This is a genomic window from Bacillus sp. AK25 (genome assembly GCF_048270685.1).
GTDB classification, from domain to species: domain Bacteria; phylum Bacillota; class Bacilli; order Bacillales; family Bacillaceae; genus Bacillus; species Bacillus altitudinis.
The window spans coordinates 2,384,396-2,442,066 of sequence record NZ_JBLUWC010000001.1; the positions used below are offsets into that span (position 1 = coordinate 2,384,396).

General features: G+C 42.2%; 60 protein-coding genes, 1 riboswitch and 2 other annotated features (2 of these 63 running past the window's edge). Of the genes, 9 read left to right on the top strand and 51 right to left on the bottom strand.

The window, feature by feature from the left end:
* The 3 genes from ACNO7B_RS12410 to ACNO7B_RS12420 form a co-directional block, all read right to left on the bottom strand.
* Positions 1-17 carry the start of a cation:proton antiporter regulatory subunit gene (locus ACNO7B_RS12410; RefSeq protein WP_008342734.1) on the bottom strand. 472 nt of this gene lie to the left of the window's left edge, so 17 of the gene's 489 nt are visible here — the first part of the coding sequence; it begins with the start codon at positions 15-17; the stop codon falls past the left edge of the window.
* Between the two features lie 200 nt (positions 18-217).
* Positions 218-2,446: a protein translocase subunit SecDF gene (gene secDF / locus ACNO7B_RS12415; RefSeq protein ID WP_268448729.1), complete on the bottom strand. Its 2,229-nt coding sequence runs from the start codon at positions 2,444-2,446 to the stop codon at positions 218-220.
* A gap of 41 nt (positions 2,447-2,487) precedes the next feature.
* Positions 2,488-2,784 carry a post-transcriptional regulator gene (locus ACNO7B_RS12420; RefSeq protein WP_003216788.1) on the bottom strand — a complete coding sequence of 99 codons (297 nt, stop codon included), beginning with the start codon at positions 2,782-2,784 and terminating at the stop codon, positions 2,488-2,490.
* A 116-nt stretch (positions 2,785-2,900) separates the two neighbouring features.
* Between ACNO7B_RS12420 and spoVB the strand changes: the two genes are divergently transcribed.
* Positions 2,901-4,451, top strand: coding sequence for a stage V sporulation protein B (gene spoVB / locus ACNO7B_RS12425; protein WP_056705836.1), 1,551 nt, complete (start codon positions 2,901-2,903; stop codon positions 4,449-4,451).
* Position 4,452: 1 nt separating this feature from the next.
* Here spoVB and ACNO7B_RS12430 read toward each other — a convergent pair whose 3' ends face one another.
* Positions 4,453-5,115: a DUF421 domain-containing protein gene (locus ACNO7B_RS12430; protein WP_017358120.1), complete on the bottom strand. Its 663-nt coding sequence runs from the start codon at positions 5,113-5,115 to the stop codon at positions 4,453-4,455.
* 165 nt (positions 5,116-5,280) lie between these two features.
* Between ACNO7B_RS12430 and ACNO7B_RS12435 the strand changes: the two genes are divergently transcribed.
* Positions 5,281-5,658 (top strand): TIGR04086 family membrane protein, encoded by a 378-nt coding sequence (locus tag ACNO7B_RS12435; protein ID WP_007501492.1) that lies wholly within the window; start codon positions 5,281-5,283, stop codon positions 5,656-5,658.
* A gap of 49 nt (positions 5,659-5,707) precedes the next feature.
* Here the strand turns inward: ACNO7B_RS12435 and yajC are convergent, their stop codons facing one another.
* The 7 genes from yajC to ACNO7B_RS12470 form a co-directional block, all read right to left on the bottom strand.
* Positions 5,708-5,974, bottom strand: coding sequence for a preprotein translocase subunit YajC (gene yajC / locus ACNO7B_RS12440; RefSeq protein ID WP_003216659.1), 267 nt, complete (start codon positions 5,972-5,974; stop codon positions 5,708-5,710).
* 47 nt (positions 5,975-6,021) lie between these two features.
* Entirely contained in the window at positions 6,022-7,167 is a 1,146-nt protein-coding gene (gene tgt / locus ACNO7B_RS12445; protein WP_008342748.1) for a tRNA guanosine(34) transglycosylase Tgt, read from the bottom strand.
* 31 nt (positions 7,168-7,198) lie between these two features.
* Positions 7,199-8,227, bottom strand: a complete 1,029-nt coding sequence (gene queA / locus ACNO7B_RS12450) for a tRNA preQ1(34) S-adenosylmethionine ribosyltransferase-isomerase QueA (RefSeq protein ID WP_008342750.1) — start codon at positions 8,225-8,227, stop codon at positions 7,199-7,201.
* Between the two features lie 34 nt (positions 8,228-8,261).
* On the bottom strand, positions 8,262-8,462 hold the full coding sequence (locus ACNO7B_RS12455; protein ID WP_008342752.1) for a DUF2905 domain-containing protein: 201 nt from the start codon (positions 8,460-8,462) through the stop codon (positions 8,262-8,264).
* Positions 8,455-9,459 carry a Holliday junction branch migration DNA helicase RuvB gene (gene ruvB, locus ACNO7B_RS12460; RefSeq protein WP_136944770.1) on the bottom strand — a complete coding sequence of 335 codons (1,005 nt, stop codon included), beginning with the start codon at positions 9,457-9,459 and terminating at the stop codon, positions 8,455-8,457. The genes ACNO7B_RS12455 and ruvB overlap by 8 nt, the downstream gene beginning before the upstream one ends.
* Positions 9,460-9,470: 11 nt before the next feature.
* Positions 9,471-10,076 carry a Holliday junction branch migration protein RuvA gene (gene ruvA / locus ACNO7B_RS12465; RefSeq protein ID WP_017358123.1) on the bottom strand — a complete coding sequence of 202 codons (606 nt, stop codon included), beginning with the start codon at positions 10,074-10,076 and terminating at the stop codon, positions 9,471-9,473.
* A 147-nt stretch (positions 10,077-10,223) separates the two neighbouring features.
* Complete coding sequence (locus ACNO7B_RS12470) at positions 10,224-10,736, bottom strand: intercompartmental signaling factor BofC (protein ID WP_008342756.1); 513 nt, start codon at positions 10,734-10,736, stop codon at positions 10,224-10,226.
* Between the two features lie 226 nt (positions 10,737-10,962).
* On the opposite strand from ACNO7B_RS12470, the gene ACNO7B_RS12475 reads away from it, so the two are divergent.
* Entirely contained in the window at positions 10,963-11,607 is a 645-nt protein-coding gene (locus ACNO7B_RS12475) for a serine/threonine protein kinase (protein ID WP_017367714.1), read from the top strand.
* Positions 11,608-11,840: 233 nt separating this feature from the next.
* Here the strand turns inward: ACNO7B_RS12475 and ACNO7B_RS12480 are convergent, their stop codons facing one another.
* Positions 11,841-12,023 (bottom strand): hypothetical protein, encoded by a 183-nt coding sequence (locus ACNO7B_RS12480; protein WP_008342761.1) that lies wholly within the window; start codon positions 12,021-12,023, stop codon positions 11,841-11,843.
* 192 nt (positions 12,024-12,215) lie between these two features.
* Here ACNO7B_RS12480 and ACNO7B_RS12485 point away from each other — a divergent pair, with 192 nt between their 5' ends.
* Entirely contained in the window at positions 12,216-12,365 is a 150-nt protein-coding gene (locus tag ACNO7B_RS12485) for a hypothetical protein (protein ID WP_164071257.1), read from the top strand.
* A 31-nt stretch (positions 12,366-12,396) separates the two neighbouring features.
* On the opposite strand, the gene thiC is transcribed toward ACNO7B_RS12485, so the two are convergent.
* Positions 12,397-14,157: a phosphomethylpyrimidine synthase ThiC gene (thiC, locus tag ACNO7B_RS12490; RefSeq protein WP_417901566.1), complete on the bottom strand. Its 1,761-nt coding sequence runs from the start codon at positions 14,155-14,157 to the stop codon at positions 12,397-12,399.
* A 126-nt stretch (positions 14,158-14,283) separates the two neighbouring features.
* Positions 14,284-14,393, bottom strand: a riboswitch (TPP riboswitch).
* A gap of 238 nt (positions 14,394-14,631) precedes the next feature.
* Between thiC and ACNO7B_RS12495 the strand changes: the two genes are divergently transcribed.
* Positions 14,632-15,264, top strand: coding sequence for a LysE family transporter (locus ACNO7B_RS12495; RefSeq protein WP_417901567.1), 633 nt, complete (start codon positions 14,632-14,634; stop codon positions 15,262-15,264).
* Positions 15,265-15,310: 46 nt separating this feature from the next.
* Here ACNO7B_RS12495 and ACNO7B_RS12500 read toward each other — a convergent pair whose 3' ends face one another.
* From ACNO7B_RS12500 to nadB, 5 genes are all read right to left on the bottom strand, one after another.
* Entirely contained in the window at positions 15,311-15,931 is a 621-nt protein-coding gene (locus ACNO7B_RS12500) for a YhcN/YlaJ family sporulation lipoprotein (RefSeq protein WP_008342769.1), read from the bottom strand.
* A gap of 133 nt (positions 15,932-16,064) precedes the next feature.
* Positions 16,065-17,261, bottom strand: coding sequence for a SafA/ExsA family spore coat assembly protein (gene safA / locus ACNO7B_RS12505; protein ID WP_417901568.1), 1,197 nt, complete (start codon positions 17,259-17,261; stop codon positions 16,065-16,067).
* Between the two features lie 131 nt (positions 17,262-17,392).
* Entirely contained in the window at positions 17,393-18,502 is a 1,110-nt protein-coding gene (gene nadA, locus ACNO7B_RS12510) for a quinolinate synthase NadA (protein WP_046344123.1), read from the bottom strand.
* Positions 18,489-19,352, bottom strand: a complete 864-nt coding sequence (gene nadC, locus ACNO7B_RS12515; RefSeq protein ID WP_017358129.1) for a carboxylating nicotinate-nucleotide diphosphorylase — start codon at positions 19,350-19,352, stop codon at positions 18,489-18,491. Before nadC ends, nadA begins: the two co-directional genes overlap by 14 nt.
* A complete protein-coding gene (gene nadB, locus ACNO7B_RS12520) occupies positions 19,334-20,905 on the bottom strand; it encodes an L-aspartate oxidase (protein ID WP_417901569.1) in 1,572 nt (523 codons plus the stop codon). Before nadB ends, nadC begins: the two co-directional genes overlap by 19 nt.
* Before the next feature lie 92 nt (positions 20,906-20,997).
* Between nadB and ACNO7B_RS12525 the strand changes: the two genes are divergently transcribed.
* Positions 20,998-22,146, top strand: coding sequence for an IscS subfamily cysteine desulfurase (locus ACNO7B_RS12525; RefSeq protein ID WP_065460806.1), 1,149 nt, complete (start codon positions 20,998-21,000; stop codon positions 22,144-22,146).
* A 3-nt stretch (positions 22,147-22,149) separates the two neighbouring features.
* On the top strand, positions 22,150-22,689 hold the full coding sequence (locus tag ACNO7B_RS12530; protein WP_065460808.1) for a transcription repressor NadR: 540 nt from the start codon (positions 22,150-22,152) through the stop codon (positions 22,687-22,689).
* A 24-nt stretch (positions 22,690-22,713) separates the two neighbouring features.
* Here the strand turns inward: ACNO7B_RS12530 and pheA are convergent, their stop codons facing one another.
* From pheA to ACNO7B_RS12630, 20 genes are all read right to left on the bottom strand, one after another.
* On the bottom strand, positions 22,714-23,592 hold the full coding sequence (gene pheA / locus ACNO7B_RS12535) for a prephenate dehydratase (RefSeq protein WP_057079252.1): 879 nt from the start codon (positions 23,590-23,592) through the stop codon (positions 22,714-22,716).
* 18 nt (positions 23,593-23,610) lie between these two features.
* The gene (locus ACNO7B_RS12540; protein WP_008342790.1) at positions 23,611-24,054 is read right to left on the bottom strand and encodes an ACT domain-containing protein; all 444 of its coding nucleotides are present in this window, start codon (positions 24,052-24,054) and stop codon (positions 23,611-23,613) included.
* 55 nt (positions 24,055-24,109) lie between these two features.
* Complete coding sequence (obgE, locus tag ACNO7B_RS12545; RefSeq protein ID WP_007501521.1) at positions 24,110-25,396, bottom strand: GTPase ObgE; 1,287 nt, start codon at positions 25,394-25,396, stop codon at positions 24,110-24,112.
* A gap of 21 nt (positions 25,397-25,417) precedes the next feature.
* Positions 25,418-26,011 carry a sporulation initiation phosphotransferase B gene (locus ACNO7B_RS12550; protein ID WP_135226651.1) on the bottom strand — a complete coding sequence of 198 codons (594 nt, stop codon included), beginning with the start codon at positions 26,009-26,011 and terminating at the stop codon, positions 25,418-25,420.
* Between the two features lie 256 nt (positions 26,012-26,267).
* Positions 26,268-26,552 carry a 50S ribosomal protein L27 gene (gene rpmA, locus ACNO7B_RS12555; RefSeq protein ID WP_003216586.1) on the bottom strand — a complete coding sequence of 95 codons (285 nt, stop codon included), beginning with the start codon at positions 26,550-26,552 and terminating at the stop codon, positions 26,268-26,270.
* Positions 26,553-26,564: 12 nt separating this feature from the next.
* Positions 26,565-26,903: a ribosomal-processing cysteine protease Prp gene (locus ACNO7B_RS12560; protein WP_007501524.1), complete on the bottom strand. Its 339-nt coding sequence runs from the start codon at positions 26,901-26,903 to the stop codon at positions 26,565-26,567.
* Between the two features lie 14 nt (positions 26,904-26,917).
* A complete protein-coding gene (gene rplU / locus ACNO7B_RS12565; RefSeq protein WP_003216781.1) occupies positions 26,918-27,226 on the bottom strand; it encodes a 50S ribosomal protein L21 in 309 nt (102 codons plus the stop codon).
* A gap of 12 nt (positions 27,227-27,238) precedes the next feature.
* Positions 27,239-27,312, bottom strand: a sequence feature (ribosomal protein L21 leader region).
* Positions 27,313-27,378: 66 nt separating this feature from the next.
* Positions 27,379-28,248 carry a M50 family metallopeptidase gene (locus ACNO7B_RS12570; protein WP_024718398.1) on the bottom strand — a complete coding sequence of 290 codons (870 nt, stop codon included), beginning with the start codon at positions 28,246-28,248 and terminating at the stop codon, positions 27,379-27,381.
* Positions 28,241-29,032 (bottom strand): peptidoglycan DD-metalloendopeptidase family protein, encoded by a 792-nt coding sequence (locus ACNO7B_RS12575; protein WP_410685066.1) that lies wholly within the window; start codon positions 29,030-29,032, stop codon positions 28,241-28,243. Before ACNO7B_RS12575 ends, ACNO7B_RS12570 begins: the two co-directional genes overlap by 8 nt.
* A gap of 109 nt (positions 29,033-29,141) precedes the next feature.
* The gene (minD, locus tag ACNO7B_RS12580) at positions 29,142-29,945 is read right to left on the bottom strand and encodes a septum site-determining protein MinD (RefSeq protein WP_017358134.1); all 804 of its coding nucleotides are present in this window, start codon (positions 29,943-29,945) and stop codon (positions 29,142-29,144) included.
* 2 nt (positions 29,946-29,947) lie between these two features.
* Positions 29,948-30,631: a septum site-determining protein MinC gene (gene minC, locus ACNO7B_RS12585; RefSeq protein ID WP_410685065.1), complete on the bottom strand. Its 684-nt coding sequence runs from the start codon at positions 30,629-30,631 to the stop codon at positions 29,948-29,950.
* 54 nt (positions 30,632-30,685) lie between these two features.
* Positions 30,686-31,204, bottom strand: coding sequence for a rod shape-determining protein MreD (gene mreD, locus ACNO7B_RS12590; RefSeq protein ID WP_417901570.1), 519 nt, complete (start codon positions 31,202-31,204; stop codon positions 30,686-30,688).
* Positions 31,201-32,100, bottom strand: a complete 900-nt coding sequence (gene mreC / locus ACNO7B_RS12595; protein WP_007501536.1) for a rod shape-determining protein MreC — start codon at positions 32,098-32,100, stop codon at positions 31,201-31,203. The genes mreD and mreC overlap by 4 nt, the downstream gene beginning before the upstream one ends.
* A 27-nt stretch (positions 32,101-32,127) precedes the next feature.
* Positions 32,128-33,147, bottom strand: a complete 1,020-nt coding sequence (locus tag ACNO7B_RS12600; RefSeq protein ID WP_007501538.1) for a rod shape-determining protein — start codon at positions 33,145-33,147, stop codon at positions 32,128-32,130.
* Positions 33,148-33,237: 90 nt separating this feature from the next.
* Complete coding sequence (gene radC / locus ACNO7B_RS12605) at positions 33,238-33,912, bottom strand: RadC family protein (protein ID WP_026050121.1); 675 nt, start codon at positions 33,910-33,912, stop codon at positions 33,238-33,240.
* A 48-nt stretch (positions 33,913-33,960) separates the two neighbouring features.
* Positions 33,961-34,530, bottom strand: coding sequence for a Maf family protein (locus ACNO7B_RS12610; protein ID WP_417901571.1), 570 nt, complete (start codon positions 34,528-34,530; stop codon positions 33,961-33,963).
* A gap of 177 nt (positions 34,531-34,707) precedes the next feature.
* Positions 34,708-35,724: an SPOR domain-containing protein gene (locus tag ACNO7B_RS12615; RefSeq protein WP_046527137.1), complete on the bottom strand. Its 1,017-nt coding sequence runs from the start codon at positions 35,722-35,724 to the stop codon at positions 34,708-34,710.
* Between the two features lie 157 nt (positions 35,725-35,881).
* Positions 35,882-36,613, bottom strand: coding sequence for a prepilin peptidase (locus ACNO7B_RS12620; protein WP_417901572.1), 732 nt, complete (start codon positions 36,611-36,613; stop codon positions 35,882-35,884).
* Between the two features lie 149 nt (positions 36,614-36,762).
* Positions 36,763-38,067, bottom strand: a complete 1,305-nt coding sequence (locus tag ACNO7B_RS12625) for a bifunctional folylpolyglutamate synthase/dihydrofolate synthase (protein ID WP_417901573.1) — start codon at positions 38,065-38,067, stop codon at positions 36,763-36,765.
* Between the two features lie 65 nt (positions 38,068-38,132).
* A complete protein-coding gene (locus ACNO7B_RS12630) occupies positions 38,133-40,775 on the bottom strand; it encodes a valine--tRNA ligase (protein ID WP_417901574.1) in 2,643 nt (880 codons plus the stop codon).
* Between the two features lie 59 nt (positions 40,776-40,834).
* Positions 40,835-41,064, bottom strand: a binding site (T-box leader).
* A gap of 169 nt (positions 41,065-41,233) precedes the next feature.
* Between ACNO7B_RS12630 and ACNO7B_RS12635 the strand changes: the two genes are divergently transcribed.
* A complete protein-coding gene (locus tag ACNO7B_RS12635; protein ID WP_003216497.1) occupies positions 41,234-41,422 on the top strand; it encodes a hypothetical protein in 189 nt (62 codons plus the stop codon).
* 79 nt (positions 41,423-41,501) lie between these two features.
* On the opposite strand, the gene ysxE is transcribed toward ACNO7B_RS12635, so the two are convergent.
* The 8 genes from ysxE to hemA form a co-directional block, all read right to left on the bottom strand.
* Positions 41,502-42,533: a spore coat protein YsxE gene (ysxE, locus tag ACNO7B_RS12640; protein WP_148943546.1), complete on the bottom strand. Its 1,032-nt coding sequence runs from the start codon at positions 42,531-42,533 to the stop codon at positions 41,502-41,504.
* Positions 42,534-42,570: 37 nt separating this feature from the next.
* The gene (locus tag ACNO7B_RS12645) at positions 42,571-43,815 is read right to left on the bottom strand and encodes a LysM peptidoglycan-binding domain-containing protein (protein WP_417901575.1); all 1,245 of its coding nucleotides are present in this window, start codon (positions 43,813-43,815) and stop codon (positions 42,571-42,573) included.
* A gap of 332 nt (positions 43,816-44,147) precedes the next feature.
* Complete coding sequence (gene hemL, locus ACNO7B_RS12650) at positions 44,148-45,440, bottom strand: glutamate-1-semialdehyde 2,1-aminomutase (protein WP_008342821.1); 1,293 nt, start codon at positions 45,438-45,440, stop codon at positions 44,148-44,150.
* Positions 45,441-45,467: 27 nt separating this feature from the next.
* Positions 45,468-46,439, bottom strand: coding sequence for a porphobilinogen synthase (gene hemB / locus ACNO7B_RS12655; protein WP_007501555.1), 972 nt, complete (start codon positions 46,437-46,439; stop codon positions 45,468-45,470).
* On the bottom strand, positions 46,436-47,227 hold the full coding sequence (locus tag ACNO7B_RS12660; protein ID WP_035701760.1) for a uroporphyrinogen-III synthase: 792 nt from the start codon (positions 47,225-47,227) through the stop codon (positions 46,436-46,438). Before ACNO7B_RS12660 ends, hemB begins: the two co-directional genes overlap by 4 nt.
* Positions 47,224-48,159, bottom strand: a complete 936-nt coding sequence (gene hemC, locus ACNO7B_RS12665) for a hydroxymethylbilane synthase (RefSeq protein WP_417901576.1) — start codon at positions 48,157-48,159, stop codon at positions 47,224-47,226. Before hemC ends, ACNO7B_RS12660 begins: the two co-directional genes overlap by 4 nt.
* Before the next feature lie 37 nt (positions 48,160-48,196).
* Complete coding sequence (locus ACNO7B_RS12670; protein ID WP_008342830.1) at positions 48,197-49,027, bottom strand: cytochrome c biogenesis protein; 831 nt, start codon at positions 49,025-49,027, stop codon at positions 48,197-48,199.
* 7 nt (positions 49,028-49,034) lie between these two features.
* Positions 49,035-50,402, bottom strand: coding sequence for a glutamyl-tRNA reductase (gene hemA / locus ACNO7B_RS12675; protein WP_417901859.1), 1,368 nt, complete (start codon positions 50,400-50,402; stop codon positions 49,035-49,037).
* A gap of 240 nt (positions 50,403-50,642) precedes the next feature.
* On the opposite strand from hemA, the gene ACNO7B_RS12680 reads away from it, so the two are divergent.
* Positions 50,643-51,128 carry a hypothetical protein gene (locus ACNO7B_RS12680; RefSeq protein ID WP_024718411.1) on the top strand — a complete coding sequence of 162 codons (486 nt, stop codon included), beginning with the start codon at positions 50,643-50,645 and terminating at the stop codon, positions 51,126-51,128.
* Between the two features lie 44 nt (positions 51,129-51,172).
* Here ACNO7B_RS12680 and yihA read toward each other — a convergent pair whose 3' ends face one another.
* The 5 genes from yihA to tig form a co-directional block, all read right to left on the bottom strand.
* On the bottom strand, positions 51,173-51,760 hold the full coding sequence (gene yihA, locus ACNO7B_RS12685) for a ribosome biogenesis GTP-binding protein YihA/YsxC (RefSeq protein WP_007501562.1): 588 nt from the start codon (positions 51,758-51,760) through the stop codon (positions 51,173-51,175).
* Positions 51,757-54,081 carry an endopeptidase La gene (gene lon / locus ACNO7B_RS12690; RefSeq protein WP_007501564.1) on the bottom strand — a complete coding sequence of 775 codons (2,325 nt, stop codon included), beginning with the start codon at positions 54,079-54,081 and terminating at the stop codon, positions 51,757-51,759. Before lon ends, yihA begins: the two co-directional genes overlap by 4 nt.
* A gap of 171 nt (positions 54,082-54,252) precedes the next feature.
* Complete coding sequence (lonB, locus tag ACNO7B_RS12695) at positions 54,253-55,914, bottom strand: ATP-dependent protease LonB (RefSeq protein ID WP_007501566.1); 1,662 nt, start codon at positions 55,912-55,914, stop codon at positions 54,253-54,255.
* A 139-nt stretch (positions 55,915-56,053) separates the two neighbouring features.
* On the bottom strand, positions 56,054-57,319 hold the full coding sequence (gene clpX, locus ACNO7B_RS12700) for an ATP-dependent protease ATP-binding subunit ClpX (protein WP_007501568.1): 1,266 nt from the start codon (positions 57,317-57,319) through the stop codon (positions 56,054-56,056).
* Between the two features lie 251 nt (positions 57,320-57,570).
* A protein-coding gene (gene tig / locus ACNO7B_RS12705) for a trigger factor (protein WP_417901577.1) crosses the window boundary here: on the bottom strand, positions 57,571-57,671 show its final stretch. Its footprint extends 1,174 nt past the window's final position; only the last 101 of its 1,275 coding nucleotides appear in the window; the start codon falls outside the window, past its right edge; the stop codon is at positions 57,571-57,573.

A 57,671-nucleotide genomic window follows, 5' to 3' on the forward strand; every position in this document is an offset into this window, starting at 1 on the left:
GTTTCCCGAACCTTCATAACAGCCCCTCCAATAAATAAAAGCCAAATGCCCCAAACGGACACTTGCTTTCTATACTGATCTAAACGTATGTCATTATAGCAAAAGACCATTTCAAGATCAATGAAACCCGAAATGTTTTTACATATCATCTTATTGTTGTGACGATGACAAGTATGATGCATGAAAAAAAGACTGCCAAGCTGGCAGTCTTTCTTGTTTAAATATCTTGTTCTGTGTCGATTTTAGCCGGTTTTTTCAGCTCACGACCTTTCCATATCAGCCAAATTTGTGCCGCAATGTAAAGGGATGAATACACCCCTGTTAATAGGCCGACAAGTAAGGCGATGGAGAAGTTTGTAATAGATGCTGAACCGAAAATGAGAAGTGCAATCACCACTACAAGTACGGTAAGCACAGTGTTCACAGAACGCGTAAAGGTTTGCTGTAAACTTAAATTCACAATGTACGATAAATCTTCGATCGTTTTCGGTTTGCGTTTCTTCATTTGCTCACGCACCCTGTCGAAGGTGACAATCGTGTCATTGATTGAGTACCCGATGACCGTGAGTATCGCTGCAATGAAGGTGACATCCACCTCTAAGCGCGTAATACTAAAGAAGGCAACGATAAAGAATGCATCGTAAAGCAGAGAGACAATGGCTGCAATCGCCATTTTATACTCAAATCGGACGGATACATATAAGATAATCCCGATAGAAGCAATGATGACAGCGTATAATGCGTTACGCGCAAGCTCTTTTCCAACCGTCGGAGACACTGTACTTACGTTAGGCTCCGTTCCATATTTATCTTTGAAGTAATCTTTCACTTCAGCGATTTTTTCTTTATTCGGAACACCGACAAATCGAGCTGCTGCTTGATTTTCTTTTTGCCCCGATAACACAACACTGTCTGTCTCAAGGTCTAGCTTTTTAAAATCTTGCTCCACCTGTTCTGTTGACAGTTTATGGTCACTTTGAATATCAACTCTAGTACCACTTGCAAAGTCAATACCTGCATTGAGCTTGAAGATCGACAGCACAATGATTCCAGCAATGGTAATGGCTGCCGAGAAAATCATAAAGCCTTTACGTTTGCTGACGAAATCCCATTTATCAAATGGTGTTTTCGGTTCAGTATTTTCTGTTGTTTCATGAATATCGATGATGTCTTTCTGACGAACACCAAACCAGCCTTTTCTGCGGTCGAAATAACGGCTTTCTACAAGTAATCCAAGAAGGAATCTTGATAGGAAGACAGCCGTGATAAAGCTTGTCAAAATCGATAGGATAAGCATGGTTGCAAACCCTTTGACAGAGCTTGTTCCAAAGAAGAATAGAACCCCGCCGGCAATAATACTTGTTAAGTTTGCATCAAAGATCGTGGCAAATGATCTGCGGTTACCCGATCTGAAAGCAGAACGGACAGATTTACCGAGCTTGAGCTCTTCTTTAATCCGCTCATACGTAATAATGTTGGCATCGACGGCCATCCCTACCCCAAGAATCAATGCAGCGATTCCAGGCAGTGTCATGACGGCGCCCATCCAGTCAAAGACTTGCAGTGTGATAAAAATATAAGCTGACAGTGTAATGACAGCAACAAGACCTGGTAATCGGTAATAAAACAGCATGAATAAGAAGATAAATGCGATTCCTACAATTCCTGCGAAGACTGTTTCGTTTAGTGCTTGCTCACCAAACTGTGCACTCACAGATGTTGAATATTTTTCGGTTAATTTTACTGGCAATGCGCCGGCATTTAAAATGCTCGCAAGGTCTTTTGCCTCTTGAACCGTAAAGTTTCCTTCGATTTGTACATCACTGCTGTTAATTTCTTGGTTTACATTCGGCGCAGATACATACTTATGATTTGATTTAGAGACTTCTTTTTTGAAGGAATCTCCCTTATGATAATCAAGCCAAATGACAAGCTGATTGTTTGGTGCCATCGCTGCTACTTTTTTTGTCACGTCACCAAACTTTTTCGCATCCTTTAGTTTGACCGTCACGATCGGCTCATTCGTTTGATTGAATGTTTGTTTTGCACCATTTTCAACAAGATCAGATCCGTTTAGAAGCTCTTTGTCATTCGTATCTCTGAAGGAAAGCTGTGCTTCAGTCGATAGAATCTCCCGTGCTCTGTTTTGATCTTTTACGCCCGCAAGCTGTACGCGGATACGGTTGTTTCCTTCAATCGAAATGTTCGGCTCACTGACCCCAAGCACGTTGGCTCTTCGGTTTAAAGCCTCTACTGTACTGACGAGAACACCATTTGTGATCTTGTCTTCTTTTTTCACTGGGTGTACATCATACAGAACTTCAAATCCACCCTGTAAGTCCAGCCCTAGCGTCATATCTTTCGCAACGGGCTTCGTTAATAAGCCCACACCAGTTCCGATTAACAGAACCACTAAGAAAAACGCAAGTATGCGCCCTTTTTTCATTATGTATTTCCTCCTTAAACACCTGAATCCATTTAGATGGCTTATTTCAACAGTTCGTCCAGCATATTCTTGCCATCTTCACTGTCCAAAAAAGCAGACGTTTTAAACGACTGAACGGTTGCATAGTTCATAAATTCGCCAATTTTCACAGATAAAATATCTGCAACCATTTCATGAATCGGATACTCTTGTTTTTTCTTCCACTTCTTATTCTCTAAGTATGACCATAATTCCTCTAAATCTACATCTTTATAGCCCAAAACGATGAATTCTTCAAGCTTACTGAACAGAAAAGGCTTTAAATGGTCTTTGTATATAGCAGCCGGATGTTGTGTCAATGTGAGGCTCCCCCTTTTCAGTTTTTTATCGAGAGACTTGTCATGCTTGGACGATATACACGCATATCTTATTGTATATGATTCTATGTCGTTTGAGAAGGCAGGTGATCTGTGATTTGACGAAGCAAACGTTTTTAAAAGGGACCATTATTTTAATTTTAGCAGGTTTTATTACAAGAATATTGGGTTTTGTCAATCGAATTGTGATTGCAAGGTTCATTGGTGAAGAAGGCGTAGGGCTTTATATGATGGCAGCGCCTACCTTTTTTCTCGCCGTGACGCTGACACAATTCGGACTTCCTGTTGCGATTAGTAAGCTAGTCGCAGAAGCAGAAGCCCGTGGTGACAAACAGAAAACAAAACGCATTCTAGTGATGTCCCTTGCAATAACAGGAACACTCAGCCTGATTTTCACGCCGCTCTTTTTATGGTTTGCCCCTATTATGGCGGAAAATATGCTGACAGATCCTAGAACGGTCTATCCTCTGCTTGCCATTACACCAGTCGTACCCGTTATTGCGATCTCAAGTGTGTTAAGGGGCTATTTCCAAGGAAGACAGCAAATGAGCCCGCTTGCGATGTCGCAAGTACTAGAACAGGTCGCAAGAATTTCACTCGTAGCAGTATGTACAACAGCGTTCCTGCCTTATGGAATTGAATACGCAGCAGCAGGCGCCATGATTTCATCTGTCATTGGCGAAATGATTTCACTTGCTTACTTACTGATTGCCTTTCGTTATAAAAAGACCATCCGTATCCGAAAACGTTTTTTCAAGGCAATTCATGATGGGAAGGACACGTTTAAGCAACTCATGAGTATTGCCCTGCCAACGACAGGCAGCCGTTTCATCGGCAATATCTCTTGGTTTTTAGAACCGATTGTCGTCGCTCAAAGCCTTGCGATTGCCGGTTATGCAGCTGTGGAAGCAACAAGGCAGTACGGAGAATTGACAGGACTTGCGCTCACCCTTTTGACACTTCCTAGTTTTATCACGTATTCTCTCTCCACCGCACTAGTTCCAGCGATTAGTGAGGGGATGGAACAGAACAAACGCAAAACGGTCGAATACCGGCTCAAGCAGGCGATGCGCCTTTGTTTATTAAGCGGGGGCATTTCATGTATTATCCTTTTCGTGTATGCAGAAAATTTAACCCTCTTCATGTATGGTTCATCTCATGCCGCTGTCTATGTAAAATTCATGGCCCCCTTCTTTTTGCTCTATTACTTTCAAGGGCCGCTGCAGGCTGTCCTTCAAGCATTAAATTTAGCGGGGGCAGCGATGACCAACAGTTTGATAGGAGCTGTTGTGAAAACAGGTATGATCTTTGTTCTTGCTTCACAGCCAAGCTTTGGCATTATGGGCGCAGCGCTTGCGATACTCATCGGCATCGTTCTTGTCACGTTGCTCCATGCGGCAACTGTCGGTAAAGTACTGCCTATTCATTTACCATTAAAAGAATATGGACTTTGCGTCCTTGTGATCATCGGTACTGGGGCGGTCAGCTTATGGATGAAACATCAAGCGAGCGGACTCTTTTCCGCACCTTTAGAGCTTGTCATGATGATCTTTTTGACGTGCATGCTGTATGTCATTCTATTAATCTGTCTTGGGCTAGTGAAACGAGAAGAGCTACGCCGCATCCCGTTTATTGGGAAGCTGCTTTAGCTCATTCTTTCTTGATCACTTCATCTTTCAAATCAATATAAAAATCCTTCTGATTAAAGCTACAGTAGGAGATCTGCTCGATGTCATGATAGCCTCTTTTGGCAAGCTCCTTTATCAGCCACTGTTCATCATGGTTGATCTGCTTGAGATGATCATGCTGAACCACACCGTCTGCAATAAGCGGGAGCTCAAGCGCTGCATGTTTGCGCTTGTTTTCTTTTTCAACAACGGCGAGCTTTCCTGAAGGCTCTAAGATGGCATATGAGACATCCTGGATACTATCGATGTTATTTTCTCTTAATTGAATCAGCAAATCATCAAAATTGTATCGCTGTTTTCTCATCGCACCCTCATCTATTTTACCGTTGATGATGAGCAGGGCCGGCTTACCGTCGAGAAAACGACGGACACCTTGGAATTTTAGTGACAAATAGGCAAGGGTGATTTGAATGAAGGTTAACAGCAGGATCGGCCATACTGTATGTAACATGTGATCCTCTACTTCTTCTATGGCGAGCACCGCAATTTCAGCGATCATCATAAAAATAACAAGATCTAAAATACTCAGTTCCCCAATCTCCCTTTTGCCCATTAAACGAAAGATAAACCAAATGAGAAAATATAAAATGATCGTTCTCATGGAGATAATTAAGATGTCCTGCATATGATGCACCCCCTCCTTCTCCACCATAGCTTGTGTCAAAACACTTTATTTATGTAGAAAAGAAAGCCTCGGTTTTTATCACGAGAAACATGTCTATTTTTTCTTCTCCGTGAATACATTTTAGTAAAAGACAAGCTTCGGTCAATTGGAGAGGAGACGAATCACATGCAGGAAACGAAACAAATAGGAAAAGGCATTTTATCTGGCTTAATTGCTATTTTTGTCGTGATGATTGTCACAAGCTTACTTGTATCACTGATGCTTACCTTCACAAGTATGCAGGAATCATCGTTTAAATGGATGATCATGATCTTGTCCTTTGCGGCACTTTTTCTAGGAGGAATGATTTCTGGAGGGAAAGCAAAGGAACGGGGCTGGCTCATTGGCGCCATGACCTCTTTTATCTTTTCACTCACTGTTTTTTTATTTCAATATTTAGGGTTTGGAGAAACCTTTTCACCAGAACAATTCATCTATCATGCAGCCTTTTTGGGAATTTGTATGCTAGGGGGAATGATTGGCGTTAATCTTCGGGGCAAATAAAAAAAGAGCGAATGATATCGCTCTTTTTTTATCGCTATGTATTGGAGGATTAACCTTTGTCAGCTAATTCTCTAATAGCACGTCGGTCGAAAGTTAAACGGTTGTTTTCGCTTGTTTTGATGACCACTTTTGATTCATCAATGTAGTCGATTTCACCGTGTAAACCACCGATTGTGACGATTTTATCGCCTTTTGATAAAGATTGCTGCATCTGACGCACAGCTTTTTGTTGCTTTTGCTGTGGACGGATTAACAAGAAGTAAAGCACAGCAAACATGACAACAATCATAATGATTGAACCCATACCACCATCCATTCTATCTCACCCCTTTCTAAAGCATTGTAAAGCTTTTCGTTTATGCGTTAAAAGTTTTTCGCATTCGGTTTGTTAAAGCCATAACGCTCAAAAAACTCTTCTCTAAAATCACCTAAACGATCCTCACGGATAGCTTCTCTCACTTGCTCCATTAATTTTAACAGAAAATGAAGATTATGATAAGTTGTTAATCGAATTCCGAACGTCTCATTTGTACGGATTAAATGTCTAATATAAGCGCGTGTGTAGTTTTTACATGTGTAGCAGTCACAATTTTCATCGATTGGTCTGAAATCACGCTCATATTTAGCATTTTTCACAACAAGGCGTCCTTCACTTGTCATGAGCGTACCGTTTCTTGCAATTCGCGTCGGCAGTACACAGTCAAACATATCGACACCGCGAATCGCGCCGTCAATTAATGAATCTGGTGAGCCAACACCCATTAAGTACCTTGGCTTGTCATCCGGTAAAAATGGCGTTGTGAACTCCAGCACACGGTTCATCACATCTTTAGGTTCACCAACAGATAAACCTCCAATGGCGTAGCCTGGGAAATCAAGTGAAACAAGATCTTTTGCACTTTGTTTACGAAGCTCTTCGTATTCTCCGCCCTGCACAATGCCAAACAGCCCTTGATCCTCTGGACGCTGGTGCGCTGTTAAGCAGCGCTCTGCCCATCTGCTTGTCCGCTCTACAGACCGTTTCATATAATCGTACTCTGCTGGATACGGAGGGCATTCGTCAAATGCCATCATAATATCTGAGCCGAGCGCATTTTGAATCTCCATCGCTTTTTCAGGAGAAAGGAACAACTTATCTCCATTTAAGTGATTACGAAAGTGAACGCCTTCTTCTTCAATTTTTCTAAATTCACTTAAAGAAAACACTTGGAAACCGCCTGAATCTGTTAGAATCGCTCGATCCCAGTTCATAAATTTGTGCAGACCACCTGCTTCTTTGACAATGTCATGCCCCGGACGCAGCCATAGATGATACGTATTGCTTAAAATGATGCCTGCTTCCATTGCTTTTAACTCTTCAGGCGCCATTGTTTTCACTGTAGCCAGTGTACCAACTGGCATAAATACAGGTGTTTCAAAGGAGCCGTGCGGTGTATGAACGCGTCCAAGACGTGCACCTGTTTGTTTGCATGATTTAATGAACTCATAACGTATCGGTAATTGCGACAAAAATGAGCCCTCCTGTCTTTGTTGTATGATGTTATTGAATCAGCATGGCATCGCCAAAACTGAAGAATCGGTATTCCTCTTTTACAGCTTCATTGTACGCTTTTAGGACGTGTTCTCGTCCAGCTAATGCACTGACAAGCATAATTAAAGACGATTTTGGCAAGTGGAAATTCGTGATCATGCCATCAATTGCCTTAAATGTATAGCCTGGGTAAATGAAAATCGATGTCCAGCCGCTTGACGCTTTGAATTCACCATCATAAGCACTTGCAATGGTTTCAAGCGTTCTTGTCGAAGTTGTTCCGACTGAAATAATCCGCCCGCCTTCTTTGCGCACGCGATTAAGCTCTTCTGCCGTTTGTTCATTCATTTCGTAAAACTCTGCGTGCATTTCATGTTCTTCAATGCGTTCAGCACTGACCGGTCGAAATGTGCCAAGCCCTACATGGAGCGTAATAAACGCAATATGCACTCCTTTTGCTTTCAGTGCATCCAGCAGTTCATTCGTAAAGTGAAGACCGGCAGTAGGCGCAGCAGCCGAACCAACCTCTTTGGAATAAACGGTTTGATAACGCTCACGATCGTCAAGCTGCTCTTTAATGTACGGAGGCAGTGGCATTTCACCTAAGGATTCAAGTACTTCATAAAAAATGCCTGTATACTGAAACTCAACTTTTCTTCCGCCATGTTCCAGTTCTTCTGTACATACCGCTTTTAATCGTCCATCACCAAATGTAATGACTGTTCCGTTTTTCACACGTTTTGCTGGTTTCACGAGCGTTTCCCACTTGTCTCCTTCTTCTTGTTTTAAAAGAAGCAGCTCCACTTTAGCACCCGTATCCTCTTTCGTTCCAAACAGACGTGCAGGCAATACACGTGTATTGTTTAAAACGAGACAATCACCCTTTTGAAAGTAATCTGTGATTTGCGAGAATGTATCATGTGTGATGTCACCTGTTTGTTTATTTAAGACCATCAGTCTTGATGCATCTCGTTTTTCAAGCGGCACTTGTGCAATCAATCTTTCTGGTAAATCAAAATCAAATAGTTCTAACTTCATTTCCTTCACCTATTCTGTAGTTAACTAGTTAACGTTATTTCATCCGTCCGAAGACATTGAGTAAAATGGTTAGGACGATGCTAATGACAATGCATGTAATCACAGGAAAAAAGAACGTTACGTTCCCTTTTTTCACGAAAATATCGCCTGGAAGTTTCCCAACCAATTGAAACACTAAACCTGCGGCAAAAAGGACACCACCTAAAATCATCAACATTTTAGGGAATTCAGTCACGAATCGGAACCTCCATATGAAAATGTTCATACGCTTCTCTTGTGACGACCCGCCCTCTTGGTGTTCTTTGCAGAAAACCAATTTGCAGTAAATACGGTTCGTACACATCTTCAATCGTATGTGATTCTTCTCCAATTGTCGCTGAGATCGTATCAAGTCCAACAGGACCGCCTCTAAATTTTTCAATCATACTTAAAAGCAGCTTATGATCGATATGATCAAGTCCGAGTCTGTCAACTTGCAGACGCTCAAGAGCATCTTCTGCAATTTCTTGTGTGATCGCATGATTTCCAAGCACCTGCGCAAAATCTCTCACTCTTCTGAGCAGACGATTGGCGACCCTCGGTGTGCCTCTAGATCTTCTTGCAATCTCTTCAGCTGAACGAATGTCGATCCCAATCTCAAACAGCTCGGCTGTTCTTGCTACAATGTGAGCCAAATCTCTTTGCTCATAGTATTCCAATCTTGCATGAACCCCAAACCTATCACGAAGCGGCGCTGTTAAAAGCCCAACACGGGTTGTAGCACCTACAAGCGTAAATGGCGGTAAATCAAGCCGCACAGAGCGTGCTGTATCTCCTTTTCCAATCACGATATCTAGACAAAAGTCCTCCATCGCTGGATATAGCACTTCCTCTATTGAACGCTGCAAGCGATGAATTTCATCAATAAACAGAACATCGCCAGGTTCAAGAGATGTTAAGATCGCCGCCAAATCGCCAGGGCGTTCAATCGCTGGTCCAGACGTTGTACGCAGCTGAACATTCATTTCATTGGCAATGATCGACGCAAGCGTTGTTTTTCCAAGTCCCGGCGGTCCATATAAAAGGACGTGATCCAGCGTTTCCTGCCTCATTCGGGCAGCTTCAATAAATACGCTGAGATTATCCTTTACTTTCTGCTGGCCAATATATTGACTAAGCGTCTGTGGACGCAGACTTTGCTCAATGGCTGATTCATGGTTGTCTGCTTCAGTTGAGACGAGCCGTTCATCCATGAGACATCACCCTATTTCAACATTTTTTGTAAAGCTTTTTTCACATATTGATCGGTTGTAAGATTCTTCTCTTCTTTTAATAAAGGAAGAACCTTTTTGATTTCACGATCACCATACCCAAGGACACTTAAGGCTTCAACCGCTTCATCTAAAGCGCTTTGCTGCGTTTCAATCTGGATATGATCCTCGTGGTTAAATAAGTTTCCTATCATTTCAGGCACCACATCTGCGAGCTTCCCTTTCAGATCTAGAATGATCTGACGTGCTGTTTTTTTGCCAACACCCGGGAATTTAATGAGGAAAGCTTCATCCTCTCGTTCGATCGCTGAAATGACAGCGCCAGGGTCACCGGAAGCAAGAATCGCAAGCGCACCCTTCGGTCCAATCCCTGTGACATTTAACAGTTTTGTGAACAACGCTTTTTCTTCTCGTGTTTGGAATCCATATAACGAAAAAGCGTCTTCCTTTATGTAATGATACGTATAAATCGTTTCTTGTTTTGTTACTCGATAGATAAACGGATTTGGGGTATAGACTTGATATCCCACTCCGCCGTTTTCAATGACAACATATTGCGGGCACACATAATCAATGGTCCCTTTTACAAACTCTATCACCGTTTTCACCTCTTTGACTGTTCTCCATTGTAACATAAATCGAAGAGAAAACCGTAATAAAAGTTAACATACGTTCGCTCAGCCTTTTTTCATCGTCAACCCATGAAAAAGAGCTTGCGGTCTTCACACCAGCAAGCTGTCATACGATTAAAACGATTGTTCATTTCGGTAAGGTTTCATGACTTCAAGCACATGCTCAAATTCATCTTTTGTTCGAAACGGAATGCCTTGTGCAAGCTGCTGCTCTACATGACTTTCCAAGCGGGACGTATCAATTTGAAAAAAGAGATGAATAGGCTCCGCCCACCCGTCAGGCCTTCCATGAAACGTAGAAATCACGCCGTCTTCTGATAATCCGATATATCCATTTGCTTTACTCAAAGGCGATATATCGTCAATTTGCTTTCTAAAAAGGGCAAAATCCTCTCGCTGTTCTACCAATGTCCAGCCCTTATACTGGGCCCAAAATGTGTCTTTGTCTTCTAATGATGCCCGCTGTCTTTCAATACTTACATCGCCGTCTAGATAGACCTTTTCAAGCTGAACGTTGATGGTTTTTGACTCTTTTTGCAAGTGTTCTGCTGCTTCCATATCAACAGCGAAAAAGAGTACACTTGTCATGATAAGTCCTGTAACGAAATACTTTATTTTCACTTTCACTATTTACACCTCTTTAGAACATAAGATCGATGCATGACATATGTAGTTTGACCCATTTTGCTAAACATTAACCAAATCGATGTCTTGACACATATTGAGAGTCTTTCGTTGTATCCTTCGTGCGTAAATGTTATGTTTTATACAATCCATTGCTCTACCGAATTACATGGTTTTTTCATCATTCGTTTTTCAGCCGCATAAACTGAAACCAAAGAAGGTGAAGTCAATGTCAGATGTCAAAAGATTAGCCGAATCGATTCAGTATCAAGAAGAAAAGCGTTTTAATAAGCTCGTCTTTAAACCGGCTGAGCTTGAGCTGTGCGGCAAAGGAAGAAGTGCCTATGTATTTTCATACAAAAAAGACGGCAAAAAAATGGCGTTAAAAGTCTTTTTTCCTTCTTATCGAAACATCGCCCGCAAAGAGGCTGCAATTTATGAAAAACTTTCCGGCTCCTCCTATTATCCTGAGATTTACGAGTCTGGGGATCAGTATATTTTAATGGAATATATTAAAGGTTATACTTTCTATGAATGCCTGACAAAAGGAATTCCGATCAAAAAACAAATGATTGAACAAGTAGATGATGCATTGGAAGAAGCACGCGCGAAAGGTTTAAATCCTTCTGATATTCATCTGCGGAATTTAATTTTAACAAAGGATGGCCGCGTCAGGGTCATTGACGTCGCCCGCTTCACGCAAACGAAAACATGTCATCAATGGGATGATTTAAAAGCTGCATACGCCTATTATCAAAAACCTTTTTTCCCTAAAAAAGCGCCGCGGCTATGGCTTGAAGTGATTGCCTATTTGTATAAGAAAAACTGGCTGTCTCGAGGTCAGCTGAACAATCGAAATGATTTTACTGCATAATGAAAGCCGCTCGAAAAGAGAGGCTTTCAGATTGTTGACAAAGGGCTAAAATGTACTTTATTTTAGCTCTTTGTCTTCTTTTCAGCGTGATAGAAAACCTTTGCAGCCCTAGGAATGACGAGTACCGGCGCGGAGCGAATTTGACATTCGTGAGCACCGGCACGCAGGACTGACACCGAATGCGAGGGTTTGTCTACACGCTGAAAGCCGCTCTCTTTGAGCGGCTTTCTGTTTTATTCTGTTTCTACATGGATACTATTCACATTTAATAGGTTAATGATTTCATTATTCAGCTTAAACCAATGATTGGCTTCCTCAATTTTTTTATACACATCATAGGTAGCTGGACGTTTCAGCTCGAAATCGAGCACTTCCCCATTGTTCATATGAAATGTTACCTTAAATACTTTCATCATAAGATCACCTTCCACTCTGTCTTGTTCACTAACCGAATCGGTCAGCTCTTTTCATTCATTCTCTATTCAATCCGTTTCCCCTGCTTCTTTCCTTCTAAACACAAGAAGTTTAAATTTTGTTTAAATTCGCACAACATATCTATCTATATACTCTTCAAAAGAAGTATATTAAATGAAAAGGAGGCTGTCTTTATGAAACAAAAGAAAAAACGAACATCTCCAGAGAGACAAACAGTTCTATTTCATTTAACAGATGCCCTCATCCCAAGTATTGAAACGATGGCGATTGCAGTAAAAGCATTTTTCCACCTCGTGAGAAAAGCCATTTCAGCCGTTTTATAAAACCCCGCACTAGAGGAGTGCGAGGTTTTTTTTAGGATTGATAGATTTGACTGCCTTGATTGATAAACTCTTTTGCCTTCTTCTCCATCTCTCTTTTCACTTCTTCTGATTGGTTGCGGATGTCATGGGATATTTTCATACTGCAAAACTTTGGTCCACACATGGAACAGAAATGAGCGGTTTTAGCACCTTCAGCAGGCAATGTTTCATCATGGAATGCCAGCGCTCGTTCTGGGTCAAGTGACAGATGAAATTGATCCCGCCATCTGAATTCAAATCTCGCTTTTGATAAGGCATCATCACGCTTTTGAGCAGCAGGATGTCCTTTTGCTACATCAGCTGCATGTGCGGCGATTTTATAGGCGATGACACCTTCTCTTACATCTTCTTTGTTCGGCAGACCTAAATGCTCTTTTGGTGTCACATAGCACAGCATGGCTGTTCCATACCAGCCGATCATCGCCGCACCGATCGCGGATGTAATATGATCATATCCCGGTGCAATATCTGTTGTTAGAGGGCCTAACGTATAAAAAGGTGCCTCTTTGCATATCTCCATCTGCTTATCGACATTCTCTTTGATTTTATCCATCGGAACATGACCAGGTCCTTCAATCATGACCTGCACATCATGTTTCCAAGCGATCTCTGTCAATTCCCCTAACGTTTCCAGCTCTGCAAACTGTGCTTCGTCATTTGCGTCCGCAATGGATCCAGGTCTGAGCCCGTCCCCAAGCGAAAAGGCAATGTCATATGTTTTCATGATTTCACAAATTTCTTCAAAATGGGTATACAGAAAGTTCTCTTGATGATGAGCGAGACACCATCTTGCCATAATGGCTCCGCCTCTTGAAACAATTCCTGTGACCCGGTCGACTGTGAGCGGAATATACCTTAACAGGACGCCCGCATGAATGGTGAAGTAGTCAACCCCTTGCTCTGCCTGTTCAATTAATGTGTCTCGGTATACTTCCCACGTCAAATTTTCTGCGATTCCATTCACTTTTTCAAGTGCCTGATAAATCGGGACAGTTCCTACTGGGACTGGGCAATTGCGGATAATCCATTCTCTCGTTGTATGAATATCCTTTCCTGTAGACAGATCCATCATCGTATCTGCCCCCCATCTAATTGCCCATGTCATCTTCTCCACCTCTTCTTCAATGGACGACGTCACAGCTGAATTGCCAATATTCGCATTAATTTTCACGTGAAAATTCTTCCCGATGATCATCGGCTCACTTTCAGGATGGTTGATATTCGCTGGAATGACCGCTCTTCCACTAGCCACTTCCTCTCTAACAAACTCAGGACTTAGCTGTTCTCTCAAAGCGATAAACTCCATTTCAGGCGTAATGATCCCCTTTTTTGCATAATGCATTTGCGTCACACAAGCACCTTGTTTCCCGCGGAGCGGCACATGATGAAAATCTGTATGGGCAGCTTGAAAGGATTCTTTCCCATTCAAGCGATATCCATTATCTTCTGGCTTTACTTGACGCCCTTCATAGCTTTCAGTATCTTCTCTTTCCTTAATCCATTCTGATCTCAGACGCTTTAATCCCTTTGTGACATCAATATGAGCCTCCTCATCTGTATACGGTCCACTTGTATCGTACACACGAATCGGTTCATTTTGGATATCACCTGCTTGTGTCACTGTATTTGTGAGCACGATTTCTCTTTTTGGCACCAAAATGTCAGGTCTCGAGCCTTGTTCATATACCTTTCGACTGCCTTCAAAGTTTGATAATAAAGATTGCGTTGATGGAACATTTGTCTTTTCATTCATTTGCTGTTCTCTCCTTCTTTTCGTGTGACCGGTCAGGATGGAATCAGCACCAGCAAAAAACCAGATTCTATGTAAAGAACCTGGTTTCGTCGTCAGAAAAAAACATGTATGCCATTCATATGGCACATGTATCATCTTCAACTTCCCCACGCTGGTACGAGCCAGATCAGGTCCAAAGGGTTAAGAAGCTTGTCTTCTCTCTCAGCCCGCATTTCCGGGCACCCCTAGTCACTTATATTGATTTCCACAACAGTGTAGCATAGCTGAGAAATGAAAAAAAGAAGTTTTAGGAAAATAGTTCCTTTCCCCTACAATGAATACACGATCTTCACGATATACATCTTTCTATACACGATTTATCTCTCTCATTTCGATTAAATCAGAAATAATCATTGATCCTTTTCTCCTAATATGTATAATTAATCTAAACGGAGAATTTTTATACAAACATGATTCAAAGGAAGTTCTAGTCGATTGCAAACATTTCTTACATTTATCGTCGTTGGATTCTCAATTGCTCTACCTGTTGGAGCGATCACGGTTGAAATGACAAAGCAGGGATTAAAAAACGGATTCTTTCATGGATTAACTGTAGGCGCTGGTGGTATGACCATCGATATATTGCTCATCTTGGCTTTATATGCTGGATTTGCTCAATTTTTATCTTTGCCCTTTATCCAAATTCCGCTCTGGCTGATCGGTGCCATCTTTTTAATGATTCTTGCCTACGATTCGATTAAAAATGCGGATCAAGACATCCATTTAGCAGGAGAAAAAGTGAATAAATCATTCACCAAAACATACCGAAATGGGTTGCTCGTCGCGGTATCCCCTGGAAACCTTGTGTTCTGGGTATCTGTGTTTGGTGCTGTACTGGCAGATGCTTATACGAATACAAATTCATCTGAATTTATATTGGCTGCTGCGGGTATTTTGGCAGGGATTCTTCTTCATGACATCGGTCTTCTCACAATTGTTTCCCTAACAAGAAAAGTGATGAACCGAACAATGATTAAGTGGACATCCATTGTTGCCGGTATTTTATTACTTGGATTTGGCTGTTATTTCTTTTATGAATTTTATATTGGGATCAAAGTTTATTTTTAAAGAAAGGCTAAAGTTCGTCATGAACTTTAGCCTTTTTTATTCCAGCCTATCGGGTCATGCCTGTCTGACCTGTTTCAAATTGCGTTTTTCTCATATCTCTGAAGCGTGTAAATGCGCCTTCGTCTTTAATGACTTGGACAGCTCTACCGTCTGCATAACGAGTCGCTGCTTCTTCTACTTGTGATACACCCTCTGATGTCAAGCGCCCATCTGTTTTAAGAGCAATATACACATTTTCATCCGTCACCATGACTTGTGAGTCTGTCACATGGTTCATTTTGTTCACTCGGTTGGCGATTTTTCTTGAACGCTGGATGTTCTCTTGTTTATCGTAGCCAGAGAACGACATTTGGTTATGATAGTTCATATCTCCATGACTGTAGCGTCCATCTCCACCAGTAAGCGGCATTCTCACTTGATCCTGTGTAGGGCGTGAACGATCATCAACATTCGTTGTATTTCTTCCGTTCATTCCCTCCATAAGCTCAGAAACCGGTCCTTGATGATCTTGGTTGTTGTCTGTTGCCTGTTGATTGGAGTGGTATCCAACTGGCTGGCCAGATTGATTATGACGTGTATCTACACCCGCATTGTTATTTGTACCACATGCCGTTAATCCAATAGGTAGAAGCACTAAGGCGATTGTTTTTTGCCATTTTTGTCTCAAACGAAAAACCCCCTGTACAAATTGAATCTCATGAGCGCAAAACAGGCTCTGTATTAGCATGTACAGTTGAGGACAAAAACAAGCTGTCAGTTATAAACAAAAAAAGGAACGATTGAGATCGTCCCTTGTGTCATTAATCTTCTTCGTCTTCTTCTGGTCTTGCAAAGACAGATGGGTTTTGATAAGGCTGCTGCATATAAGGCTGAGCTGGATAAGCACCCATTTGACCATATGGAATAGGGTTTGGATAATGTCCAGGCCATGGTTGATGATGCTTCATCCCATCATCGCATCCGCAGTCTTCCTTGCCATATGCTTCATTTGGAGCGTTTGGATAAAAGCCTTGATTGACATTGGCATTCGCATTCGCTCCTGCATTTGGATGCATATGGTGGTGCCAGTGATGCCCCTCGTTTGCATGATGCTCGTGATTTTCACCATAATAAGCCGGTGCTTGATACGCAGGATAATATGGCTGAGCCGCCGGGTAAGGGTACGGCATCATGTGATGATGATAATACGGCTGTACCGGATAACAAAGGCCTGATCCCGGTAAAATAGGAGAAGCGGGTACCATTTGTTGCGGATATGGATACATTGCTGGCATGTAATGACCATAACCATAATAAGGATCATATGACTCTTGATGATGGTGGTGATGCTCTTTATTTTCAGCCATGCCCCCTACTGCTGCCCCTCCAACATTCGGCATTTGCGGGAAATTAGGAAGGTTTGGGTAATTACTATGTTCCATATCTTTTCCCTCCTCTTTTTGATGTGGGATATGAATGAATGGATCATATCCCTTTGCCACTTCATCTTTGAAATGATCCTTATTTTCATGATGAAAATGGTCCTTGTGATCTTTATGATCCTTTTTCTCATGAACATGATCTTTCTTTTCATGAACGTAATCTTTTTTCTCATGATGTTCTTTTTTCGGAGGAGGCGTGAATGGCTGGTAGAGATTCGTCTGATAATAGTTTACATCAACTTGTGGAAAAACTGGCTGTTCAATCTTTGGTACTGGTGGCACATAAGGTACCGGTTCATTCGGCTTTTCCTTCGGCTTCGTATCTTGAACTTGCACGACATCCTTTGGCTTTTCTTTTACATACGGGTGTTCTTTTGCTTTTGGCATTTCTTTTGCTTTGTGATGATCGGTTTTGACAGGAACACCACTAGATGGAATTTTGATTTTCATTCCTGGCATAATTAAATCTGGATTACTGAGCTGCGAATTTAATTTTTTCAATTCTTGAAAGTCGACTCCGTACTTCTTTGAAATTTTCCAAAGGGAGTCTCCTTTTTGCACAATATGAATTTTCAACGTTTTCCCCTCCTATGCAAAACGTGAACGTAGCGGTTATGTCAGAAGTACAATATGTTTCAACATAAATTTATGCCTATTTACAAGCCGATATGATAAAAACTTGTTTTCTGATAGGAGGGGACACTTCATTATTTAATGGTCAGCATCTTATTTAAAGCGAGCAATGCCTCTTTTGTCGTCTCTTCATTCACTTGAATCAAACCGACTGGCTCCCCTTTTTCAATGCTTTCAAGTGACCATAGTAGATGAGGCAGATCAATACGGTTCATTGTCAAACATGGACACATATCTGGATTGAGGGATTCGATTTGTTTGTCAGGGTGCTGGTCAATGATGCGGTTCACTAAATTCATTTCTGTTCCAATGGCCCACTTGCTTCCTGCTGGTGCCTGCTTGATCGTATCAATAATAAATTTCGTTGAACCAGCTAGATCAGATGCCTTTACGACTTCATGCGTACACTCTGGATGAACAAGAATCTGTATGTCACGGTCTCGTTTTCTCGTTTGTTCAATATTCTCAATGGTAAATTTCTCATGAACAGAGCAATGACCTTTCCATAAAATCATTTTAATTCGATGAAGCGGTTGATCGGTGATGAGCTTTTCTTCTATTTGATCCCAGACAGCCATTTCCTCTAGCGGAATCCCTAAATCATAGGCCGTGTTACGCCCTAAATGCTGATCAGGAAGAAAAAGAATTCGCTCTTTTTGGGTCAGCGCCCACTCCAATACTTTTTTAGCGTTTGAAGATGTGACAGTCGATCCGCCATGTTTGCCGACAAATGCTTTAATATCAGCCGTTGAGTTTACATAAGTCAGTGGAAGGATCGTATCTCCAAACAGCTCAGTGAGCTGATCCCACGCCCTGTCTGTTTGTTTCATATTCGCCATATCTGCCATTGAACAACCTGCTCTCATATCTGGCAAAAAGACGTGCTGATTCTTTTTTGATAGCATATCGGCCGTTTCTGCCATAAAATGAACCCCGCAAAATACAATGTATTCTGCTTCGTGATTGTCAGCAGCAATTTGTGCAAGCTGCAATGAATCACCTGTCACATCAGCAAATTGGATGACTTCATCTTTTTGATAATGATGACCCGGTATAAAAAGCTTTGATCCAAAGGCGCGTTTAATCTCTAATACTCTCTCTTTCATTTCATCATAAGAGCGCAGTTTATATTCATCTGGCATCATGGCTGTATGTTGCGCTGCTAACACATCAAGCATGGACATGAGTCGTTCCCCCTTTATGGCTGAATTCCATATTCATACTAAAATCGAATGATGGAGCAGAATGTGTGAGGAATCCAAGTGAAATAAGGTCTACACCTGTCCCCCGGTAGTTAGCCACATTCTCTAACGTGATGCCGCCTGATGCCTCAGTCAATATGGTTTCAGGGGTCATTTGTTTAAAGCGCTTCACTTCGTCTGGAGAGCAGTTGTCAAACATGATGACATCTGCTTTGGCTTCAATGGCTTCCATCAGCTGTGCTTCTGATTCAATTTCCACTTCAATTTTCACCATATGACCGGCGTATGCTCTTGCTTTTTCCACAGCTTCCCTGATAGAACCACAAGCCGCAATATGATTATCTTTAATCATCACCCCATCGGATAAGCCGAAACGATGATTCTTTCCGCCTCCGACTTTTACTGCGTACTTCTCCAGCATGCGCAAACCGGGTGTCGTCTTTCTCGTATCACAAATCGTAATAGATGGATCAGCTAATCGCTCTACTGCTTCATGCGTTAGTGTAGCGATTCCTGTCATTCTTTGCAGGATATTCAACACCACCCGCTCCCCTTTCAGCAAGTCGTTGACGGGGCCAGTTATTTGTGCCAGTACAGCCCCTTCATGAATCCAATCACCTTCCTGGAAAAACAGCTCAGTTTGAACTTGTTCATTCAGCAGTTTGTATCCCATATCAATGACTTGTGTCCCGGCCAATACGCCTGATTGTTTCGCCATGATGTAAGCTGTTCCTTTCTTGTCTCCAAAGATGGCATCAGCGGATACATCTCCAAACCCAATATCTTCTTTTAAAAAATGAGTGAGCATTTGCTTTAACTGTAAACGTTCCATTTGGCACCAATCCTTTCATTTTTTACGGTATAAATATGGCCCTGTTCATGTACAATCTGTTTTGCTCGCCACGAAGCATCGTGCCGATTTGGATAATCGGTGCGATAATGACCGCCCCTGCTTTCTGTTCGGAGTAATGCGGATTTGACAAGGCATATGGCTAAAGCCCATTGATTCGTTATTTCGATCTGTTCATTTGTGATATTCTTCACATTGATTTGCTGAAAAGAGACTTGTTCTAAATAATCGAGCAAAGTCTGTAAGCCTTTCTCATCTCTCACAATTGCGGCATATGCTGTCATCCATTTTCTGAGCTGAGCCAGTGACACCGTTGGGACAGACCATACTTCTTGAATGGAAGGAGCAAGGTTTTTATCTTGCCGGGCTTGCAACCGCTCAATATACCGTGCTGCGTTGTTTCCTAAAACGAGACCTTCTAAGAGCGAATTACTTGCCAATCGATTGGCGCCGTGTAAACCTGTACAAGCTGCTTCACCAATGGCAAAAAGTGATGGAACTGTTGTTTCTCCATGTTCATTCACCTTAATTCCACCCATTAAAAAGTGCATACCGGGTGAAACTGGCAGCCTTCTGCTTGCCATATCAACTCCCGCACGCTGACACATTGAAGCAATCGCAGGAAAACGTGCAGAAAAATACGGAATATCACGGATGTTCAGATAAATGGAATGACCGAGTTGCTGCTCATGGAAAATGGTCCTTGCCACCACATCTCTAGGCGCTAAATCGCTCTGCGGGTGAATTCCTTCCATGATCCGCCTGCCTGATTCATCTTCTAAATAGGCGCCCTCTCCCCTGACTGCCTCTGATACGAGACCGATCGCTTTACCTGAAGTGGTCAAAAGGGTCGGATGGAATTGCACAAATTCGAGATCTACTAGCTGTGCCCCTGCGCGATAGGCCATCATCAGACCGTCTCCTGTCACAGACGGATCATTTGTGTTTGTTTCATATAAGGACCCACAGCCGCCAGTGGATAATACAACTGCATCTGCGGTCATTGTATGTACATGACCTTTTTCGTCTTTCCACACGACACCGGTACATACCCCTTCATGAACTAATAGATCCATGACATAATGGTTTTCATATACATGAATGTGTGAGCCGAGCTTCCCTTTCAAAAACTGCACGAGGGTTTTTCCTGTTTGATCTCCCCCTGCATGCAGAATACGATGGGTCGTATGGGCTCCCTCTTTACCTAACTGCGGAATTCCCGTTTCATCTCGATCAAATGGGCAGCCCTCTTCTACGAGCTTCTTTACAAGATCTTTTCCATGACGGACGATCTCCTGTACAGTTTTGTCATCATTGTGACCACACCCCGCAGCTAAAGTGTCTTGCACATGCTGATCGACAGAATCATGTGAAGAAAAGGCTGCAGCAATTCCCCCTTGTGCGAGCATGGAATTACTAGAGGAAAATTGTTTTTTTGTCATCATAATGACTTGGCAGTTCTCTGAGATCGTATTCACAAAGGAAAGAGCCGCAATGCCCGACCCCACCACAATGACTTTTTTGATAGATGACACAATTGCCCCTCCTGTCATTTACACCTGTCTTGACACATATCATTACACAATACTACAATAAATACAAGAAAAAATTTTCACACAGGAGATGGATGGATTTGATTTATTTAGATTATGCAGCTTCTACACCTGTTTCTGAGGAATCACTGCATGTATTTCAGCAGTTGAGCAAAGAATGTTACGGAAATGCGAGCAGCCTGCATGATGCAGGAGGAAGAGCAAATGAAATCTTGGCTTATAGCAGACAATCACTTGCAGCGATTCTAGGGGGCGAACCTGATAGTATTTACTTTACAAGTGGCGGAACTGAATCCAATATCCTCGCGATTCAATCGATCATAAATGGGCTACCTCCACATAAACAGCATGTCATTACCACATCAGTAGAGCACCCTTCCGTTCATCATGCGGTTAATGCCTTGCAGCGTCTCGGTGTGAAGGTGACGATCATAGAACCGAATCAAGAAGGAATCATCACAAAGGAGATTCTCAAACAGGCGCTATTGCCTGAAACCGGACTAGTATCCATCCAGCATGCCAACTCAGAAACTGGGATTATTCAGCCATTAGCTGAGTTAGCGACGCTCTTAAAAGAAAGAGATATTCTTTTTCATACAGATGCAGTGCAAACATTCGGAAAAATGCGTGTGTCGATTAAAGAACTTGGAGTTGATGCCCTCTCCATTTCGAGTCATAAAGTGTATGCACCTAAGGGCGCCGGTGCTGTCTATATGGGAGCACATGTCCCTTGGAAGCCTATATATCAACATACTGTTCAGGAAAATGGTCTACGCCCAGGGACAGTGAACGTGCCATGCATCGGTGCTTTTGTAGCTGCGAGCGAGCAAATCATGCTGAAAATAGATCAACAGCAACAGCTAGATATTCAGCTTCGTGATTATTTTCTTCAGCAGCTAAAAAAACGGAAGCTGCCTGTCCGCATGCTGCAAGAAAGTGACCAGCGCCGCACGCTGCCTCATATTATTGGTTGTTTTTTTGAAGGGTTTGAAGGACAATATGTAATGTTAGCTTGTAACCGGCATGGAATTTGTATATCTACTGGAAGTGCGTGCGCTTCTGGTTATCATCATCCTTCCCCTGCTGTGAAGGCATTACATGTATCAGATCGTGATGCCCTTCAATTTATTCGACTATCATTTGGACGAGGATCATCAAAGGATGACATCGATCAGCTTTTGCATACATTTGAGAGCTTGCAAAAGGAGAAGAAAGGAGCATAAAACGTGGAACGAGAGAGAAAACTCATTGGCGAAGAAAGAAGAACCGCCATTTTAAAGTGGCTACAAGAGACTGATACACCACTCACCGGAAGTTTTTTAGCCAAAAAAGCCGCTGTCTCACGACAAGTCATTGTACAAGATATTTCATTACTCAAAGCAAAAAATGAACCCATTATTGCCACAAGCCAAGGCTATGTGTATATGGCGCAGCATACACCGGAAACTGAAATTGAACAGATTATCGCTTGCAAGCACGATCCTCATCGTACAGAAGAGGAGCTGACACTGATTGTAGACTACGGTGTAACGGTGAAAGACGTGATCATTGAGCACCCTGTCTACGGGGAGCTGACGGCCTCTATTCGAGTGAGTACGCGCAAACAAGTGGCTGACTTCGTTCATCATATTTCTAATACGGGCGCCTCCTACTTATCAGAGCTGACAGACGGCGTACACTTACATACCCTTACTTCCTACAGCCAAAAGCAGCTTGACCAAGCCATTCAAGCGCTTGATGACGCTGGATTTCTCATTAAAGACTAAAAAAATAGTGTCCCCAAGAGGACACTATTTTTCATTCGTTAATTCATATGTTTGATAGCTGCCGAGTAGTTTCACTTCACAGCCAATCGCTTCTAATTCTTGAATGGCGCCAGGGACAAGTACATCATCCATCTCTTTTTCGATATCAATGATAAATAAATAGTGTCCAAGGCCTGTTTTTGTCGGACGCGATTCAATTTTGGACAAATTGAGATTCCGCCATGAAAAAGCTGATAACACGCGGTGCAATGCACCTGACTGATCATCCTTTGGCAGGCTGACAACAATGGTCGTTTTTGGCTTTGAAGAAAAACCAGAATTCATTGGGAACGATGCCTTCGCCTCTTTATGTAAAATAACAAAGCGTGTATGATTGTGCGGATAATCATGAATGTCTTTTTTCGCAATCGTCAATCCGTACGTTTTTGCGGCGATTTCATTCGCAATCGCACCAACAGCTTCATCTGGATGCTCACTAATGTATTTTGCTGCATAGCCTGTTGATTCCACTGGCCGATGCGGAATATCAGGGAACTGCTTCTTCAAAAATTGATGACACTGCGCAATGGCGTGCGGATGTGACTGAATCACATCTAATGTCTCCCAGCTCTCCGCTCTCGATGGATGGACAAGCAGGTGCTGGCGAATCGGCGCTGTCATTTCGCCCACAATGGACAAAGCGTCCTCATGAATTAAATAATCAATTGTTAAGTTCACAGATCCTTCGAGTGCATTTTCAAGTGGAACGACCGCCAAATCTACTTCTCCCTTTGACACGGCATCCATACATTGCGGAATGGTTGCATAAGCCCGCTGCTCTGCATCTTTTGGAAAACAAGAACAGACAGCCAAATGAGTAAATGTGGCCTCTGGTCCAAAGTAACCTACCGTTAATTGCTTCATCTGCTATGATCTCTCCTTTTACGCCCCAGAACCTAGAATTTCAACTTTTTCGACAAATTCAAGTTTTCTTAATTGATTCATGACTGTATTAATATCATCTGCCATGCCGGCCGTACTGATCGACAGGGTAACATTCGCTCTTCCTTGCAACGGAATCGTTTGGTGAATGGATAACACATTACAGCCAGAGTCAGCCACAATTTGCAGCAGCCTAGACAGAGCCCCAGACCGATCCTCCAGGTGGAAAAACAATGTGATGATCTGCTCTTTGACCATCGTATAAAATGGAAAAACAGCATCTCGATATTTATAAAAAGCACTGCGGCTTAAATCCGCTTTTTGAACAGCATCGGCAACTGAATCCGCTTTTTTGCGATCGAGAAGCTTTTTGACTTCAAGCGTTTTTCGCATCGCATCCGGAAGTACATCCTCTCTTACTAAATAGAACGTTTCTTCTTTCACCTGTTTTCTCCCCTTTTAAAAACGGGAGAGCCCATGAACTGGACCCTCCTTTTAATCAATCGATAAATTCAAATTCAAATTCAAGCAGACGAATGATGTCTCCATCTTTTGCACCACGTTCACGCAGGGCATCATCAACGCCCATTCCGCGCAGCTGTCTAGAGAATCGTTTCACTGACTCGTCTCTTGAGAAATCTGTCATCTTAAACAGTCGCTCAAGTGCTTTACCAGTTAAGACAAACGTACCATCAGGATCTCTTGAGATCTCAAATGCTGCTTCTCCTTCATCAAACTTGTACATCACACGGTTATCAGAGAGCTCTTCTTCATTGTAGAGCGGGAATTCCGGTGTTGTTTCAAGCTGATTGGCGATTTCAAATAAGAGCTCACGAAGCCCTTCTCTTGTGATCGCACTAATTGGGAACACTTTATAGTCATCTGTTAATTTTTCTTTAAATGCCGCTAGATTGTCAGCTGCATCCGGCATGTCCATTTTGTTCGCTACAATGATTTGCGGACGCTCTGTCAATCTCATATTGTATTGCTCAAGCTCTTCGTTAATCGTCACGTAATCTTCGTATGGGTCACGCCCTTCAAGTCCAGACATATCAATGACATGGACAATGACACGTGTACGTTCAATGTGGCGTAAAAATTGATGACCTAAGCCAACACCTTCGTGCGCTCCTTCGATCAGTCCTGGCAGATCCGCCATGACAAAGCTTCGGTTATCGTCTGTTTCAACAACTCCGAGGTTTGGCACAAGCGTTGTAAAATGATAATCCGCAATTTTTGGTTTCGCAGAAGAGACAATCGAAAGCAACGTTGACTTCCCGACACTTGGGAAACCAACAAGTCCAACATCTGCAAGTACTTTTAATTCTAAGATGACGTCACGTTCTTTACCTGGCTCACCGTTTTCAGACAGCTGTGGTGCAGGGTTTGCTGGTGTTGCGAAGCGTGAATTTCCACGTCCGCCACGTCCACCTTTGGCAATCACAGCCCGCTGCCCATGCTCTGTCAAATCAGCTAGTACTTGTTCCGTCTCAGCATCTGTCACCACTGTACCCGGCGGAACTTTAACAATCATTTCTTCCGCATTTCGGCCATGCTGGTTTTTACTCATTCCATGCTCACCGCGGTCCGCCTTGAAATGACGCTTATAACGAAAGTCCATTAACGTTCTGAGTCCTTCGTCTACTTCAAAAACTACATCTGCACCATTTCCGCCGTCGCCGCCAGCTGGCCCGCCTTTTGGCACATATTTTTCACGACGGAACGCCACCATACCGTTTCCGCCGTCACCGCCTTTAACATACACTTTAACCTGATCTACAAACATAACTTCCTCCGTTTCTCTGCATCACATATCTCGTTCTTGCCTCAAACAAAGCTCAATCATGGACTCGTGATTCGTCACATGAAATTGCGTTATACTCATACATGGATAGTTTGCGTCATGAAACGCATTTAACGCATCCAAACTTGTTAATTTTCCTTTGAAATCAAAATATAAGATCACATCATTCTCTTCATGATCCGTTTGGAAAGTGACCGTTAAATGATTTTCAGTTTTTTGGCAAACTGATTGATCGAATATCGAAAACAACTCCTGTGATACCGATAGCAGCTGTGATTCATATGCTGATAAGTCTCGGGTTTCACCAAGCACTTCATATTCTAAGGTGATAAAATGCGACTCCCAATTAAATGTTAGAAAGTAATAGGCCAATTGGGGAATTTTTAAATTTGAGAGTTTGGATTCATGCTGTGCTTCAATGACCATTTCTTCTATAATTTCAAACACGCGGTCATATTTTTCTAATGTCAAGTTGCCTTTGATCAGCTGTAATTTATTCATCCAGTCGTGTCTTGAACGACTAAGCAGATAGATCAATTCATTTGTTAATGCAACGTGAGTTAATTTTTCATTTTCTTTACTTGGTATCTCTTCCATTATCGCACTCCCAATCGTTTGGTCTCTCTTTTAGGAGTCTTATCATCAATATGTCTCCCTGAATTATAACAGAGAAGACAGCATAGAAAAACACTAGTTATGTGAGGAAAGGTTGTTTTTTCTGATCGTATAGGAGAAAATGAGGCAAAGTCAGCAAACGTTCTTTGATATTTATGGAGTGCATCTTCTTTTATCATCTTCGGTACTGCTTGTAAAAGTGAAAAAAACTCCAGTCAATGACCGGAGTTTTTAGCAATTATTGTGCCGCAGGATATACGCTCACTTTTTTACGGTCACGACCGAAACGTTCGAATTTAACCGTTCCGTCGATTTTAGCGAAAAGAGTGTCGTCGCCTCCGCGTCCAACGTTTTCACCTGGATAGATTTTCGTTCCACGTTGACGATAAAGGATAGAACCACCAGTTACGAATTGACCATCAGCACGTTTAGCGCCTAAACGTTTAGACTCAGAGTCACGTCCGTTCTTTGTAGAACCTACCCCTTTTTTAGATGCGAAAAATTGAAGATCTAATCTAAGCATGAAGTTCACCTCCTATTTTTTTGTAGATATTCTCACATAATCGTGATAATCTCGTTCAATTGTTTCTAAGGAAACGACCATGCCTTCTAAAAGCAACTGGGCTTTTTCAAAGGTGACTGGATCTGTATCAGCTGGCAGTTCAAAAGAGAAATACCCGCCTTCATCTCCAATATCAAGCAGTGGATCCATTCCTGTCAGTGCAATAATTGAATTGACTGACCCGAAAACAACAGCAGATACACCTGCACAAACGAGATCCTGACCTTTTTCAGCAAACTCGGCATGTCCAGTCATCTGAAAAGACGTAATGCTTTCATCTGCTGGCGACCGAGTAATGGTTGCTTTGATCATATCACTCACACGCCTTAAGCGTTGATTTTTTCGATAACAACTTTAGTGTAAGGTTGACGATGACCTTGTTTTTTGTGGTTGTTTTTCTTCGGTTTGTACTTGAACACAGTAATTTTCTTACCGCGACCTTGTTTTTCAACTTTAGCCGTTACTGTTGCTCCAGCAACTGAAGGGTTACCCACTTTGACAGTGTCTCCGCCGACAAACAATACGTTTTCGAAAGTAACTGTTTCACCTGCTTCAGCAGCTAGTTTTTCAACATAAACAGTTTGACCTTCTTCAACTTTTACTTGTTTACCACCAGTTTCGATAATTGCGTACATCTCTGCACCTCCTAATAAACTCAGACTCGCCGAATACAGGGGGCCAATAGGCACTTTACACCTGCTCCGCGCGGTTGTAGCACGGGTGCTACATATCCATAACATTAAAAAATATATCAAATTAGACGCGGAATGTCAATGTATTTTCACCATTAGTACGGCAAAAGAAGATCTTCCATGGAAGAGGTGGTTCTTCGATCTGAAAAATAAGCATGGAGCAATTCATTTTCATCGAGCTGGCTCATTTTCACACCATTCCGTTCGATAATAATGGGATGCTTACAGCCCCTTTGGAATCGCGCCATCACTTCATATATTTTCTCCTCAGCACTGGCTCTCAGCGGAATGAGTTTCTCTACCTTTTGCTCTTTTTTACCGTAATAACGTTCTAGTAAAAAACGCACCCTAATATAATGCCGCTGCCGGTGCTCCATCACAAGCGAGTAGGCTAAAAAAGTGAGCAGGATCCAGCCATTGAATTGCAGCGGAGCAAAACAGAGTAACCCTGCTGTTAAAAGACCGAAAAAAATGAGAGAGCCTTTTATTGCAAGGGCATGTGCCTGTTGGAAAGGGTAAAAAACAGATAAGAGCAAAAAGAATAATTTCCCGCCATCAAGCGGCCAAATGGGCAAAAGGTTCACTAGAAAAATCGCTACATTATAAAAAGTAAACATCGTAAAGACGTCATATGAAATAAGTGAGGCTTCCATGAGAAGCCAGGCGACGAGCTGGAGCGGGACATGCTGAAGAGGTCCGCATAAAATGACCGCCAGCTCTTCTTTTAGCGGACGGTTCCCGTGCTCTTCTACTTCTACCGCCCCGCCAAATGGCAGTAAAAAAATCCGCCGAATCCGCCAGTGATAATAACAAGCAGCCGCTGCATGTCCAAGCTCATGGACACAGACGATGATGAGCAGACAAAGCAGCGGCTTAATTTGACCTGATAGCATGGCAAATGCCATGACTATCCAAAGGAGCGGGTGAACATGGACCTTTGTCAGCATGAGCAGCCATCTATTCAAAGGTCATCACCTGAATGGGATCAATAAACTGTTCATTTTGCTTAATCGCAAAGTAATATGTCCCCTTGCCTTGTTCATCGAGCGCAATTTGACCAATTTTTTCCCCTTTATCGACAAAATCGTATAAAGCCACATCAGCTTCTTTTAGTTGGCCGTACCAGCTGTAGCTGTTATCTGCATGCTGCACCACGACTGTGAGCCCTGTATCACTTTTCTTTTTCACTTCTACGACATAGCCTTCTTTCATACTATCGATGGCTTCAGCAGATGTTTCAACTTTCACTCCGGCACCATTTTGCGTAAAGGATTCCTGTACTTTTCCAGAGGCAGGGACAGCCAGTTCTTGATTGGCTTGTACGTCCTTTTGCCCTTCTTTTCTATCGGTTAAAAAGGCAAGTGGGTTTCCGACAGTTTTCTCAAACCACCGGTTGGCGGCGGCAAATTGAAAATCTTGTTCAAAGGTTTGACTGATCATCGGCTTCAGCTGCTGAAAAGGCCCCGCCTGTCCTTTAAATGTAATAGCGGCAATCAGTACAAGAGAGGCAGAAAGTAAACATTTAAGCACAAATGTATTTGAATGAAATAACGGATGGCGAAATTTTTTCGTTTGGTGAGACGTTGACTCGTAGGAAGCCGAGCCAGAATGCTTTTCTTCTTCTGTTAACATGACCCATGGTGGAATATCATCTTTCTTCTTGAAAGCTGCCTTCTTAGGGGCAGCAGCTGGCTGCTTCATTTTGCGGCGCTGCGCTATTTTCTTTCGATACTCGTCCACTCTTTTCATAAGATCACCCTTTACATACAAACAGTTTGTACATTTTATGTGGCGACCTCATATGATATGCAACAAAAAGACCGATTCTCATCGAATCGGTCTCATCTCACGTGAATCATTATGCTCTTACACCGAAAAATGCTTTCAGCTTTGCAAACATCCCTTTGTTTTCTTCTTCAAAGGATTGAAGAGGAACAGATTCACCTAGTACGCGGCGAGCAATATTGCGATACGCAATGGAAACTTTATTTTTAGCATCCATGACAATCGGTTCACCATTGTTTGAAGCCTTAATGACATCATCATCATCGGCTACAATGCCGAGAAGATCAATTGATAAATGATGGACAACTTCATCCACATCCATCGAATCGCCATTTTTCGCCATGTGTGTACGAATGCGGTTCACAATCAAACGAGGCGGTTCAATATCCTCTTGTTCCAGCAAGCCGATAATTCGGTCTGCATCTCTCACAGCTGAGATTTCAGGTGTCGTGACCACAATCGCTTTGTCAGCACCTGATACAGCATTTTTAAAGCCTTGCTCAATTCCAGCAGGGCAATCAATGACAACATAATCAAAGTCTTGTTTCAATGATTGAATTAATTCTTTGATCTGCTCCGGCTCTACCGCCGTTTTATCGCTTGTTTGAGCAGCAGGTAAAAGATACAAAAGATCCTCGAACCGCTTATCCTTCACAAGCGCTTGGTGAATCTTGCATCTTCCTTCTACTACATCGACTAGATCATAAATAATGCGGTTTTCAAGTCCCATCACGACATCTAAATTCCGAAGGCCGATGTCGGTATCAACTAGACACACTTTTTTTCCTTGAATTGCTAGTGCTGTGCCTAAGTTTGCAGATGTTGTTGTTTTGCCAACGCCGCCTTTTCCTGAGGTAATCACAATAGCCTCGCCCAATTTCACATTCCTCCCTCAAGCCTTGTCAGATTAGGTCTTATATGAGCCAATTGCTGCAGGCGTTCAATGATCATATTGCCATCTATATCTAAATAAGCACATTCCATTTCATTTCCATCTTCTTTTTGATCCGGTGCACGGTTAAATACTTGTGCGATGCGAAGCTGAGTTGGAATCATATGAGATGCCGCAATTACAGCTTGTTTGTTTCCATTACATCCAGCATGCGCTACACCTTTTAATGCACCCAGCACAAAAATATTCCCCCCTGCACGAATGGTTCCGCCAGGGTTGACATCTCCTATTAATAAGAGATCCCCTTCGACATAAAGCACCTGTCCAGAGCGTACAATTTTTGCTACAGATGTAATCTCAGCCTCTGCTTTTAAACGCATCGCCTCTTCAGTTGACATGACGTCACTTTCAATAGAGTGAATGACAAGATGTTCATTTTCAGACACCGCTTCAGTCAAACGCTTCTCCTGATTCTCTGTTAAATATCGAAAACCAAGTTTAATATGCACATTGACTTTATGTCCTTCTCTTCCGTCTGTATATTGCTCAAGTAAAAGAACCTCTCGCAAGCCAGAAAGAAGGTCTTCAAACGAACAGTCATCATTTAACTGTAATGTTAATCCGTTTTTTGTACCTTTTATTGTCACATACTGCTGTTTTTGAGTTTTCAAGATGCTCACCTCAACAACATACTCATTTCGCCGTAATTGGACAAACTCCTGCTTTTATTCGTCGATCAGTCCTTGTTTCACGTTGATGAAAAAGAGCCTAAGCGGCACAACAAGTATGAGAGACGCAGCAGTATTTAAAAGAATCGTTGGAATAAAGCGTTCGATGACATACGTATTAAAAGGCATAATACCTGGTTGAATCGTCGCTTGAACGCCGTATACATAAAACTCCATCACTGCAACAGCAATCACCGACAGAAAGACAACGACTAACATATTCGTTTGGAGGACTTTGAAGGCTTTTGCTAACAAATAGCAGAGCGCACCAAAGCCAAACATATGAACACCAAGAATACCTGTATACGAAATATCATATAAAATTCCAAAGATAAATCCATAAATCACACCATATTTTTGATTCACAAAAGCTGTCATAAATACAAGTGCGAGTAAGATGAAATGAGGTGCTAAAATTTGATTGTCTGAAACAAATGGGAGCTTCACTAAATCGACAAAAATACTGTCAAATACGAAAATAAACAACATGACGAAAGCAAGAAGGACACGTTTCACGAGCCTTCCTCCTTCGTTAATTGAGATGCATCTGCCGTACTTGTGCTGCGATTCACAACAATCACACGGTCTAAATTATTGAGTTCAGCAGCTGGTTCTACATAAATAATTTTTGTCAGTCCGTAATGGTCCGGCTCAATTTCACTTACCTTCCCAATCGTCAAGCCCTGCGGGAATACGCCCCCTGCTCCAGATGTTTCAACAAGATCTCCTTTTTTGACATCCCCATCAGCATCGGATTTTAAAATGTTCATTGTCAGCATTTTTTTCTTGCTGTCATAACCGTTAATAATTCCATTGAGTTCTTCTTTGCCCTTTTTCGCAAAAATTTTCGTTGAAATTCTATTATTTTGATCTGTTGAGCTTAGCAACCTTACAGTCGACGTAAAATTGTTGAGCTTATCACTTTCAATTTTCCCAATTAACGCACCACTCTCATTGGTGACCGCCATATCTTTTTCAACGCCTTGTTTTTTCCCTTTATCAATCATGACAAAACTATCCCAAAGGGACGGGTTTCTCGCAATGACTGTTGAAAGAATGGGCGTGTAGTCACGAATAGAGTTCACATATCCGAGCTGCTTGCGAAGCTTTTTGTTCTCATCTTCTAGTTCTTGAAGTTTCGCCTCATATTGGGTTTGTCCATCAAGTTTTTTTCGAAGACGCTCGTTTTCATCATATGTGTTCTTTAAATCTTGTACGTTCCCATAAATACCGGCAATAAATTGTGATGGTTTATGAAAGACACCTTGAAAAAAGCCTGTCGTATCCCCCACTAATTTTTCCGGCCATGAAGCACCTCTGCCGCTTTTCACTGAAAAACCAATCATGGCCACCAGTACGATGACACAGACAAGGAGCAACATTAATCTTTTATTCATAAAAAACTGCGGCATGTCTTACACCTCTTTATTTACGCCCAATTATCGATTATCTTTAGATTTTCCTTTGAACAAGTGAATATGTTCTAGTGCTTTCCCTGTTCCGATCGCTACACAGTCAAGCGGATCTTCAGCAATAATGACCGGCATTTTTGTTTCATCACTAATGACTTTGTCAAGATTACGCAGCAATGCACCACCGCCTGTTAAAACGATTCCACGGTCCATAATATCTGCTGCCAGCTCAGGTGGCGTTTTTTCAAGTGTCATTTTGACCGCATCGACAATTGTTTCCACCGTATCGCGAAGCGCTTTTGCAATTTCTTCTGCCGTAATAGAGATCGTTTTTGGCAGACCTGTTAAAAGGTCACGACCGCGAATGTCCATCTCATCATGTACGTCAGGCTGCGCAGAACCTATTTCCATTTTGATCGCTTCTGACGTGCGATCACCGATCATAAGATTATACGTTTTACGAATGTAGCTGCTAATCGCATCATCCATCTCGTCTCCTGCAACACGGATCGATTGAGATGTCACAATACCGCCAAGTGAAATAATGGCTACTTCTGTTGTACCGCCGCCAATATCTACAACCATGCTTCCAGTTGGCTCCCATACAGGAAGGTTAGCACCAATTGCCGCAGCAAATGGCTCTTCAATAGGGTATGCGTCACGAGCACCAGCTTGTCTTGTTGCATCAATGACTGCACGCTCTTCTACTGCTGTAATACCAGATGGTACACACACCATCACGTACGGTTTACGAGCAAAAAGCCCTTTACCTTTTAATGCTTGATTAATGTAATATTTCATCATTGTTGCTGTCGTCTCGTAGTCTGCAATGACTCCGTCTTTCATTGGGCGCAGTGCCACAACATTACCAGGTGTACGACCGATCATGTTTCTAGCGTCATTTCCAACCGCCACTATAGACTTCGTATCAGTTTCCAAAGCTACGACCGAAGGTTCTCTCACAACAATGCCTTTTCCTTTAATAAAAACAAGCGTATTCGCTGTTCCAAGATCTATTCCAAGGTCTTTTGTACCAATTCCAAACATATGTATGTATCTTCCTTTCTTAAACCAAAATTCCCTTTAGGGAAAAACTCATAAACTCTATTATATCGTAAAACATTGAAAAAAAAAGTGTTACAAATACCCTTTTTCCTTCAAACTCACAAATTTTTGATCACCGATCACTAGATGATCAAGCAGCTGTATTCCAATCAGCTTCCCACATTCAAAAAGTCGCTGTGTGACTTCAATATCTTCCCTGCTGGGCGTCGGATCTCCAGATGGATGGTTGTGCACACATATAAATGAAGCGGCCGAACGTTTAAAGGCCTCTTTAAAAATTTCGCGCGGGTGAACAATCGACGAATTTAGACTTCCGATAAACACAGTATGTTTATGAAGAACTTGATTTTTGGTATTGAGATAAAGACAAACGAAATTCTCCTGCGTCAAAAATCTCATATCTTCCATCACAAAATTCGCACCATCTTCCGGCGTGCGGATCACATAACGATTGTCCGTCGTTTGATGGTGTAATCTAGTGCCGAGTTCTAAAGCAGCTAAAAGAGAGATCGCCTTCGCTTTTCCAACTCCTCGAATCTTTGACAATTCTTCAATCGAAGCTTCCTTCACAGAACGAAGACCACCAAATGTTTGCAAAAGTCTTGCGGACACTTGAAGAACTGATTCCTTTTTTGTGCCTGTTCTCAAAAGAATCGCGACAAGTTCATGGTTTGATAAGCTGCTTGGGCCATATTTGACAAATCGTTCGCGCGGCTTTTCATCATGAGGAAAATGCTTCAGCAGCATAGGGAAATGATTCAAGATCTACACTCCTTTTTTGATTCCTTCCCGTCATCAAAAAGGGGTGATACCAAATGTTTCAAGCACTCTGACTGTTTTAGCAATAGGGAGTCCTACAACGGAAAAATAATCACCGTCTATTTTTTGTACAAACAGGGCACCTTTTCCTTGAATGCCATAGCTTCCAGCTTTATCAAGAGGCTCACCGGTTTCAATATAGCGGTCTATTTCATCTTGTGTAAGCGGCCAAAATGTCACGTCTGTCTGTTCATAAAATATTTCTTTTCTATTCTCTGATTGAATCGTGACACCAGTCAAGACTTGATGTGTCTTACCTGACAATAATTGAAGCATTGAGGCTGCATCTTCCTTGTCTTTTGGCTTTCCAAGACATTTGCCATCAATTGCAACAATTGTATCTGCACCAATGATCACAGCTTTGGGATGTATTTTTTGAATATCATTTGCTTTTTGTTCTGCCAACCATTGGACGTTCTCAGCAGGAGAAAGGTTTCGATTTATTTCTTCTTTTAAATCACTTGCTTGAATGTCATAAGAAAACCCTGCTAAATCAAGCAATTCTTTTCTTCTAGGTGATTGAGATGCGAGTATTAACTGGTTCATGTTTGTTCATCCTTTCAGGGTTTAGCCTAAGAAGTAAGATACCCATTCATCCTATCAAATGAACATCTTACCGACAATTGGCGAAAATGCCATTTTCATGTTCCTCCATCATTATGTTGGAAGCAAAAGAAAAAAACTAGTCATTTTTTGACTAGTTTGGCTGTTAAAAACATGATTTTACGTATTTAGTTGATCCAATAGCGCTTGCTGAGATTTCCAGCCATTTTCAGCAGATGGGTCATTTAAAAGCTGTACAGCTTTCAGCAAACTGCTTTTAGCTGGTGCGTCGGTTGTTTTGGCATTTTCAAGCTCAGAAATCAACTGAGTGACTTCTTTCTGATCCACATCTTCTCCTGCAATCACCTTAGAGGATAAGACAGATGCCTTCTCTATTAAACCTGTCAGCTCATCTGGCACTTGAAACGAGAGCTCTTTTCCTCCCCATGCTTCAAAATGCTGATCGATCAATTTTTTCCCAACGGCACTTGTCATGCCCTGTTCTGTGGCAAGTCCGGCAATCACATAATATCCATCATCCATTGATACCTTTTTACCTGCATATCCAGCCTCTTTTAAACTGTCAACTAAGTCATCTGCTCCTTTTTCAGAAGAAAACTTTCCAGCCTGCACCACAAAGGTTGAAAAATGACCTGATGCACTTTTTTCACCTTCATTGTCCTTTGACGTATCTGCAAGATCAGCCGGTGGTGCATCTCCCCCAGCTTTCGCCGAAGGCCCGCTTCCAGATGCTGAGACGCTGATATGATCGCCTCCTGATGGATTTGCAGATCCATCTTTACTTAAACTTAGTGCAAATACACCGAGGCCTGTCCCTAGAACGACTGCAAACACAATCGTTGTCATCACTCGTTTGAAGGGACCGCGGTTTTTACTGAACTTCTGGTCAAAAGAACCTTTTTTCTTTTGATAAGGTGTGACGACCTTTGGATCCGAATGGTAAATGTGATCAGCTGCATCGTCCCATTGAAAATCTTCTTCTTTCGGTTTGGACGGTTCCTCCTCGGAAGCGGCTGTCTCCTGTTCCGACTGCCTCTTTTCCTCCCAGTTCGAAAACGTCACTTGATCCTCTTGCTGTTTTTGAGGTTGATGCTCTTCTCCATGCAGCATTTCTTCCTTGCCATTAATATTGACCTTTAACCCTTGTTTTTTTGCCTGCCTTTTTTTCACTGTCATTCCCCGCTTTCTGACATTTTTTGTAAGAAAGACCTTTCTGTCCAATGAAATAGCGCAAATGTAACCCGTCCTTCTTTCTGTTTCACACTTTAACATAGCCAATAAAAAAAAGAACAAGACTTTTGTCGGCAGGTTCAAAAAGTGTTCGCCAATTTTCTCATCCAAAAAAATCGCGAATTGGGTTTAACAGATCACCACAAAAAAGATAAAGCCAGAAAGAACAAGCGATGGCAGGAACAAAAGGAAAGGGTTCATTTGCCTTGTAAGAAAACACCTTTGCGTAAACCATTCCCGTGACAGACGAAAGAAAAAGAATGATCAGAAACGGCTTAAATCCGAAGCAAAATGCAAGCACACCAAATAGTTTGACATCCGCTCCCCCCATACTATTTGGCTTGAAATGTTCTAAACTATAAAACAAAAGAAGACAAATAAGAAGAGATGCCGCTCCTTCCCACCAAATAAAAAGCGGTTCTTGCGTGCGGTATATGACGAAAAGAGGAAAAAAGAAGAGAAAGAGCTCGTTGGGTACTCTCATATAAATAAGATCGCTCACGACAGCAATCACGAATAAACTACATAGACTCACAAGAAAAAGGCCCTCAAAAGAGAATCCAGCATGTCTATAAACGAGTAAAAAAAGGACGCCTGTCAACAGCTCAACCATTGGATAAAGCAAAGAGAGCCGGGTTCCACAATGCTTACATGACCCTTTCAATACAACATAAGAAACAAGCGGGAGCATATCGTGAAAAGAAAGCGGCTCTTTACAAGCTCCGCAGTGTGAACGAGGAAAAAGAATAGACCGCTTCATTGGAAGCCTCTCACCAACTAGATGAAAAAATGACCCCATGACCATGCCTGTGAAAAACATAAAAAGATCAATCAAATTAGGTGACTCCTTCCGGAAATAGAATAGACCGGATTGTACCATAGCGATTCACCTTTGATCACCTTGCGAAAAAGTGAATTTCCCCCTCTCCTACATATCAAAAGAAAAAAGACGCACACTGCATAGAAGCAATTTGCGTCTTTTCCTTACTGTAAAATACGACTTCGTACATCTGAGATAAAATAAAGCGAACCTGTCACCAGAATCATTGCTGCAGGGTCAGCGCTTTTTTTCTGAATAAAGTCAAGCACTGTACGAGGGTCTTCATCAAACGATTTTGCTTCTAAATGACTGCAAGCATAAAGCTTTTCCGCTGATTCAGCTCTTGGAAAGTCAAAGGAAACAAAATGAATCGATGAACTAATCCTTTCAAGCTTTTCGATCATTTGTTTGTAAGGTTTATCTTTTAACGCACTAAAACATACATGAACCTTTTTACTGGAAAAATGAGCTTGTACAGTTTCGATTAAACGGTCCATTCCTTCTTCGTTATGAGCACCATCTAAATAAACAAGAGGCTCATCTTGGATCTTTTCAAATCTTCCAGCCCACACCGCTTGCCGAATTCCTTCATACACTTGCTCATTTAGCACATGGATATATCCTTCTTGCTCCAGCCATTCGATCAGTAGAACGGCAAGGGAAGCGTTCTGCCTTTGATGCGTTCCGATTAACCCTGTCTCTAGCTGCGAGTACTCCCTTTTTGGGGTAGTGAATGTGAAACGTTCACCTGTTTCTGTCGGCTGCTGGTCCTTAAAGGTACAAGTATCATATAACGAGATAAACGGCGCATTCTTTTCTTCGGCTTTGTGTTGAATCACAGTAAGAGCATCCGCTTGATGAACGGCCGTGATCATCGGAATCCCAGTTTTAATAATGCCAGCTTTTTCTGCTGCAATCTGATCAAGTGTGTCGCCTAAAATGGCCATATGATCGTGACCAATCGACGTAATTGCTGTTAAGATGGGCGCTGCCACATTTGTAGAATCAAGTCTTCCGCCAAGTCCTGTTTCCAAGAGGACAAAGTCTACTTGGTGCACATGGGCAAAATAAGCAAACGCACATGCTGTAATGATCTCAAACTCTGTTGCTGCACCAAGCTCTGTATCATCTAATTCATCAACTAAAGGCTTGATGTCGTTCACCAAACTCAGCCATTCTTCGTCCAAAATCGGCTCCCCATTAACACTAATTCGTTCATTGAACGTTAAAATAAATGGTGAGGTGAAGGTTCCAACTGAATAGCCCGCTGACTGTAAAATGGATCGAGTAAATGCAATCGTTGATCCTTTTCCATTTGTTCCAGCTACATGCACCGCTTTTATTTTTTGTTCAGGATGGTCTAGTCTGTCCATCAGCCATTTCATTCGTTCAAGTCCCGGCTTGACACCGAAAGCGAGTCTGCTATGAATCCATTCAATGGCTTCATGATAGGTTGTAAACAATGTCATCTCTCATTTCATACGAAATTTTCAAAAAAGACGACTCCATTCCGTTAGGAGCCGTCTTTTCAACATTATGCTTTCAGCTCTTCAATACGCTTTTGAACAGCTTCGCGTTTTGCGACATAATCACGTTCTTTCGCACGCTCTTCTTCTACGACGCTTTCAGGCGCTTTTTTCATAAAGCCTTCATTGCCAAGCTTTTTCTGAACTCGTTCCACTTCTTTTGTCAGTTTATCAAGCTCTTTTTGCAGACGAGCAATTTCTTCATCTAAGTTGATTAAGCCTTCAAGCGGCAGAATGAGTTCTGCTCCAGAAATAACAGCCGTCATCGCTTTATCACTAGCTGGGACATCTGTGCCAATCTCAAGCACACTTGGATTCGTAAAGCGTTCAATATATGAACGGTTTTTCTCTAAACGTTCCTGTACATCAGATGTGGATGCTTTGATATATAGCTCAACTTGTTTACTCATTGGCGTGTTCACTTCACTGCGAATGTTACGAACAGAGCGAATCAGTTCAACAAGCAGTTTCATGTCAGCAGAAGCCTGTTCATTTGAAAACTCCGGCTTCACTTCAGGCCATGCCGCTACAGTAATGGACTCACCTTCATGAGGTAGATGCTGCCAGATTTCTTCTGTTAAGAACGGCATAAACGGATGTAGAAGTCTCATCGTTTGATCTAATACATACGCAAGGATCGAACGAGTCGTTTTCTTCGCTGCTTCATCTTCTCCATAAAGCGGAAGCTTCGCCATCTCAATATACCAATCACAGAAATCATCCCAAATGAAGTTGTATAAGTGTCTGCCCACTTCTCCGAATTCATACTTGTCAGCAAGCTGTGTGACACTTTCAATTGTTTCATTTAAGCGTGTCAAAATCCATTGATCAGCAACTGATTTTTCTCCTGTCAAATCAAGCTCATCGTACGTTAAACCATCCATATTCATGAGAGCAAAACGGGATGCGTTCCAAATTTTGTTCGCAAAGTTCCAAGTGGATTCAACCTTTTCAAAGCTAAAACGTAAATCTTGACCTGGAGAGCTTCCAGTCGCTAAGAAATATCTCAGTGAATCTGCACCGTACTTGTCGATGACCTCCATTGGATCAATTCCGTTGCCAAGTGACTTACTCATTTTACGCCCTTGTTCATCGCGAATAAGACCGTGAATGAGGACATCTTTGAACGGTTTTTCTCCTGTGAATTCAAGACCTTGGAAGATCATACGAGATACCCAGAAGAAGATGATGTCATAGCCTGTTACAAGCAGATTGGTTGGGTAGTAGCGCTTGAAGTCTTCACTTTCTGCATCTGGCCAGCCCATTGTAGAGAAAGGCCAAAGCGCTGAACTAAACCATGTATCAAGTACATCGTTATCTTGCTCCCAGTTTTCAATATCTTCTGGCGCATCAAGTCCCACGTATACTTCCTTCGTTTCTTTATGATACCAAGCCGGGATGCGGTGTCCCCACCATAGTTGACGAGAAATACACCAGTCACGAATGTTTTCCATCCAGTGTAAATACGTCTTTTCAAATCGGTCTGGAACAAATTGAACTTGCTCATCACCTTTTTGCAGATTGATGGCTTCATCTGCGAGCGGCTGCATTTTCACAAACCATTGTGTTGATAAATATGGCTCCACTACAGCGCCACTGCGCTCACTGTGACCAACTGAATGCATGTGGTCCTCAATTTTGAACAAAATGCCTTCATCTTGAAGATCTTTCACAAGCTGTTTACGACATTCGAAGCGGTCCATTCCTTTGTATTGAAGTGCGTTTCCATTCATTGTGCCATCTTCATTCATCACAAGAATGCGCTCTAGGTTATGACGGTTTCCAAGCTCGAAGTCATTCGGGTCATGAGCCGGGGTAATTTTTACAGCTCCTGATCCAAATTCCATATCAACATAGTCATCCCCGACGATTGGAATCTCTCGGCCTGTAATTGGTAAAACAACTGTTTTCCCAATCAAATGCTGATAGCGTTCATCTTCAGGATGTACAGCGACTGCCGTATCTCCCAGCATCGTTTCAGGTCTTGTTGTCGCAATTTCAATAGAACCTGATCCATCTGCAAGCGGATATCTCAAGTGATAAAACGCACCTTGCACATCCTTGTAGATGACTTCAATATCAGAAAGGGCCGTTTTTGTTGCTGGGTCCCAGTTAATGATGTATTCTCCGCGATAGATCAATCCTTTTTCATACAATTGAACAAACACTTGGCGGACTGCTTTATTCAAGCCTTCATCTAATGTGAAACGCTCACGCGAATAGTCTAGGCCTAGACCCATTTTCGCCCACTGGCTGCGAATAAAATCGGCATACTCTTCTTTCCACTTCCACGTTTCTTCTACAAATTTTTCACGTCCGAGATCGTAGCGGCTCACGCCTTCTTCGCGAAGCTTTGCCTCTACCTTTGCTTGTGTTGCAATACCCGCATGGTCCATTCCTGGCAGCCATAAAACATCATAGCCCTGCATCCGTTTCATACGAGTCACGATGTCTTGAAGGGTTGAATCCCAAGCATGCCCTAAGTGTAATTTTCCTGTCACGTTTGGTGGAGGAATGACGACTGTATATGGATCTTTCGTTTTGTCATTTTGTGCTTCGAAGAATTTCCCTTCAAGCCAGTACGTATAGCGGTCTTTTTCAATCGCATTTGGATCGTACTTTGTTGGCATTTCTTGATTATTTGTTTCCATTTGTGTTACCTCCACATTTTTTCGGCTGATGAAACATAAAAAAAGCCTTCTCATCCTTATAAAAGGACGAAAAAGCTTTTTCGCGGTACCACCTTTTTTCACGAAACACTTAGACGTGTCCCGTACTCTCTAAAGGATAACGGGGATCTCCCGAATTTCTCTACTACATGTTTCAAGAAATTAAGCTCACAGGCGACCTTCCAAACAAGTGCATCCTAGAAAACCTTTCAGCTATTGGTTTCCCTCTCTTTAGGGTCTTGCTCGTACTCTTCCTGATCCACGCTTACGATATATCACGTTCATCAGCTTATACTCATCTTTTATTAATATTACTAAATGCCTTTTGTTTTCGTCAATCATCTTTTCCGCTTTTCTTCTTCTTTATACAAATTGGGCAGGCACCCTTTGCCTCTTTGCCCATATGATAATAACAAAATAAAGAAGGAGGGCGTTTTATTTTGAAAAAGATCAATCCTTACACACTCCCCCCATGGCTTAGACAAATTCGGGCAGTTGCCTCCCAAGTCGTTCTCCCGATTGCCATATTTCAAGGCTTTCGCACGATCATTTTTCCCACAACATTTGACGTCCTCATCTTAGGAATTCTTATATTTCTCGCCTGTGCCTTTCATCTTGATTGGTTTTAAGAGAGCTGAAAGCTGCAGGCTCACTCTTATGTATAAGTCCCTCGTTAGACATTTCATAGCGCAACAGCAAACAACCTCGTCACTCTTCTGATGACGAGGCATTTTGTTCTTCTTCAAGGCGTCTAGCCTGCTCAATTTCGTGTATTTTCATGACGGTCGGCTCAGAATTTTTCATTTGCCAATACGCCCTTAACAGCTCCTGACAACTTTCCATCTCATCCTGTCCGCCTGCTTCATAGGCTTTCACCGTATCAAACAAACCCTGCGGATAAGCGAGGTAGCTCAAGAACAAATGAATCTCTTCCTCACGAAGTTTATTTCCCTTTTGATACGTATAAAACAAAGATGTGCATTCAGGACAAGGAGTAGGGTAGGTTTTGAATGTGCGATAGTAAAAGGTCAAAAGGTCATAAATGGGGGCAGCCTTTTTGGACCGCTCAAAATTGGTGAAATGTCCTGTACCTACATCATTGTACAAAAAATGATGGATTGACAATTGCCCATGGTTTAACACAATACGTGTCGTCTCTTGGTCTTTCATTTCCTCATGCCAATCCTCTAAACGTTCAAGTGCAAATTCACTTGCAGACATCGCTTCTGAAAAATACATAGCAGCAGCCAGCTCAAATGGCGACATATACCATGTTTGTTCTGCCCGCTCGATAAATCGTTCATACATGTCTTTCTCTGTTTCCCATTTGCTTTTCATTTGGGTGTAGTGAGCCTCTATTTCCTGCTCTGTAATGTCCATCATGACTTCTGTTCGTTTATGAAGTCTTGCAATCTCTTGAAATAAATATTCATGTTTATCGTCCTGCTCTTCTCTCTTTTCATTCGTCAGCCATGGCATAAGGTAATACGTGTACTGGCTTTCTCGTTGATTTGAGAAAAAGGAACCGCTCTTCGTGCGATAAATCGGCACAAAGGAGCGATAGCCTTTTGATTCTAGTTCAAGCATTTGCTCTGTAAATTGCATGTGTCGATGGGGTTTTACTCGCTTTAGTGCAAATACGCCCTGCTTTGTATACACTCTAACGACCGCTGGACTGACAGGTTCGATATATTCAGCCTCAAGCCCGTATTCGTATAGGACAGATTGGATTTCATCCACGTTCTCTCACCACATTTTCTCGGTCCATCATCTCATACTATGCATTGCTTTTTTGATATTCAGGAATATAAAGAATCTGCCCTTCTTCAAGCTCTGCATCCACCGACAATGAATTCGTTCGAAGGAGCTGCTGCACATTCAACTGATATCGCTCACAAATACGATCGACCGTATCTTCTTGCTGAACTATACATATTTTCATGCGAGAAAAATCTTCCTCCTCCTGCTTAGCGAACAGCTTCGTTAAATAAAGAGAATTCTCACTGCCAGACGCTTCTCTCTGGTCATGTTCAAACTCCTCAGCTTCTTGAGCTGATTCATACACCTTTGGTGCTTCACGTTCATATAATCGTTCGAACTGATAGCTGTCATCCCGCTCTTCCTGCGTCTGTTCCATCTGATAAGCAGGTGATTCAAAGGCTGGATAAGCTGGCGGCTCTTCTTCTTCCTTGCTCTCTGCTTTAGGGTCTTTCCTCACTTCCACCTCAAAGAACGTATCATCCCGCTCCTCTTCTTCTAACAGCTTAGGCGGGTCAAAGAATGGCGGCTCTTGTACTTGAGCTTCTGGGAAGGAACGATACCCAAGCGTCACGGCTTCTTCTTCCTCATTTTCCTCCTCTTCTTCTGTTTCTTCCACCATCACCGTCTCGATGTCTATTTCATCCTCTTCTTGTTCAGTTCGCGCTTCATGTTGCAAAGCGGCCTGCTGTTCTGCATTTTCTTCATGCTCTTCACGTGGCAGCATTTCTTGCTCTTCATATTCAGACTGCGCCTGATATTCATAAGTGACATCGCCATATTCCTCTTCAGCACGATGGACAAATTCATATGGCTCTTCTACAAGCGGTTCAGGCGTTCCTTCATCTAACAGACCTTCAATGGCCAAATCAGCCTGAATCGTGAGCAAACGGCTTTCTGTCAGCTGGTAATCAAATGCATCAATAAACACAAATACATCATTTAAATGACTAATTTTGTTCTTGGGGATCGTGATATCCACCGGAAATTGATGCAGCAGCTCCGCCGTTCCGTCCTCTCTTACCTTCACTTCATCAGCCTGCCTGTATGATGCATAGGAACTGGATTCACCCATTAGCTCCTCTTGATTTATGTTGTATTCTCCTGTTAGCTCGAGTGAACCTCTAATGGAAACATAATCATTCACTTCTTGAACGAGAATGTCAGGATCGAGAGAAATTGACAGTAGCTCACTGACTTCCTGTCCGTTTTTGAAATAAATGGACTCTTCTACCGAAAACTGTAATCGATTGTTTTGAGACAAGTCGGTGTCCTCCTTTCATCTAATCCTTCAAAATAAAATTAGATGTCAATACAGGTGTATGAAGGAGGCAGTGAAAATATGATTGGTTTTATGCAAAGCAAAAAGCCGATATGTCTCCATATCGGCTCAGCGTGTAGACAAACCCTCGCATTCGGTGTCAGTCCTGCGCGCTGGTGCTCACGAATGTCAAATTCGCTCCGCTCCGATGCTCGTCCTTCCTAGACTGCAAAGGTTTTCTTTCACGCTGAAAAGAAGACAAAGGGCTAAAATAAAGTTCATTTTAACCCTTTGTCAACGATCCTAAGCCGATATGTCTCCATATCGGCTTTTGGTTACTGAGCTAATTTTTGAAATACCTTTTCAACTGTCTCAATCGTATACTCAATGTCTTCATCCGTATGAGCAGTTGAGAGGAACAGCCCTTCGAATTGTGAAGGTGGAAGGAAGATGCCGTGATCAGCCATTTCCTTGTAGAATTCAGCGAATAAAGCGAGGTCAGCTGTTTTCGCTGTATCGTAATTGACGACTTGTTCGTTTGTAAAGAAGAATCCAATCATGGAACCGGCACGGTTAAATGTTAATGGAATCCCATGTGCTTTCGCCGCTTTTGAAATACCTTCTTCCAAACGATCTCCTTTGCGTCTAAACTCTTCATAAGACTCAGGTGTCAGCTGTTTTAATGTTTCAAGACCTGCTGTCATCGCAAGCGGGTTACCGGATAACGTTCCTGCTTGATAAATCGGGCCGCTTGGCGCAATTTGTCTCATAATGTCCGCTCTACCGCCATAAGCACCAACTGGCAGACCGCCTCCGATGACTTTACCAAGACATGTCAGATCAGGCGTAATGCCAAAATAGCCTTGGGCACAATGATAATCCACACGGAAGCCTGTCATGACCTCATCAAAAATGAGTAAAGAGCCATATTGCTCGGTGATGTCTCTCAATCCTTGCAAGAAACCTTCTTGCGGAGGGACAACCCCCATATTTCCTGCAACTGGTTCTACAATGACACCTGCAATGTCGTCTCCAAATTCTTCAAAAGCGACTTTGATGCTTTCTAAATCATTGTATGGAACGGTGATCGTATTGCTTGCTGTACCTTCAGGGACACCAGGGCTATCCGGAAGTCCAAGCGTTGCCACACCCGAACCAGCTTTAATAAGCAAAGAATCACCGTGGCCATGATAACAGCCTTCAAATTTCACTATTTTGTTTCTGCCTGTAAAACCACGTGCTAGACGAAGCGCACTCATCGTCGCCTCTGTTCCAGAGCTGACCATACGAATGACCTCAATAGAAGGAACTCGTTCTGATACAAGCTTAGCTAATTCATTTTCAACTAAAGTAGAAGCACCGAAGCTTGTACCATGTTCAGCTACTCGTTGAATACTTTCAACCACACGGTCATTTGTATGCCCTAAAATAAGCGGTCCCCATGATAAGACGTAATCAATATATTCATTTCCGTCAATATCGTATATTTTTGCGCCTTTTCCTCGTTCCATAAAAATCGGGTCTGTATTGACTGATTTAAATGCGCGCACAGGGCTGTTCACACCACCCGGCATTAACTGCTGCGCTTCTTTAAATGCTTGCTTTGACTTTTCATAGCTACGTCCCATTTCAACGTCCTCCTGTCTATCCGTTCTTTATTCTGAGAGCCATTTTGCTGCATCTTTTGCATGATACGTAATGATTAATTCTGCGCCTGCACGTTTCATGCTAGTCAGCATTTCAAGAACAAGCTCTTTTTCAGAAATCCAGCCATTTTGTGCTGCTGCTTTCACCATTGCATACTCTCCGCTCACATTGTACGCAACAACAGGAAGTGTAAATTCATTTTTTACATCACGCATGATATCTAAGTATGAAAGTGACGGCTTCACGATCAGGAAGTCAGCGCCTTCTTCTACATCAGACTGCGCTTCTCTCAGTGCTTCTAAGCGGTTTGCAGGGTCCATTTGATACGTTTTACGATCTCCAAACTGCGGTGTGCTATGCGCCGCATCACGAAACGGACCGTAAAAAGCACTTGCATATTTCACAGCATATGACATCACAGGCACATGAACAAAGCCGGCCTCATCGAGCGCCTCACGAATTGCGATAACAAAGCCATCCATCATGTTTGATGGAGCAATGATATCTGCACCTGCACGAGCCTGACTGACAGCGGTTTTCGCTAAGAGCTGAAGAGATTCATCATTTAAAATTTCTCCATCTTCAACGATTCCACAATGTCCGTGATCTGTATATTGGCATAAGCAAGTATCAGCAATGACCACAAGCTCAGGGAAATGCTTTTTGATTTCAAGCGTTGCTCTTTGAACAATCCCATGATCGTGATAAGCTTCACTGCCTACATGGTCTTTATGGTCTGGTACCCCAAAAACAATGATAGATTTAATCCCAAGGTCAACAAGCTCTTGGACTTCTTCTTTCACAAGATCAACTGAAATGTGATAGACACCCGGCATTGAAGGGACTTCTTTCCGGACATTCTCTCCCTCTACAAAAAAGATCGGATAAATGAAATCAGAGGGTCTTAAAAATGTTTCTCTCACCAATTCTCTCATTCCTGCGCTTGTACGCAATCTGCGGTGTCTGTTAAATTTCATCATTGGTTCAACTTCCTTTCAGATAAACGGCACATCAAATCAAGCATCCCGTCTATCGTATAAGTATCTGGGGTTTCAGAAGAAATCCCGTATTGAAGCAGCGCCTCTTGTGTAAGAGGACCGATGCTCACAAAACATGTGTCTGATGCAGCTAATCTATCGATATCAGCCTCCATGGCGTGCATAAAAGAATGAACAGTGGAGGAGCTTGTAAATGTAATAAAATCAAATGATTGCTCCATCATTGCCGACTTGAGTGCGATAATTCCGTCCTCATCCTTCACTGTTTCATATATAATCCACTCTTTTACGTCAATGCCAAGCGGAACGAGGGTATTCTTCACCACATCTCGTGACAGGTGGCCTTTTGCTACAAAGACACATTCTTCTGGGTTTACATGTTCAATTAAAGCATCTGCCAGTTCTTCTGCTATAAATCGCTCTGGAACCACATCCACTTTTAGGCCGTGCTGCATCAGATAGGCAGATGTTTTTTCACCTACAGCCGCCACTTTCAAGTGGGATAAGCTTTGATGTAATTGATGCTTCTCTATATAACTAAGAAAAAAAGACGCACCATTTACACTCGTAAACACAAGCCAATGGCTTGCTTCTAAGTCTTCTAAAAATGCCTTCGCTTTTTCTTTTGTCAGCGTTGGTTCAAACCTGATAAGAGAGGTTAAAACAGCATGGCCGTTCAGCGCTTCAATTTTCTGCTGAAACGCACCCGCTTGACGTTCATTTCGAGTGACAAGCACCGTCTGTCCGTAAAGCGATTTGGCTATCGTCATTGGGAGGACAGATCCTTTTTCACCTTGTCGATCAAATCCTTTGCTCCCTTATCCGCCATTTGCTTCGCACATGCTGTTCCGATTGCCTCAGGGTCAGTACCTGTTACGGTTTCTCGAATAATCGTATGCCCATCCGCAGATGCCACAAGACCTGTCAATTCAATTTCATCACGCTCATTCATCGTTGCATAACCAGCGATCGGCACTTGACAGCTTCCATCCATTTGCTTAAGGAAGGCTCTTTCAGCAAGGACCGTTTTCTTTGTATACTCATTTGTGAATTGAGCTAACAGCTGCAATAGCTCTTCGTCATCTCCCCGGCATTCTATCGACAATGCGCCCTGCCCCACAGCAGGAAGGCAAGTATCAGGAGCTAAAAATTCCGACACGACTTCTTGACTCCAGCCCATTCTAGACAATCCGGCAGCCGCTAGAATAATCGCATCATATTCTTCATTTTTCAGTTTTTCGAGTCTCGTATCAATGTTTCCACGGATCCATTTAATCTCAAGATCTGGTCTCTCCTGAAGAAGCTGTGCACTGCGCCGTAAGCTGCTCGTTCCCACAACCGCTCCCTTTGGTAGTTCATGAAGACGAAGATGATCCTTTGAAATCAATGCATCCCTCACATCTTCACGCTCAGGAATACATCCGATGACTAAACCTTCCGGAAGAGAAGCCGGCATATCTTTCATGCTGTGTACTGCCATATCGATATCATGGTTCAGCATTGCTTGTTCAATCTCTTTAACAAACAGACCTTTTCCGCCAACCTTTGATAAGGTCACATCTAAAATTTGATCACCCTTTGTCACAATCTCTTTAATTTCAAAAGAATAAGAAGGGTTTAGTTCAGACAACTTTTGATTGACCCATTTTGTTTGTGTAATCGCAAGTTTGCTTCGTCTAGAACCTACTTTAATTGTACGCATTACGTCTTCCTCCCGACAATGCCCTTAAGACTCATCATTATTGAAACCAATGAAAGGTTGATAAGCTACCAAGCAGAAAATAATTGATCATCAGCACAAGAAATGAAGCGACATTCCATCGCGCCACGATTTTGCCCTGCATATTTCTCACCAGTCTAATGTATAAGTAAAAGCCGTATAAAAACAGCATAATAAACGAACCGAGTACCTTTGCATCTGTCCAGTACAACGTATCATACGAGATATATGCCCATATAATGCCAAGAATTAAACTAAGCAAGAGCATCGGCACGCCAATAATATTTAAGACATACGCCATGTGATCAAGCTTTGATAAATCTTCAATTCTCAAAAGCCATTTTCCCCATTTTTTCTTTTTCAGCAAACGATATTGAAATAGATAGAGGAGTGAAAAAGCAAATGAAAGTGAAAAAGCGCCGTATGATAAAATGGCCATCGTAATATGAATGACGAGCAGCTCACTCGTCAGCTTTCCCGTCAGTTCGGCAGAATGAAGATCGGATGGTGTAAAGGTGTGAATCGCCATCATGGAAAAACCAATCACATTTGTAAAAAAGACAATAAATTCAACACGTAATACTTTTGTCAAAACAAGTGACAATGTCACAAGCACCCACGTATAAAAATATAACCCCTCTGCTACATTCAACACAGGGAACCGGTCTGTTTCCATCATAATATAAAACATGTAGACTGTTTGCAGCAGCCAGACAATAGAAAGCAACCAGAAAGCCATTTTTCCAGCCTTCCGGTTGTGTTGAAGAAAATCTATGAAATAGAACAAGACACTGAGTGCATAGATCAAGATCGTCGCTTCACCTAGTCTCGCTACAATGGATTCCATCATCGCCTAATCACTCACTGGCAACTGTAGCAAGGCCTTGTGCCATATTTGTTTTAAACAGCTGAAATGCCCCTTGCTCCACCTGCATCGGCTCTGCCTTTTGATCTTCATCTTCAACCTGTAAATCAAAGATTTCTTTAAAGAGTAAAAGTTTTTCCTCTGCATTCGGCTCCCCGGCAATTTCTTTGGCCTTTAAGATAGGATCTTTCAGCATTTGATTGATGATGCTTTTCGTATGTTTATTTAACAGCTTCATTTCACGATTTGTGAGGTTTGGAAGCTTTCGTTCGATGCTTTGCATCGTATCCGCTTGAATCGAGAGTGCTTTTTCTCTTAAAGCAGAAATCACAGGAACCACTCCGAGCGTATTAAGCCATTGCTTAAATTCCACAATTTCAGCTTCGATGAGAATCTCAACCTCTTCAGCTACTGCACGGCGCTCTTTCAGGTTAGCTGCCACAATGCCCTCAAGATCATCAATGTCATACAAAAAAGCACCTTCTACTTCAGAAATAGCTGGATCTAAATCACGCGGTACTGCAATATCCACCATGAATAGAGGTCTGCCTTTTCTCTGTTTGTTCGCTTTTTCGACCATTTCCTTTGTGATCACAAATTGTTTAGCCCCAGTAGAGCTAATTAAAATATCCGCTTCAGATAAAGTTTTTTCTAATTGATTCAAGCTCTTAGGCTCTCCTGAAAAACGGCCAGCCAGTTCTTTGGCCTTTTCAAACGTTCGATTGATGACTGTTACCTGGCCAATCCCTTGACCTTGAAGGTTTTGAGCCGCCAGCTCGCCCATTTTACCCGCACCAAGAATAAGGACATGTTTATCAGAAAGACGTCCAAAGATTTTTTTGGCAAGTTCCACTGCCGCATAGCTGACAGATACAGCATTAGACGCAATGTCTGTTTCCGCATGAGAGCGTTTCGCAACTGTTACCGCCTGCTTAAACAAATAATTGAAAACGGTACCAATGGTCTTCTCCTCTTGAGCGACTTTAAAGCTTGAGCGCACTTGACCGAGTATTTGTGTTTCACCAATGACCATAGAATCAAGTCCACAGGCAACCCGGAATAAATGCTCAACCGCTCCATCATTTTCATAAAACTTCAAATATGGAGAGACATCTTCTTTTTCTAAACCGAACCAATCTGCTAAAAATCTTTTTATATAAAACCGACCAGTATGAAGCTGATCTACAACTGCGTAGATCTCTGTTCGATTACATGTTGAGATGACGATATTCTCTAGAATGCTTTTTTCTTCTTTAAGCTTGGACATCGCTGTTCCGAGCTCGCTCGGTTCAAAGCTCAGCTGTTCCCGTATCTCAACAGGGGCTGTTTTATAATCTAAACCCACAACAAGAATATGCATAACTTCAGCTTGCACCCCCAACGCCCTGTCTAATTTATAATAATTACAATATAGAATTTATTATTTATAATGATTATAACATATATTCATTTTTAACTGGATAAAAATTGTGAACAGATTTCAAAAATGTTGTGATATAGTAGAAAAATGTTCGACATCGAATGCCATATCATCACTTCAAGCAATTTACCAGATTTGGCGCGTGCGGACAAATGATCTGCTTATAAGAAGGTGACATCTTTGAAGAAGAAATCTATTTTGCTGCCGCTCACTTTGCTGGCTGTAGCACTATATGCCATTCTCTCAGGAGATCAATTTGACATTTGGAAAGATCAGGAGAAATGGTATACACTTGTACTGCTTTTTGGCCTTGCTTTCTTATATCAAGGAAAGAAGGAGCAGGAAACCTCTCATGTGTTTATCGGTATGCTCATGACAGGCCTTGCGCTACACTTTATCCTTCAGCCGAAATTAGAACACTGGCCAGATACATTTACGATGATTGTGTTCATCGTCGGCCTCGCACTTTTGATGAAATCATCACAGAAAAAGGAATATCGAATAGAAAGTGTTGTTCTCATTGCACTCGGTCTATTCCTTTATTTCTTTCAACAAATTACAAAGCAACTTAGCACACTTTCGATCCCTACTTCCGGTTTTGAATTGTACTGGCCATATGTATTGATTGCCGTCAGTCTCCTCTTATTATTTTTAAAAAGGAAATAACTTATACAATAAAAAGGCATCTGCTTTGTGCAGATGCCTTTCTTTTAACTGTTAATCTTCGCAAGGATCGCATTCCAGGCTTCATCTTTTCCCTTTTTTGTTTCAGAAGAGAAAAGGATTAATTCATCTGATGGGTCGATGTCGAGTGTCTGTTTGACGACTTTCGCATGCTTTTCCCATTTGCCTTTTGGAATTTTATCGGCCTTTGTCGCAATAATGATCACAGGAACTCCATAATATTTAAGAAATTCATACATATTCACATCATCTGCGGATGGCTTATGACGCAGATCCACAATTTGGACGACTGCTTTTAACTCTTCACGCATTGTAATATACGTTTCGATCATTCTCCCCCATGCTTCGCGCTCTGTTTTTGATACTTTCGCAAAGCCATAACCGGGGACGTCCACAAAATGGAGCATATCATTAATAATGTAAAAATTAAGCGTCTGGGTCTTTCCTGGTTTAGAAGACGTACGCGCTAAATTTTTCCGATTAATCAATGAGTTAATGAACGAGGACTTTCCAACATTTGATCGTCCAGCAAGTGCGATCTCAGGCAGTCCCCCGCTCGGGTACTGCTCTGGTTTCACCGCACTAATGACGATATCTGATTTTGTTACTTTCATCTTCCCTCTCCTACTAACGCTTTCTCAAGCACCTCATCTAAATGTGAAACCGGAATAAAAGTTAATCCTTCTCTCACACTTTCAGGAATATCATCAATATCCTTCTCATTGTCCTTTGGAAGAATAATCGTTTTCAGTCCTGCACGATGTGCGCCTAATGCTTTTTCTTTTAATCCGCCAATCGGAAGCACTCTTCCTCTTAACGTAATTTCTCCTGTCATGCCAACCTCTTTTGAAACAGGACGTCCTGTGAGTGCTGATACAAGAGCCGTCGCAATGGTAATACCAGCTGATGGCCCGTCCTTTGGAACCGCACCCTCTGGAACATGGATATGAATATCGTGCTTTTCATTAAATTGAGGATCAATGTTCAGTTCATCTGCTTTTGAACGAATATAACTGAATGCCGCCTGCGCAGATTCTCTCATGACATCACCGAGCTTACCTGTTAGCAAAAGCTTGCCTTTACCCGGCGAGAGTGAGACCTCGATGGACAAGGTGTCTCCGCCAACTGTAGTATATGCAAGGCCTGTGACAACGCCGACCTGATCGGTCGTTTCCGCCTGACCATAACGGTAAAGTCTTTTTCCGAGGAATTCAGATAAGTTCTTTTCCGTCACTGTGATACGTTTGCGGTCTTCAGCCACAATTGCTCTTGCCGCTTTTCGGCAAATCGCCGCAAGCTGACGCTCTAACCCGCGGACTCCTGCTTCTCTCGTGTAATAACGAATCATATCGTAAATCGCTGCTTCACGAAGCTGCAAGTTCCCTTTCTTTAATCCGTGCTCCTTTAGCTGCTTCGGCAGAAGGTGATCTTTCACAATTTCTGCTTTTTCAACTTCCGTATACCCTGCAATCGTGATAATCTCCATTCTATCACGAAGTGGACCTGGAATGGTTGCTAAATTGTTGGCAGTTGCGATAAATAAGACTTGAGACAAATCAAATGTCTCTTCAATATAATGATCGCTAAAATTATGATTTTGCTCTGGATCTAACACTTCAAGCATCGCAGAAGACGGATCTCCCCTAAAGTCAGAAGACATTTTATCAATTTCATCTAAAAGAAAGACCGGATTCATTGTGCCCGCCTTGCTCATCCCGCGAATGATACGGCCAGGCATTGCACCTACATAGGTTCTTCGATGACCACGGATCTCAGATTCATCACGTACACCGCCAAGAGAGATACGGATAAACTTTCGATCGAGTGATTTGGCAATGGATTTGGCAAGTGACGTCTTCCCTACCCCAGGAGGTCCTGCCAAGCAAAGAATCGGTCCCTTTAATGAATTTGTCAGTTTCTGAACAGCAAGATATTCGAGTACCCGCTCTTTTACTTTTTCAAGCCCGTGGTGCTCGTCATCTAAAATTTCGCTTGCAAGCTTTAAATCTAGACGATCTTCTGTATAAGTGCCCCACGGCAGATTGATCAGCCAATCAATATAATTGCGAATGACAGAACTCTCAGCAGAGCTTGAAGGGATTTTTTCATAACGGTTCAGTTCTTTTAAAGCCGTTTCACGAACGGAATCTGGCATGCCGGACTCTTCAATTTTGGCCATAAGCGTACTGACTTCGCCTGTTTTCCCCTCTTTGTCTCCAAGCTCTTTTTGAATAGCTTTCATTTGTTCGCGTAAATAATATTCTTTTTGTGTTCGCTCCATTGAACGTTTGACACGCTGGCCAATTTTCTTTTCAATCTCTAGCACTTCTTTTTCATTGTGAATGAGACTGATGACCCGATTCAACCGTTTTTTGACATCGACTGTTTCCAGCACTTCTTGCTTGTCTTTTAATTTCAAAGGCAGGTGGGAAGCGACGATATCCGCCATTCTTCCAGGTTCTTCAATATCCGTCACCGTTGCATATGTTTCAGCTGAGATTTTTTTTGAAATTTTTATGTACTGATCAAAGTGATCTAACAAAGTGCGCATGAGTGCTTCTGCTTCTGCGTCCTTTAATTCTTCTTCTGTCAACTCTTTAATATCGACTGACGTATAGTCTTCTAGCTCCATGTAGGATTCGATCTGCGCTCGATTTAAGCCTTCTACGAGCACACGGATCGTTCCATTTGGCAGCTTCAGCATTTGTTTAATTTTTGTGTAGGTGCCGACTTTGAAAATTTCCTCTTCACCTGGTTCATCTATTGAAATTTCCCGCTGTGTTGCTAGAAAAATCATATGATCGTTCATCATGGCCTGTTCTAATGCTTGAACAGACTTTTCGCGCCCAACGTCCAAATGCAAGACCATTGTTGGATAAACAAGCAAGCCTCGCAGTGGAAGGAGCGGAACATTCTTTTTGATTTCATCTGCCATGTTGATAGACACCTCCGTCACTAGTATGAATCATTATAATATACCTGTTTCAGTCTTGTACAATGTAAAAGACTTGAGAAATGATGATCTTACCGTAGTATACCCTTTCTTTTTATCTTGAAAAAGAAAAAAAGATCTATTTCACTAAAAAATCCCCATATGAGATGGGGATTAAACAGATTTCCTTTTCATTTCTTCTTCTAGTCCATCTTTCTTCTCATCTGGCGGATTGACCAAACACTGATCCAGCACTTCTTGGAAATGCTTCACAGGCACAATCGTAACCCCTTCAATCTCTTTTAAGATCGACTGCTGATTGTCATAAGGGATGATCACTGTTTTGACACCCGCTTGTTTGGCTGCCTTGATTTTTGGTATGACACCGCCAATCGGCTTCACCTGACCTTGTAATCCAATCTCACCGGTCATCGCCGTTAAATGATCAATCGGGATTTGATGAATGGCTGAGAAAATGGCTGTGGCCATCGCAATTCCAGCAGACGGCCCATCAATCGGGGCACCAGCCGGAAAATTAATGTGGATATCATATTCATTTGTTCGTATGCCTAAGTTTCGAAGCACGGTTAAGACATTTTCAACTGAGCCCTTCGCCATACTTTTCCGTCTGATCGATTTAGACTGATTGCCGATGCTTTCTTCTTCCGCAATACCTGTAATATTGATACTGCCTTTTTCAAGCGCTTTACAAATGTTCACTTCAATTTCAAGCAGAGCCCCGCTGTTCGGTCCATACACGGCAAGACCATTTACTACTCCTACCTTTGGCTTTTCCGGTACTTTTTGTTCATATCTTGGTGTCAGCTGGCTTGAATGAATGACCCATTCTACATCGGCGATCGTAATATCTTTTCGGTTTTCAGTGACAGCCATACCTGCGGCGATCTGTACCATGTTGACCGCTTCACGTCCATTTTTCACATAAGATGTTAACAGGTTCAGTCCTTCGTCACTTAATTCCTTCTGTATTTTCTCGACTGCTTTAGCTGCAACAATTTTCAGCTCATGCTGATCCAAATCCTTGAAGAAAATCTCCAAACATCTTGATCGAATAGCCGGCGGAATTTCGTCTGGTGTTCTTGTCGTGGCACCAATCAGTCGAAAATCAGCGGGCAACCCATTTTGAAAAATATCATGGATGTGATTCGGGATCTGCGTATTTTCTTCACTGTAATAAGCACTGTCTAAAAACACTTTTCGATCTTCTAGCACTTTGAGCATTTTGTTCATTTGAATCGGATGCAGTTCTCCAATTTCATCGATAAAGAGAACGCCGCCATGAGCATGTGTGACGGCTCCTTGTTTCGGCTGCGGAATGCCTGCCTGTCCCATGGCCCCTGCTCCTTGATAAATGGGATCATGTACGGAACCAATCAAGGGGTCTGCGATGCCTCGTTCATCAAATCTTGCCGTTGTGGCATCAAGCTCAACAAATACTGCATCTTTTTTAAATGGTGAATCAGCGTGACGCTTCGCCTCTTCCATCACTAGACGAGCAGCAGCTGTTTTTCCAACACCAGGCGGCCCGTAGACGATGACATGTTGCGGATTCGGTCCACACAGGGCAGCTTTAAGTGCACGTATACCGTCTTCCTGCCCTACAATATCTTGAAACCCCTTTGGCCGGACTCTCTCTGATAAAGGTTCACTCAGTTTAATGGATCGCATCTTTCTGAGTGCTTCCATTTCTTTTTTTGATTCTTTATCGATCGTCACCTTTTGTGTGCGCTGATTTTTCAGTAAGTTCCAAAAGTACAACCCGATGACGATACCAAAGAACAGTTGTATGAATAGTACGATTCCTGTCCAGCTCAATCGGTGCTCCCTCCTTCATCTATCGTTATGTATTGGTTTCTGTCTGCTAGTATTTCCTAGAGCTGGACGGAATAAACACAACTTCTACGATAAATAAAAAACTCCTGAATCAAAAGATTCAGGAGTCATTCAAATGGGCTTATGCTGATGTTTTTGTATCTTTATTCACGACTGTACCGTCTTTTAAGACAAGACGTGGCGGCTCACCATCAGCAACCGTTGCACCAGTAATGACACATTTCTCAATATCATCACGAGATGGAAGATCAAACATCACATCAAGCATGATGCCTTCGATGATGGAGCGAAGACCACGAGCTCCTGTTTTACGCTCAATTGCTTTTTTCGCAATTTCGCTAAGAGCGTCTTCTTCAAACTCAAGCTCAACATCATCAAGCTCAAGCATTTTTGTATATTGCTTAACGAGCGCATTTTTAGGCTTCGTCAAGATTTCTACAAGTGCTTTTTCATCTAACGGCTCTAGGCTTGCAATAACCGGAAGACGACCGATGAATTCTGGGATTAAACCGAAGCGAAGTAAGTCTTCTGGCAGAACTTTTGATAGAAGGACTTCTTTTTCAAGATCTTCAATTTTATTTTCCGCACCAAATCCAATCACTTTTTGACCTAGGCGGCGTTTGATGATTTGCTCAATGCCGTCAAAGGCTCCACCACAAATGAAGAGGATATTTGTTGTATCAATTTGAATGAATTCTTGATGAGGATGTTTACGTCCACCTTGAGGCGGTACACTAGCGACTGTTCCTTCAAGAATTTTCAAAAGGGCTTGCTGTACACCTTCCCCAGATACATCACGAGTGATAGAAGGGTTTTCTGATTTTCTTGCTACTTTATCGATCTCATCGATGTAGATAATGCCTTTTTCAGCTTTTTCTACATCATAATCTGCTGCTTGGATCAGCTTTAGTAAAATATTCTCTACGTCTTCCCCAACGTAACCTGCTTCTGTTAAAGACGTCGCATCTGCAATCGCAAATGGAACATTTAAAATACGTGCAAGCGTTTGAGCAAGTAATGTTTTACCGCTTCCTGTTGGTCCAATCATAGAGATGTTACTTTTCGAAAGCTCAACATCATCAATCTTACTGTTGGAATTAATCCGCTTGTAATGGTTATAAACCGCTACAGCTAAGGATTTCTTCGCATTCTCTTGTCCGATGACATATTCATCAAGAATTTCCCGGATTTCATGAGGTTTCGGAACATCCTTGAATTCAACTTCTTCCTCAGTACCGAGCTCTTCTTCAACTATTTCCGTGCAAAGCTCGATACATTCATCACATATATATACGCCAGGTCCTGCGACCAGTTTACGCACTTGATCTTGCGTTTTTCCGCAAAACGAGCATTTTAATTGACCTTTTTCCTCGTTGAATTTAAACATTCTTTCACCCCTTATTCTTCTTCACTTGCCTGTAGCTAACAGTCAGCTACCCTTCTGGGTCCAGTATGTATGCATTTTACCATACTTTCCTAAAAGACGGTAATGATGTGTTTGTAACACTGCACATTGAGATATGTATGACAGAAAGATGCGACTTACACTATCGTTTCCAAAAGAAGCGATGATAAGTCAAAAATTGTACAAAACAAGGCACGAGTCACTCGCGCCCTGTTTTATTATTATGCACCATATTAACGGTTTTCTACAAGAAAATCAATTGCTTTACGAACTTTTAAATCTTCTTTCATTGCTTCAGTAGAACCGATCGCTTGTTTGATATTTTCAACTGGCA

Coding starts and splice junctions, on each gene's coding strand:
- queA (WP_008342750.1), bottom strand. CDS start 8,227: ATGAAGTTAGAACTATTTGATTTTGATTTACCAGAAAGATTGATTGCA.
- ACNO7B_RS12485 (WP_164071257.1), top strand. CDS start 12,216: ATGAAACAAAAGAAAAAACGAACATCTCCAGAGAGACAAACAGTTCTA.
- ACNO7B_RS12475 (WP_017367714.1), top strand. CDS start 10,963: ATGTCAGATGTCAAAAGATTAGCCGAATCGATTCAGTATCAAGAAGAA.
- nadA (WP_046344123.1), bottom strand. CDS start 18,502: ATGTCCATGCTTGATGTGTTAGCAGCGCAACATACAGCCATGATGCCA.
- ACNO7B_RS12660 (WP_035701760.1), bottom strand. CDS start 47,227: ATGACGATAGCCAAATCGCTTTACGGACAGACGGTGCTTGTCACTCGA.
- ACNO7B_RS12615 (WP_046527137.1), bottom strand. CDS start 35,724: ATGACAGTGAAAAAAAGGCAGGCAAAAAAACAAGGGTTAAAGGTCAAT.
- ACNO7B_RS12670 (WP_008342830.1), bottom strand. CDS start 49,027: ATGATGGAATCCATTGTAGCGAGACTAGGTGAAGCGACGATCTTGATC.
- hemB (WP_007501555.1), bottom strand. CDS start 46,439: ATGATGAAATTTAACAGACACCGCAGATTGCGTACAAGCGCAGGAATG.
- ACNO7B_RS12525 (WP_065460806.1), top strand. CDS start 20,998: ATGGATTTGATTTATTTAGATTATGCAGCTTCTACACCTGTTTCTGAG.
- ACNO7B_RS12610 (WP_417901571.1), bottom strand. CDS start 34,530: ATGAACCAGTTAATACTCGCATCTCAATCACCTAGAAGAAAAGAATTG.
- hemC (WP_417901576.1), bottom strand. CDS start 48,159: ATGCGTACAATTAAAGTAGGTTCTAGACGAAGCAAACTTGCGATTACA.
- hemL (WP_008342821.1), bottom strand. CDS start 45,440: ATGGGACGTAGCTATGAAAAGTCAAAGCAAGCATTTAAAGAAGCGCAG.
- thiC (WP_417901566.1), bottom strand. CDS start 14,157: ATGAATGAAAAGACAAATGTTCCATCAACGCAATCTTTATTATCAAAC.
- ruvB (WP_136944770.1), bottom strand. CDS start 9,459: ATGGATGAACGGCTCGTCTCAACTGAAGCAGACAACCATGAATCAGCC.
- ACNO7B_RS12625 (WP_417901573.1), bottom strand. CDS start 38,067: ATGACATTGTTTACAACCTATCATGAAGCCATTGAATGGATTCATAGC.
- ACNO7B_RS12630 (WP_417901574.1), bottom strand. CDS start 40,775: ATGGAAACAAATAATCAAGAAATGCCAACAAAGTACGATCCAAATGCG.
- yajC (WP_003216659.1), bottom strand. CDS start 5,974: ATGGATGGTGGTATGGGTTCAATCATTATGATTGTTGTCATGTTTGCT.
- rpmA (WP_003216586.1), bottom strand. CDS start 26,552: ATGCTTAGATTAGATCTTCAATTTTTCGCATCTAAAAAAGGGGTAGGT.
- ACNO7B_RS12435 (WP_007501492.1), top strand. CDS start 5,281: ATGCAGGAAACGAAACAAATAGGAAAAGGCATTTTATCTGGCTTAATT.
- pheA (WP_057079252.1), bottom strand. CDS start 23,592: ATGAAGCAATTAACGGTAGGTTACTTTGGACCAGAGGCCACATTTACT.
- clpX (WP_007501568.1), bottom strand. CDS start 57,319: ATGTTTAAATTCAACGAGGAAAAAGGTCAATTAAAATGCTCGTTTTGC.
- ACNO7B_RS12560 (WP_007501524.1), bottom strand. CDS start 26,903: ATGATCAAAGCAACCATTACTCGGTCGCCAGCAGATGAAAGCATTACG.
- mreC (WP_007501536.1), bottom strand. CDS start 32,100: ATGCCGCAGTTTTTTATGAATAAAAGATTAATGTTGCTCCTTGTCTGT.
- ACNO7B_RS12480 (WP_008342761.1), bottom strand. CDS start 12,023: ATGATGAAAGTATTTAAGGTAACATTTCATATGAACAATGGGGAAGTG.
- hemA (WP_417901859.1), bottom strand. CDS start 50,402: ATGCATATTCTTGTTGTGGGTTTAGATTATAAAACAGCCCCTGTTGAG.
- obgE (WP_007501521.1), bottom strand. CDS start 25,396: ATGTTTGTAGATCAGGTTAAAGTGTATGTTAAAGGCGGTGACGGCGGA.
- nadC (WP_017358129.1), bottom strand. CDS start 19,352: ATGGAACGTTTACAGTTAAAGCAAATGCTCACTCATTTTTTAAAAGAA.
- radC (WP_026050121.1), bottom strand. CDS start 33,912: ATGCTGCTGAAGCATTTTCCTCATGATGAAAAGCCGCGCGAACGATTT.
- secDF (WP_268448729.1), bottom strand. CDS start 2,446: ATGAAAAAAGGGCGCATACTTGCGTTTTTCTTAGTGGTTCTGTTAATC.
- yihA (WP_007501562.1), bottom strand. CDS start 51,760: ATGAAAGTAACAAAATCAGATATCGTCATTAGTGCGGTGAAACCAGAG.
- ACNO7B_RS12575 (WP_410685066.1), bottom strand. CDS start 29,032: ATGAAAAGAGTGGACGAGTATCGAAAGAAAATAGCGCAGCGCCGCAAA.
- ACNO7B_RS12600 (WP_007501538.1), bottom strand. CDS start 33,147: ATGTTTGGAATTGGTACAAAAGACCTTGGAATAGATCTTGGAACAGCG.
- lon (WP_007501564.1), bottom strand. CDS start 54,081: ATGGCAGATGAAATCAAAAAGAATGTTCCGCTCCTTCCACTGCGAGGC.
- rplU (WP_003216781.1), bottom strand. CDS start 27,226: ATGTACGCAATTATCGAAACTGGTGGTAAACAAGTAAAAGTTGAAGAA.
- ACNO7B_RS12430 (WP_017358120.1), bottom strand. CDS start 5,115: ATGCAGGACATCTTAATTATCTCCATGAGAACGATCATTTTATATTTT.
- ACNO7B_RS12550 (WP_135226651.1), bottom strand. CDS start 26,011: ATGGAAGAGATACCAAGTAAAGAAAATGAAAAATTAACTCACGTTGCA.